A 57,671-nucleotide genomic window follows, 5' to 3' on the forward strand; every position below is an offset into this window, starting at 1 on the left:
AATCTTTCGCTTCACCGCCGTAAGTTTTTGCACAAATTGTTGCAATCGCAGCAGTTAAAGTTGTTTTACCATGGTCAACGTGACCGATTGTGCCCACGTTTACGTGTGGCTTATTACGTTCAAACTTGGCTTTAGCCATGATGATCTTCCTTTATAAACTACTCATGGAGGGTCACCCCATGAGCACTTGGTTTTTAACTAAGAAATTAGTTTGGGCTTATAGTAATCGAAAGATTACTCGTCGTCACCTTTTTTACCGCCAGCTTGGAATTTAGCGATGATGCCTTCAGCCACGTTACGTGGAGTTTCAGCATATTTAGCAAATTCCATAGAGTAAGTCGCACGACCTTGAGACATAGAACGCATTTGAGTCGCGTAACCAAACATCTCAGCAAGAGGAACTTCTGCACGAATTGCTTTTGTTCCACCAGGAAGATCGTCCATACCTTGAACCATACCACGACGACGGTTTAAGTCACCCATGATATCGCCCATGTAGTCTTCTGGAGTTTCTACTTCAACTTTCATGATAGGTTCAAGAAGGATAGGATCCGCTTTCATGAAACCATCACGGAAGGCATAAGAACCTGCCATTTTGAACGATAATTCGTCAGAGTCGACGTCATGGTAAGAACCGTCGAATAATGTCGCTTTAATACCAACAACAGGGTAACCAGCCAATACACCATTCTTCATACGTTCTTGAATACCTTTGTCAACCGCGCCAAAGAATTCTTTAGGTACTACACCACCAACAACTTCTTCAACGAATTGGTATTCTTTACCAGCTTCTTCAACATCAAGCGGTTCAAGACGTACATATACGTGACCAAACTTACCTTTACCACCAGTTTGACGTACGAACTTACCTTCTTGTTCAACAGACTTTTTGATCGTTTCACGGTAAGCAACCATTGGTTTACCAATGTTAGCTTCAACACCGAATTCACGCTTCATACGGTCAACAATGATGTCAAGGTGAAGTTCACCCATACCAGCAATAATTGTCTGACCAGATTCTTCGTCTGTACGAACACGGAACGATGGATCTTCTTTAGCCAAACGACCTAAAGCGATAGACATTTTTTCTTGGTCTGCTTTAGTTTTTGGTTCAACAGCCAATGAAATTACTGGCTCTGGGAATTCCATACGCTCAAGAGTAATGATGTTTTTCTCATCACATAATGTATCACCAGTTGTAACGTCTTTAAGACCTACACACGCTGCGATATCACCTGCACGGATTTCATCAAGATCTTGACGTTCGTTCGCATGCATTTGCACGATACGACCGATACGTTCACGCTTAGCTTTAACTGGGTTATAAACCGGATCACCTTGTTTAAGAACACCAGAGTAAACACGTACGAATGTTAAGTTACCTACGAATTTGTCGTTCATGATTTTGAACGCAAGCGCAGAGAACGGAGCTTCGTCAGATGCTTCACGAGACGCTTTAGTTTCGTCTTTGTCGTCAAGGATACCTTCGATCGCTTTAACTTCTGTAGGTGATGGCAAGAATTCAATTACAGCATCCAACATACGTTGAACACCTTTGTTCTTGAACGCAGAACCACAAAGCATTACTTGAATTTCAGAAGCTAATGTACGAGCACGTAAACCAGCGATGATGTCTTCTTTAGAAAGATCACCTTCTTCTAGGTACTTGTCCATTAATTCTTCAGAAGCTTCAGCCGCAGCTTCAACCATTTTTGTACGCCATTCGTTAGACGTATCAACTAGGTCAGCTGGGATATCAGCATATTCAAACTTCATACCTTGAGATGCTTCATCCCAGATAATCGCTTTCATTTCAATAAGGTCAACAACACCCTGGAATGTATCTTCAGCACCAATTGGCACAACGATAGGAACAGGATTACCACCTAAACGAGTTTTAACTTGCTCAACAGCACGGAAGAAGTTTGCACCAGTACGGTCCATCTTGTTCACGAATGCTAAACGAGGCACTTTATATTTGTTCGCTTGACGCCATACAGTTTCAGACTGAGGTTGTACACCACCTACAGCACAGTAAACCATGCACGCACCGTCAAGAACACGCATAGAACGTTCAACTTCGATTGTGAAGTCTACGTGTCCCGGGGTGTCAATTACGTTGATACGGTGTTGTTCGAATTGGTTACCCATACCAGACCAGAAACAAGTCGTAGCAGCAGAGGTAATTGTAATACCACGCTCTTGCTCTTGTTCCATCCAGTCCATTGTTGCTGCACCGTCGTGTACTTCACCAATTTTGTGAGATACACCTGTGTAGAACAAAATACGTTCAGTTGTAGTTGTTTTACCTGCGTCAATGTGCGCAGAAATACCGATGTTACGGTAACGAGTAATTGGGGTTTGGCGAGCCATGATGTCTACATTCCTAAATGTTATATTTAAAACAGGACGCATCAATTAAATTGATGCGCGCGAATATCCAAACAGGCAACTTAAATACCTGCAAAGCCCCCACTTTGATAGAGAGCAATGTTGAATCGAGCTGCTGTACGCATGAATATTCTCCTGAATAAGGCCTGTTTTATCCGCTTAGAAACGGTAGTGAGAGAAGGCTTTGTTAGCTTCAGCCATACGGTGCACATCTTCACGTTTTTTGATTGCTGCACCTTTACCTTCAGCTGCATCAAGCAACTCACCAGCAAGACGTAAAGCCATCGTTTTTTCAGAACGCTTAGCAGCAGCATCTACTAACCAACGCATAGCTAAGGCAGTACGACGGGATGGGCGCACTTCCATAGGTACTTGATAAGTAGCACCACCAACACGGCGTGCTTTTACTTCAACCATAGGACGAACTTTTTCAAGAGTAGTCTCGAAAAATTCAACTGGGTCTACTTTGTTTTTTTCTTGAACGCGTTCTAAAGCACCGTAAACGATACTTTCTGCAATAGATTTTTTACCATCTTGCATTACGTGGTTCATGAATTTAGCGATTGTTTGGCTGCTAAATTTTGGATCTGGAAGGATCTCACGAGCAGCGACTACGCGACGTCTTGGCATTTTAATACACCTAATAATATGACACTTCAGGATGATCCAGCAGTTTGTACAAGTGTCATGTACACGACGCTGGCCTTACTATACGTCGCTTGAATTACAAATCTATGAAGAATTCAAACAAGCGAAACGCTAAAGGGCTTATTCGACTAGTTTCCTAGAATTACTTCTTAGGACGCTTAGTACCGTATTTAGAACGTGATTGATTACGATCTTTAACACCAGCACAGTCTAATGAACCACGAACGGTATGGTAACGTACACCCGGTAAGTCTTTAACACGACCACCACGGATAAGAACAACACTGTGCTCTTGTAAGTTATGGCCTTCACCACCGATGTAGCTAGATACTTCAAAACCTGAAGTTAAGCGAACACGGCAAACCTTACGCATAGCTGAGTTAGGTTTTTTAGGTGTAGTTGTATAAACACGTGTACAAACACCACGACGTTGTGGACAAGCCTTCAACGCAGGAACTTTGGATTTTTCAACCAAAGTCGTACGACCCTTACGGATCAACTGATTCGTTGTTGCCATATGGCAATTCTCCCGTTATTAAAAAACCTTAAAAAGAAAATACCTCTTTTTAAGGGCACATAATTGTAAGCCAAGATGCAAAAATGGTCAACATGGCAATACTTACCAAATGTTGACCATATCAATGTTTGACAGCACGATTTACAAATTTAAATAGAGGCTATTTTTACTTTTTAAACCTTCACTTTGTAAGCGTATTGTTAAGAGTATTTTTTATCTTCCAATATCTCGTCATCACCCTCTGGTGTTAGAGCAGGCTTTTGCTCAGTATGCTCATGTTCTGTCACATGTTTATCAGCAAGTTTTTCTAAGCCCTTATGAACATTTTCCTGAACTTTCTCTTCACTTTTTTCGCTTTCTGTAGGTTTTAACACAATAGATACTTTCGAGATTACCTCGTGGTTTTCTACTTTATGATGATGAGCAGCATGAATGTTGCCATCTTCACCTACATTTAAAAGTCTTGGGCTTGCTTTTTGAATGAGTGTAACCGCAGCATAATAAGCCTGTAGTGGAGATAAATGCTCACTTGGATGTTCGTTTAAATAATGTCTTGCAGCTCCAAAAATTGCCTGAGCTTTATGTCCTACATCTTCTTGTAATTTCCAGCTATATACTGCACTTAAAACAGCCCCTGCAACTGGAGTAAACTTACCAAAAGCTGAAAGTTTAGGAATACGATTTAACCATTCCCATTTAAACTCCCCTTCTTCATCTGTTAGCCAGCTCTTTAAAGTATCTATATCTGTGGTTGAACCTAATACTTGCTGAAATTGATGAATATCTTGAGTTTCCAACATATTTCGCAATGTTTTTAAAGCCAACAAGAGAGTTTGTTTCTCTGCAATCAGGCTAATGTCAACTTCTTTAAAAATAAACTCAACAACATCTTGGTCTGCTACCTCCAGCAGATCAAAGCCATGTGACCTTCCTGTCTGGTAAATAGTTCTTAAGACCAAAACCAATGATACTGGAATATCTACAGCTGCACCAACAACGCCTGATACACCTGTAATTGCACCTTGTACAGTCGCAATGAGCTTGTTTTGTTCTATAAGCGCCTGACTTAGACGTTGAGAACGACCTGTATCTTTAGTTAATTCAAATAAATCTTTAGCACCCGCTTCTTCTAGGATTTTTTCAGTTAAGGTACTTTTTGAACTAAAGTCATTTAACCAATTAAATAAATGGCCTGAGATTTTTTCATCCCAATCAGGCGAAAGAAATGTAGCAACACCATTTACTTTTTTAAAATGTCGACCAAATACCTGACGTGTGACTTTTGGTAAATGTTCTCTTAGCATTTGTTGAGGACTTTCATATTGCTCAACTTCAAATGGGCTTTTTGTTCTCGATCTACCTTCAACAGTTTTTCCAGTTGGGATTGGTTCAATTACCTTACTGACGTCACCTGATTGGTTCTGTTGCAAGATACTCAATCCTGTAGAACTGAGCTTTTTAGCCACTCCGAAGACCTGAGAAAACAAATTGTCAGATTGATTATTATTAAATTTTGTCATCAAGTACCTCGATTTTTTAATTTATCTAATTAGAGATAAATACTAGGTGGAATGTGGATTTATCTCAACTTGAATGTGTGTATTTTAGTTAACCCTAAATGCAACATACTATGTATTTGGTTATTTTTTTTAAATGTAAAATTGTCATAAAGATTTGCCATAAGAAATAAAAATCCTTTCTGCTATCATGTTAACAACGAAAAACATGAGTCCCGTTTTCTTACAGCTATATTCTCCTATTCATTTTCATAGCTGTTGAACACGATAGACTCTTAAATATCACCATAAAGGGACCTGTAGATGAAACGTGTTGTAATCACTGGTATGGGTATTAACTCATGTATCGGTAACTCTTTAGAAGCAGTTACTCATTCACTTCAAAATGGAATCTCCGGGACACGTTTTAACCCAACTTATGCTGAACTCAATTTTAAAAGTCATGTCAGCGCTGCTGCAGAACAAGACTTTGATAATATCGACCGTAAATTAAAACGCTTCATGGGCGTATGTGCGATGTATGCATACAACGCTGCTGTAGCTGCAGTTGAACATGCAGGACTTACTCCTGAACAACTTGCTGGTAATCCACGTTATGGTATTGCAGGTGGTTCAGGTGGTGGCTCAACTGCTTCTGTTGTTGAAATGACAGAATTATTAGAGACTAAAGGTGCACGTAAAGTGGGTCCATTCTTCGTGCCACGTAATATGTCAAACACCATTACTGCTAACGTAGGTGTTGCATTTAAACTACAAGGTATTTCACATACTATTACAAGTGCTTGCGCAACTTCTGCAGATGCAATTGGTTATGCATACAACTTAATTCAACTTGGCAAGCAAGACCTTATGCTTGCTGGTGGCGGTGAAGAAGATCATTGGTCTCAAAGTTTATTGTTTGATGCAATGGGCGCACTTTGCTCGAAATATAACGACTCTCCAGAAACAGCATCTCGCCCATATTCAGCAGACCGTGACGGCTTCGTTATTGCTGGCGGTGGCGGTTTCGTAGTACTTGAATCACTTGAGCATGCGCAAGCACGTGGTGCGAACATTTTAGCTGAAGTAGTAGGTTATGCTGCGAACAGTGATGGCGCGGACATGGTTGCTCCAAGTGGTGAAGGTGCTACACGTTGTGTATTAATGGCACTTGAAGAAGCTAAGCAACACGGCGTAGAGAAAATTGACTATGTAAATACACATGGTACTTCTACTCCAGCCGGTGACATTACAGAACTTAAAGCAATGGAACGTGCATTTGGTGAAGGTAACGTACCTCCTCTTAGCTCAACCAAATCTATGACAGGTCATAGCTTGGGTGCAGCTGGTGTACAAGAAGCTATTTACTCAGTGCTAATGATGCAAAATGACTTTATTGCACCAAACATCAACGTGACTGAACTTGATGAAGGCGCAAAACCTTTTGATATCGTACTTGAAAAACGTGATGCAAAATTGAATACTGTAATGAGTAACAGTTTTGGCTTTGGCGGTGTTAACGCTTGCCTTATTTTCAAGAAGTGGGATGCATAATCCCACCTAGGATTATCGATGGATGCACCTTCTGATGCTTTTTTGTGGGTAAAAGCATTACATATTATTGCCGTGGTTTGCTGGTTCGCTGCTTTGTTCTACTTACCACGTCTATATGTTTATCATGCTATGAGTGAAGATGCTGCAAGTCATCAACGCTTTGAGGTAATGGAACGCAAGTTGTATCGTGGAATTATGTGGCCTTCAATGATTGCTACATTAATTACCGCCCATTTCCTTGTAGAGTGGGGTGACGCAACTCGACATTACCATCAAGCCACATGGTTTTACCTCAAAGTTGGATTAGTGGCTTTATTAGTGATTTATCATTTGGTATGTGGCTATTATCGTAAAAAGCTCATCGGAAATGCTCACTATAAATCACATAAGTTCTGGCGATTCTTTAATGAAATGCCAACCTTAATTTTATTTGCTGTTGTGATTTTAGTTGTTGTAAAGCCTCAGTTCTAACTGGGGCTTTTGCTTTTCTTCTCTAAGAAGTCTTATATTCACAATAATAAAAACATGAAATTCATTTAAATATTTATAAAAACAGAACTATAAAACTAATGAATAGTCATAGCTCTTTATTTAGCAACACATGATCTATACTATGCTAAACAAATAGATGAACTCATTTAATGGCAAAGCTATGCTAACTTTTAATGCCCTTAAACGCTTAATCCATACACCATTTATTCTTCTTACACTTTTTATTTTCCGTCACTTAAAAAACTATCCGATTAGACATCTGACTGCTCAAGAAAAATTATTGGCACAAATGGTTTTCGGCGACATGCTTGATTGTGAACGGCCTAAAATTATTGCTACGCGCTACCTCCCTTGGCAGAGTTGCGGTATTTTCATGGCCCCAAATGGGAATATTTATGTTAATCCTGCTGATTACAGTGAAAATTACGCTCTAGAGTCTAAGTTTATGCAGGGTATTTTTATCCACGAACTCACACACGTCATGCAATATCAAAAAGGCATTCATGTCCTACTTAAAGGTGCTTTATTACAATCAGCCTATTACCTCAGCTTTAAAAGTTACAATCCTTACAAATATACCTATCACCCTGACAAGGCATTTATTACGTATAATATTGAACAGCAAGGCGAAATTGCGCGCGACATTTGCTCTGGAAAAATCCCGAATATTATCTGTTCACCTCAACTTCATTTGTAACTAAATAATCAATATCGCTGTGAACGTAACATTTTTTGCGTAATGTAAATGAGAATTCTTATAAATCAGAAATACTTATATAAACTATAAAAGTGGGCTTATTCAATTCAAATTATTGAAAAAAATAGAACAGACTTATTCCAAATTAGCTTGTGATAAGGCAGTATACAAACAATAAAAATAATGAAGCCTGTTTCTATTCTATACAGAAAATCTCGTTATTTTTACGCAGAAAATATGGGATTGGTATATATTATTAATCTTGACATTTTTGTTTACTATTTTAATTGTTTACTATCGTATCATACACATCGTTGAAAAATTATATCCATAAAAATCAACACTGTGTGTATCTATATTCGTTATGATCTAGGATTAGGTTTGAATGAAAAGTTTTAAAGTTGCCCTTGCTCAGTTCTCTCCGCATATTGGCAATATTGACTCAAACACCCAAAAGATGATTGAGCAAGTAAATCAGGCGAAAAAACAAGACGCTGACCTGATTATTTTTCCCGAGCTTTCTGTTATTGGTTATCCAGCTGAAGATCTATTGTTACGTCCAAACTTAAATAAACGTATGCAAAAGGCTTTTGCACAACTTGCCGAAGTTAAAGATATTGTTATGGTTTTCGGATTTGTAAACCAGACAGAAGATGGTCAACGTTATAATTCTGCTGCTGTCATGAAAGACGGTCAGGTTTTGGGTGTTTTTAACAAACATAATTTACCAAACTATGGCGTCTTTGATGAAAAACGTTATTTCCAAAAAGGGCATCAGCATTTGGTGTTTGAATATCTTGGACATAAGTTTGGTGTATTAATCTGTGAAGATATCTGGTCAATTAATACGGTTAAACAGTTGAGCCAATTAAATGTTGATACAGTTCTTGTACTCAACTCATCACCATATGAAGTCGGCAAACCACAACACCGTATACAGACCTTAAGTGAACTTGCAAAACAACTTCATCTAAATATTGTTTACGTTAACCAAGTGGGCGGACAAGACGATTTAATTTTTGATGGCACAAGTTTTGTCAGCAATCAAAATGGTGAAATTGCTTTACAAGCTCCAAGCTTTAAAGAAGACATTTATATTGCTGAATTTGACCGTGATACAAAGTTATATAAAGTCACTGAATCTGCTCCTGCATTAGAAACATTTGCAGAGATCTATCAAGGTTTAGTCATGGCAACTCGTGACTATGTAGAGCGCTCAGGCTTCCCAGGTGTGATTCTGGGTCTTTCTGGTGGTATCGACTCTGCCCTTACACTTGCGATTGCTGTTGATGCAATCGGTGCAGAAAAAGTGCAAGCTGTAATGATGCCTTATACTTATACTTCTCAAATTAGTGTAGAAGATGCAGCTGAACAAGCTCGCCGTATGGGTGTGACTTTCGGTATTGCTGAAATTCACTCAATCGTAAATAGCTTCATGCAAACCCTGTATCCTTTCTTTGGTAATTCACCAGCTGATGCAACTGAAGAAAATTTACAAGCGCGTGCTCGTGGCACATTGCTTATGGGCTTATCAAACAAGTTTGGTAATTTAGTCCTTGCTACAGGGAATAAATCTGAACTTTCAGTTGGCTACTGTACTCTTTATGGTGATATGGTTGGTGGCTTTGCGGTTCTAAAAGATGTTTATAAAACAATCGTGTTTGAATTAGCAAAATACCGTAATAGCTTAAGCGAAACCCCTGTGATTCCTGAGCGTGTGATTACCCGCCCACCTTCTGCAGAACTTCGCCCAGATCAAAAAGACCAAGACTCTTTACCAGCATATGATGTATTGGATGCCATCCTTTACGCATACATTGAAGAAGATTTAGGTCAGGCCGATATTATTGCCAAAGGTTTTGATAAAGAAGTTGTTGAAAAAGTCATCCGTTTAGTTGATCGTAATGAATACAAACGTCGTCAAGGTGCGATTGGCCCGAGAATTACCTCTCGTGCATTTAGTCGCGAACGACGTTATCCGATTGTCAACGGTTGGACAGCGAATGACTGAGCAGAAAAACTCATCAAAAACTACAGCACTTGCTCAAGCACTTTTGCTTGAGCAGGTGGAATTTTTCAAAAAACAATTATCTATAGAAAACTCACCTATTTATTTCCAGCAGTTCATTCAGTTATTTATGCAACATGCTGACGAAATCAAGCTACATGAGGTTGTTGATTTAGAACAACTACAAGCCGTTGTGAAACGCTATGCTTTTGAAATGCAGCTAGGTGCCGGTTTACTTGAGTTTATTGGGGAAATCGCGCAGCGTATTTATTTATCTGCTATGAAGTCTCCAATTCAGTTACAAGACTTGGTCTCTGACCACCAATTTGAAATGTGGCTTTCTAAATTTTTAGAAATGGAGCATATTCCTCATTATCTCAATCAGTTTTTAAGAACTAGCCCTTCTGTACAACAGCTTTGCCAATATATTGCAACCTCAACTCTAGAACAAAAATTACCAAAACTTCTAACTGCATCTAGAATAGATGACTACCATTTTGAATGGCAACATAAGCTCAAAAAATTCTCTTTTTTACAACAACAACGCCTCGAGCATAAACTTGAAACTTGGATTGCTAATTTTATTCATGAGCAACTTACAGAATTAAGTCTTTTATCGAGTGAAGATTTAGAAAGTCTAGTACGTCATGTTTGGGAAGATATTAGACATAAAAAAATGTATGAATTTATGAAACAGCTCACTCCTCTCGATGTTGAAGAGTTTTTTGTTTTAATTTACGAATACTGGAAAGAATTACGCCAGTCACAATTTATGCAAGATCTGATTTTGTATGGTGTCGAAGTTTTTTATGACTTTTATAAAGATCAGAGTTTATTTGAAGTATTAAGTGAGATTGGGTTAACCGAAAGCGACTTACAAACCGAAGCTTTACGTTTTTATCCGAAGGTTATGGATGCCTTTAATGAACACGGTATTTTAGAACCATTACTTCAAGCGCTTTTAGCTCCTTTTTATCAAAGCTCAAAAACACTCGATATGATTGAAAAACATTTTAATGAGTAAAAAATAGATAAAAAGAAACCACGCAGGAGCGTGGTTTTTAAAATGGTGGCTATGACGAGACTTGAACTTGTGACCCCCGCATTATGAGTGCGGTGCTCTAACCAACTGAGCTACATAGCCGTAAACTGTGTGCGCATTATCTATAGTTCTGTATAGCAGGTCAATAGGTAAAAACCCTTAATGCCCATCAATTGAACAAATAAGATTCAGATCATCATTATTTGTTCTTTTTTTAGCATTTTTTGCTTTAAACAATTGATCGTCCACAGAAATATATTAAAGATCTAATACTAGTTTTTTACCTTTAGCTCTCGACACACAAATCATCATGTTCTTCTGTGAAGCCTTTTCTGCATCACTTAAGTATTGATCGAAATGCTCTGCTTCACCTTCTAAAATAGCAGTTTCACATGTACCGCATACGCCTTCGCGACATAAGCATTCCACATCAATATTTAATGTTTCAATAGCTTGTAAAATTGTCTGATTACTTTGTACTTCAATTTTTTGATTAGATTTGGCAAGTACCACTGTAAATGCTTCACCATCTTCAGGAACTGTTGAAGCAAATTGTTCCCAGTGAATGTACTCATCGCGGTAACGGTGCTTATTACAACAATCATCACAGCATCAATCATGGGTTTGGGACCACATACATAGACATGTGTGCCTTTAGGTTGTGATGAAATCAATTCATCCAGCTTTAATGAGCAACCTTCTGAGTCAACATAGCTAAACACATGTTCTGCATGTTTTTGCTTTAACTCATCTAACAAAGCTATAACTATAAAGCCCGTCTTTACAAACTGCGTTTAATCAAAAAATGAACATAAAAAAAGACCACGCAGGAGCGTGGTCTATAAAATGGTGGCTATGACGAGACTTGAACTTGTGACCCCCGCATTATGAGTGCGGTGCTCTAACCAACTGAGCTACATAGCCGAAAACTGTGCGCGCATTATCTTAGTTTCTTTAATGCACGTCAAGAATTTTTTTTAATAAATTAGGTGAAGTGAGCCTATAAGCCGGGTTCTGTCGAGGATGGTCATTCCTCTAGGCGTACAATCACTCATACGCTCAAGCGACCTACCCGAATCCAGTACGGGCCGTACCTCAGGATTCCTATTTGGTCTTGCTTCTGGTGGGGTTTACCATGCCGTGAACTGTTACCAGACACGCGGTGCGCTCTTACCACACCCTTTCACCCTTACCTCACGAATGAGGCGGTCTACTCTCTGCTGCACTTTCCGTCGGCTTTCACCGCCCAGGCGTTACCTGGCACCCTGCCCTATGAAGCCCGGACTTTCCTCCCCTGCTTCAGTCACGAAGACCTCCACAGCAGCGACCATCCAGCTCACTTCAGGGGCGCATATTAACAAATTTATTTACTAATTGCTTGTGCTTTTTTGAGCAATTAATTTTTTATATTTGTCGAATAGCTCATCTTCCGTTTCCACATGCTGCAGATCTTTAGGAATACAGTCCACTGGACAAAATAACTGACATTGCGGCTGGTCATGATGACCAACGCATTCAGTGCATAAATCTGGATGAATTTCATAAATCACTTCACCCATGAAAATAGCTTCATTTGGGCAAACTGGTTCACAAACATCACAGTTTATGCATTCATCGGTGATATATAACGACACTTTACCAACCTTGTTGATGTTTACGTTCAAAGGCCTCAACCACAGCTTGCGGAACAAACTTGGTTACATCCCCTTTTAAACGAGCAATTTCCCGAATTAATGTCGAAGAAATAAATGAATACTGCTCAGATGGTGTTAAAAATACTGCTTCAAAATGTGGGTCAAGTTGACGGTTCATATTGGCAAGTTGAAATTCATATTCAAAATCAGAAACTGCTCTTAAACCACGAAGTACTGCTGTTGCCTTTTGCTCTTTGAAAAAATTAACCAGTAGACCATCAAAGCCTACAAATTCAACATTTGATAAATGGCTGAGTGATGTTTGGGCCAGTTCAACTCTCTCTTCTAGACTGAACAAAGGGTTTTTATGATGTCCAATTGCAATTGCTACTACAACCTCATCAAACATTCTTGATGCTCTAGTAACTAAATCAACGTGTCCATTCGTGATGGGGTCAAATGTTCCAGGATAAATTACACGCGTTTTAGACATCCGCTAGTACTCTAATTGTATTGTGAACCTATTTTAGCAAAAGTTATACATCAGGCGAAATATTGACGTGCAGGAAAAACTTCACCTTAGCATCAGTTTACGGCACAATAGGGGCAATTGTGGAAGTTTGAATTATGGCGAAAGCAACAGTAGTGAAAAAACATAATGGTGGAACCATCGCACAAAACAAACGTGCCCGCCATGATTATTTTATCGAAGAAAAATTTGAAGCTGGTATGTCTTTACTCGGCTGGGAAGTAAAGTCTTTACGTGCTGGTCGCATGAGTTTGACAGAAAGTTATGTCATTTTTAAGAATGGTGAAGCGTTTTTATTTGGTGCACAAATTCAACCGCTCCTTTCAGCATCTACTCATGTAGTACCTGAAGCTACACGTACACGTAAATTATTATTATCACGCCGAGAACTAGAAAAGCTAACAGGTTCAGTTAACCAAAAAGGTTACTCATGTGTTCCTTTGGCATGTTACTGGAAAGGTCACTTGGTTAAACTTGAAATCGCGCTTGTGAAAGGTAAACAGCTTCACGACAAACGTGCGACTGAAAAAGATCGCGATTGGCAGCGTGATAAAGCTCGTATATTTCATAAGTAATTAAATAAAAAGCCTCTTTTTAGAGGCTTTTTTATATCGCGGAATTTATTAATTTAATCTATATAAGAGTCCAGCAATATATTCGCCAAACCATTTAGCTGTATCTAAATCACCTTGTGGAGGAGTAATTTCAACAGGTGCATTATCTGACTGCGTCATTAAACCTAAACAACTCGATAATCGATTTAAATCTTTTTCACTATGCCCAGTCGTCATTAAAGGTAAACCTGACCAAAGCATGCCATGTTGCATCGCAAAAATATTTAATTGTTGTAATACCGCTAATTTATCGCCGCTTAGACCACCTGAGTTTGCAAAGCCAGCTGCAAGTTTGCCTTGCCACAAACGCTCTTTCCAACGTTTAGAAGTACTGTCCATAAACTTTTTAAAGTCGGCCGTCATACTTCCCATATAGGTAGGTGAACCAAAAATAATACCGTGCGATGCATCAAGTGCATCCCAATCAATATGTTCAATATTCATTAAATGTACTTTTACACCCATCACCTCTGCCCCAGCAGCAATAGCGGAAGCTACCTTCGCGGTATGACCATATGGACTGTGGTAGACAATAGAGAGATGTTTTTCAGGCAAAGACATAAGATTAAAATTTTGAGCGATTTTTTCTATTTTATCATTTTATTAACGCTTGCTAAACCTTCATCTATAAATATGAAATATAAGGTTTTCACTACCGCGAACTATAGAAATATTTTCAAATTAAATAAAAAACTCTCCTATTTTTAATAAATATAAAATAAGAGAGTCATTTAAGGAAGTTATCAAAACTTACATAAAAACAAACGTAGCCATACGTCCTGTCTTCGCATCACGACGATAAGAAAAATACTCATCACCCTGTTGATAAGAACATTGATCTCCACCTAAGACTTGCTGTACACCTAGGCTTTGCAAAATAAAGCGAGCAATGGCATATAAGTCTGCATGAAATTTATTTGGAGCCACGCCCTCAACAAAAGCTGTTTCCAACTCTGGATATTTATCACAAAAAGCAGTTTTTACTTCGGCCCCAATTTCAAAACAAGGTTGACTGATTGCAGCTCCTAACCATGCCCAAGTTGGAGGATTCTGCATAGCGGCCATTGTATTTTCAATAATGCCACCAGCCAAACCACGCCAACCGGCATGCAAATTAGCAACTTCACTGCCTTCAGCATTTCCCAACACGACAGGTAAGCAATCAGCCGTCATCATCATTAAAGCATGGCCTTTTGTTTGGGTGACCAAACCATCGCCAATTAAAGCTTTAAAAGGAATTTGTTCATTTACAGTATGGCAAATCGTACTATGCGTTTGAGTCATCCATGTCATTTTTTTAACACCAAATTTCGCAAACTCATCTAACAATATCATTCGATGCTGTTGAACACGTTGTGCCTCATCTTTGACATGTAAAGCCAAATTAAAGCCAGATAATTCAAGTTGATCCGTTGGTAATGCCAAAGGATGTTGAACACGTGTCTGCCCTACAAATACGCCTTGAGGTAAACCTTGAACAAATTCCATATGCACGTCCTTAATATGCAGCGTTTTCTGAACGCAACACATTCACTAAATGTGTAAAATCTTCAGGCCACGGCGCTTCAAACAGCATTTCTTCACCAGTACGAGGGTGTTTCAAGCCCAATTTCGCTGCGTGCAATGCCTGACGTTTAAAACCACGTAAAGTTTCAATGAGCAACTCAGATGCACCAGCTGGCACACGTACACGGTTCATATAAACCTGATCGCCAATCAAGCCATAACCAATGTAACTAAAATGTACACGGATCTGATGTGTTCGTCCTGTTTCAAGACGAGCTTGTACACGAGTAAAATCTTTAAAGCGTTCTTTTACATTGTAGTGAGTTACCGCATCTCGCCCACCCGGTAAAATTGCCATTTTCACACGGTCAACTGGGTGGCGTTTAATTGGTTCATCAATCGTACCACCAGCAATAATATTTCCATAAACAACCAAATCATATACACGGTAAACCGTCTTATTTGCCAACTGTTTACTTAAAGAAAATTGAGCTTCTAGGCTTTTAGCGACAACCAGTAAACCGCTGGTATCTTTATCAATACGGTGTACTAAACCAGCGCGCGAAAGTTCTGCCAATTTTGGGAAATGGTAAAGCAAAGCATTCACTAAAGTTCCAGAACTATTGCCTGCTCCTGGATGTACTACCATGCCTACTGGCTTATTAATGACTAAAATATCATCATCTTCATAGACAATATTAAGTGGAATATTTTCAGGTTGACTCGTCGTCTGAGCTTCGAGCTCTACTTCGAGCGTAAGCAGCTCAGTTCCTTCACAACGGTGTTTAGGCTTGACAATGTTACCATTCACCAACAGATGGCCATCCTTCAACCATTGCTTGAGCTTTTCACGTGAAAACTCGCTCCACACCAAGGCTGCTACTTGGTCGATACGTTGTCCCAGATAGGTTTCATCTAGCTGAACTTGCAACGATAAACGTGTTGCAGTTGTATCAGAAGTATGGTTATCTGCATCCTCAGAATCTTCAAGTAAATTGAAGTCGGTTTCAGAGAAGTTTGTGTTTGAAGATTGTGCTGAAGTCATTTGATCATTGAGATAAAAGTGGTTTAATAGCGCAATTGTAGCTCATTGCCCAACATAACAGAGGAGTTTTTATGTCGCTACCACGTTATAAAATTACGATGCTTGCCTTATCTTTAGGTGTAGCGTCTGCATTTGTGGGCTGTAGCAGCAATCCAAGTAAAAAAGAAGTGGTCGATACTGGCCCTCAATCTAGTGAACAAGCTTACTTCGAAAAAGCCCAAAAGTCGCTTGACCGTGGTCAATATCTTGATGCGACCAAGTCTTTAGAGGCAATCGATACTTATTATCCGACTGGACAATACGCTCAACAAGCACAACTTGAACTTCTATATTCGAAATTTAAACAAAAAGATTATGAAGGCGCCATTGCCTTAGCAGAACGTTTTATTCGTTTAAATCCTCAACATCCAAATGTGGATTATGCTTATTATGTTCGTGCTGTTGCCAATATGGAGCAAAACTACGACAGTTTGATGCGTTATACCTCTTTGCAACAGTCCCATCGTGATGTGAGTTATTTAAAAGTTGCGTATCAAAACTTTGTTGATTTAATTCGTCGTTTCCCAAGTAGCCAATATTCTGTTGATGCTGCTCAGCGTATGAAATTCATTGGGCAAGAACTTGCCGAAAATGAAATGACTGCTGCCCGCTTCAACGTTAAACGTAAAGCTTGGATCGCCGCTGCAGAACGTTCGCAATGGGTGATTGAACACTATCCACAAACACCTCAAATTCCAGAAGCTTTAGCCACTTTGGCATACAGCTATGACAAGTTAGGTGATAAAGCTACTTCCCAACAATATATTGAAGTTTTAAAGCTTAATTATCCAAGCCTTGTGAAAAAAGACGGCACAGTTAACATGCGTGCTGCTCGTAAAGAAGGTAACTGGATCAACCGTGCAACTTTAGGTATTTTCGGTCGTGAATCGACTGCTGCAACGCCAGAGAGCACAACTGAAGCAGAAGCTCCAAAACGTGGTTTCCTCAACCGTGTTAGTTTTGGTTTAATTGGTAATTCAGATAAAGAAGAAACTGAAGCACCAGAACAAACACCTGTTGAAGCTCCTAAGCCTGAACGTAGTTGGACAAACCGTTTAAGCTTCGGTTTATTAGACAAACCTGAGTCACAAGCAGCAGAAAATACAACTGTTGCACCAGCTGTAACCTCTACTGAAGCTTCAACTGATGTTCAATCAGACGAGGCAACACAAGGTGCGGATGACGCTGCTCAATAAGTTTAAGCTTTAAAAAACATCAACAAACAGGCAAGTGATATCACTTGCCTGTTTGTTTTTATAAAATATTAAAATATTTATTGGGCATATCTCGATTCATCATGTCAGAATATTCTGACTCACTGTCTCATCAAGTTTTAATACGGTTATCTGAATTATGGCAATTCCACAGCATACGATTGATCAAATTTTAGATCGCACAGATATTGTCGATCTGATTGGTCAGCGTGTGAAATTGAAAAAAACCGGACGTACATATTCCGGCTGTTGCCCTTTTCATCAAGAAAAAACGCCATCATTCCATGTCTACCGTGACAAACAGTATTATCACTGCTTTGGTTGTCAGGCTAACGGAAATGCAATCCGTTTTCTTATGGATATTGATAACCGAAACTTTATTGAGGTAATGAAAGAATTATCGAGCAGTACTGGAATTGAATTACCCAAAGATAATACTGAGAATAAAAAACTATCTTATACCCGTCAGGTTACAAAGCCACCTGTTACTAAAACAAATACGGCTGAGCCTGTAATTTCACAGCAGCCATCAGATGAAAGCTACAACACGCTTGAACCCGTATTTTTTGATGACCCTTTTGCTCAGTTCGAACAGCCGTTTAGCTTTGATGAACCAGTTCAAGAAGGTAATTTATATGACTTACTGGAAAATGTTGCTCAGTTCTATGAACAACAATTACCTCATAGTCAAAAGGCAAAAAATTACTTTAAACAGCGTGGACTAACCAATCAGACTATTCAATTTTGGCGCTTAGGCTATGCTCCAGAAGACTGGCAACACCTAGAAAAAGCTTTTCCTTATGATATTGACGGCTTAAAACAACTTGGACTTATCCGCTCGAGCGATAATGGCCGTGATTTTGACCTATTACGTGACCGCGTTATTTTCCCAATTCGCGACCCGAAAGGCCGAGTGGTTGGCTTTGGTGGGCGTGCATTAAATGATGAAATCAAGCCCAAATATATTAACTCGCCAGATTCAGAAGTCTTTCATAAAAATCAGCTACTTTACGGACTTTATGAAGGTAGAAAACTTAAATCTAGCGATTGGTTAATGGTTGAAGGCTATATGGATGTCATTGCGCTTCAGCAATATGGCATTACAGGAGCTGTAGCAACCTTAGGGACTGCAAGTAATACTGAACACCTTAATATTTTATTTAAACAAAATAGTCGTATTACCATTGCTTTTGATGGTGATGCTGCTGGTCAAAAAGCAGCACGCAGAACTTTAGAAATTGCTTTACCCCTTCTCAATGATGGTCGTGAACTTAAATTTTTTGTTCTACCCAATGATCACGATCCAGACTCTCTCATCCGTCGAGAAGGACTCGAAAATTTTCAAAAACTATTACAACAAGCCCCTCTTTTGTCCGATTTCGTGTTTGCGCACTTAACAGGTCAACACGATATCAGTACGCCTGAAGGGAAAAGCTTAGTCATGGGAGAACTCAGAGAACTCACCGAGTTATTGCCAAAACAAGGTTCTTTCCGTTACTTACTTACTCAATCTTTCCGTGAAAAACTCGGACTAGGTAAACGTTTTACCCCACAAATCAGCCACGATGCCTCGCTCTCATTTAACATCCATACAAAAGATGAAGACTTTGCGATTGCAATTTTGATGCATCATCCCTTTCTTTATATTCATTTTGAAGGATTACGGGCTTATATTCACCAAGATGAATTATTAGCCAAAGTACTGGCAATATTAAACCGTATTTTTGATGATTTACCAGATGATCAAGAGTTGGCAACTTATTATGTGCTTGGTGCGTGTAGTAGTTACTGTCATGAAATCGCCGATATTATGCAAAGAACAAATATTCAGGCATTAACACAGGCACCTGAGGTAGCTGACAAGTTAGCTAAGGAATATTCGCTAAGTCTGCAAGAAAGATATTTACGTCAGAAGCTGAAATCACCGATTTCTTTAATTGAATCAAGAAATCTAAGACAACAGCTCAATGAGTTAACAAAACAAATTAGCTTGAGACTGCTTTCTTAATGTTTTGGCTTACGTTCATGCTCAAACACATCCTGTAAATGCTGTTGTAACCATTCAAAATAATCAGGATTTTCTGCTTTAGCAGCTTCACGTAATAATATCGATGTAGGATGCATAAGTTTTTGCGTCAAACGGTGTGCAAAATGCTGTAATACCTGTTCGGCATTCTCACCATGATGCAAAGCTTCTAACGCATGTGTAAGCTCTTGTTGACTAATCTCTTCACTGTGCTGGCGGTAAGCATGAATTGTACTACCCGCCTCTTTAACCTTTTGATGCGTAATAAGCTGAGTAGCTAATTGATTAACCATTACCTCTGCTTCAACAGCCGCCTGACGACGTTGTGCAAGGTTCTCATCAATCACACTTTGTAAATCATCGACACCATATAAATAGACCCCATCAAGTGCTTCAACTTTAGGATCTATATCACGTGGTACCGCCAAATCAACCATTAACATTTGTTGGTAGCGGCGTTTTTTTAATGCGGCCTTAACATCAGAATAAGCAATAACTTGATATAAACTACCAGTACAGCTCGACACGACATCAGCACGATATAAATTTTCTGCTAATGCTGAAAACTCAATAATTTCAACTTCAACCTGATGTGCAATCTCCTGAGCCAACTGGTCAGCACGCTCACGGCTACGATTACAAATAATAATCTTCGCGACACCCATTTCAGCCAAATGCTTAGCAACCAAGCTATTCATTTCACCCGCAGCAACAACCATTACGGTAAGCTTTTCAGGCTTACTAAAAACCTGTAAGGCCAATTGTGCAACAGCATACCCCATCGAAACAGCATGACTACCCACCGCTGTTTCGGAACGTACCCGTTTAGCTGCATAGAAAGCGTATTCAAAAACACTATTTAATTCAGGAGAGACCGTTTGAGCTTCTTTAGACAATGCCAAAGCACTTTTAACCTGCCCTAAAATTTGTGGCTCACCAAGCATGAGAGAGTCTAGACCACTCGCCACTCGCATTAAATGTGTAATGGCCTGCGTATTCTCGTAACGATAAACATGATGAATTAACTGCTTTACATCAATATTATTGGCATCGGCTAACCATTTTAGAAGGCTTTCGGCGTTTTCTGCCATGGCATAAACTTCTGTACGGTTACAGGTCGAGACAACCACCAAATCCTTTAAGTTTTGGTGATGACGTTGTTCGGCAAGCAAACGACTTAATCGCTCTGCATTGAAAGCAATTTGTTCGCGGAGTTCTACAGAAGCTGTTTGATGGTTGACACCCAATGCAAAGAAAGACATATCAGATCATCATTTCGCTAAATTTATGCTATTGTGCAACATCGGTGTCATAAAAAGCATTACTTTGGATCAATAAAAATTGCGTCAAATGAATAGCCGTATTAATTTTAACGGTGCTTCGATAAGACAGTATTCTACCACATTCTTGTTGTTAGGTAGCATGTCCTCGTATGTCTATGCACGTCCTGTGCAAGAGACCTATGCCGTGCATTCATTTGATCAGGCACTAGAGCAAACGATGGTCGCTGAATTTGCTCTAGCTTATGACGATATTCCAAACGCTTTGCATAATTACACAGTGCTCGCAATTAAAAGCAACTCTACATCAATTAAGCAGAGAGCTTTAGACGTTGCACTTGAATATAATGATTTACAAGCTGCGTTAAATATTGCTACACACTGGGTAGCTCAAGAACCTAAAGATGTACCAGCTTTATTTTATTTGTCACACATTGCTTTAAAAACGCACGAATATCAGCTTGCTGCTGAGACATTAGATAAAATCTTAAAGATAGATCCCACTGCTGATTTAGAACAAATTTTAGCTAGCATTGCTCCAGAAAATGCGCAAGATCGAGAAGTATTATTAACAGCTTTACGTTCTAGCGCAGAAAAAGACAATCCTTCTATTTTGGCACTCATCGCCAATTTAGAAGCTCAAAATGGCCAATTACAAACTGCGCTAACCAACATTAACAAAGCATTACGTCGACGTCCTAAAGTAACGAGCTTTATTTTAATGAAAGCAAACTTACTTATTGCTCTCAGCGATCAAGAAGGTGCGCTTAAATGGTATGCAAAGTCGAGTCGTAAAAATAAGAAAAATTTAGATATTCGATTAGCTGAAATCCGCTATCTCATACAAATTAACCAATCTCAGCTTGCATTAGAAAAACTTGAAAAGATTATAGAAACCAACCCCAAAGCTGAAGAAGCCTTATTTATTGCAGGCTTAACGAGTATTGATTTAAAGCAATATGACAAAGCGGAACAATATCTTGTTGACCTACGAAACTCGGCAAAATACCAAAATGAAGCGTATTACTACTTAGCCATTAATGCAGAGCGTAAACAGCATTATGAAACTGCAAAAGCTTACTATCGTTTAGTTGATGGCAGTTTATATGTGGTATCTAGACGAAACTTGATCGCAATATATGATAAACAAGAAAACTTACACGATGCTTTACGGTTCCTTACTCAAGAACGAGTAAATTATCCTCAACATGCAAGTTTCTTATATCAAGCCCAAGCTGAAATCTTAAAGAAAATGGGCAATAAAAAAGCTGCACTAAATCTATTAGATGAAGCAATTAAAAACCTACCCGACGACCCAGAACTGATTTATGCGGAAGTTTTATTACTTGATCCATATACGGACCGTGACAAGCTGGACAAAACCTTAAAACAATTATTACAACTTGAGCCCAACAGCCCAACTTATCTAAATGCATATGCTTATACACTAGCACTGCAAAACCGTCGTTTAAAAGAAGCACGTCAGTATGCAGAGCAAGCATTAGAATATGCGCCTGAACAGGCCTCAATTCTTGATACGCTAGGTTATATTGCATTTTTACAGAATGATTATGAAGCTGCGGCGGAAGCCTTAGGCAAAGCGTATGAACTTAGCCATAATATAAATATTGGCGTTCGTTATGCTAAAGCTTTGTATATGCAAGGGTCACTCACGCAATTTAGCGCAGTGTTACAACAACTGAAACAAAAACATGCCAATGATCCACAATTACAACAGCTTGATGCGTTAATTTTACCTACATCTGCAAAAAAGAGTTAAATATATGAGCAAATTTGCCCAACTGTGCACAGCGATCTGTGGATCAAGTGTATTATTTCTAACCGGTTGTCAGCATTTTACTCAACCAAAACCAGCGGTTACCCAACAAGTTCAAGACGAAAAACACTTTAATTTACAAGGTAAGATTGGGGTTCGTACACCACAGCAAACCGGTAGTGCGTTTTTTACCTGGCTTCAACAGCAAGATAATTTTGATATCGAATTAAGCGGTATTTTAGGCGTTGGAAAAACCCAAATTCAGGGTAAACCAGGCGAAGTAACTTTAAACAGTTCTAAAACAGGACTTATTAGCGCAGCCTCTCCAGAAGAACTTTTAGAACGTGCAACGGGTTGGCAAGCACCAATTACACACTTAACAAGCTGGATTTTAGCAAAACCAGCAACGCTAAATGCTCAAATTACGAAAGACGCTGCAAATCGAGTGAGTCAACTGATTGAAGATGGCTGGACAGTTAATTTCAGTTACGATGGTGAACAAACTTTGCCAAACAAACTGGTTTTAAAGCAAGCTCTTGCTGAAGATAAAGAAAACCGTATTACAATGGTCATCCAAAACCGCTAAGTCTAATTATATAAATCTATGATTCGAGTTCCTTCCCCTGCTAAGCTCAACCTGTTTTTACATATTACAGGCCGACGTGAAAATGGTTACCATGAGCTACAAACCATTTTCCAACTAATTGATTTATATGATTGGATGACATTTACACCGACTTTGGGCGAAGAAATCAAAATTGATGGGTTGAGTGAAGTTCGAGCTGAAGAAAACTTGATTTATCGAGCAGCTCAAATACTAAAACCACATGCAAAAAAACTTTGTGGCTTGGACATCAAAATTGAAAAAAATATTCCAATGGGTGCGGGTCTAGGCGGCGGTTCATCTAATGCCGCCACAACACTTATTGTGTTAAATCAATTATGGGAATGTGGCCTAGAGAAAGAACAACTTGCGGACTACGGTGTTAAGCTCGGTGCCGATGTTCCAATTTTTATTTATGGTAAAAATGCATGGGCTGAAGGCATCGGTGAACATTTATCATTCATAGACTTAGATCAAAAACAGTTCATTATTTTAAAACCTGATTGTTTTATCAGCACTCAATTGCTTTTTTCACAAAAAACATTGACAAGAGACTCTAAGACCACTAAATTTTGCGCCTATCAGTTAGAACCTTCTAATTTTGGAAATAACTTTGAGCCACTGGCTCGGCAGTTATACCCTGAAGTAGAAGAAGCAATGCAATATTTAGATCAATTTGGTCAAGCAAAGCTTACAGGTACAGGTGCTTGTGTTTTTATTGAAGTAACGAATGAAATGAATATTGATGAAATTCTTAAGCATTCACCATGTAAATCTTACTTGGTAAATAGTTTAAAAGAATCTCCTCTTAATCATTTTAAGGTTACACGTTAGGGGCGTCGCCAAGTGGTAAGGCACCGGGTTTTGATCTCGGCATCCGTTGGTTCGAATCCAGCCGCCCCTGCCAACCTCACCTGTAATGATGATTATATTAGGGGCGTCGCCAAGTGGTAAGGCACCGGGTTTTGATCTCGGCATCCGTTGGTTCGAATCCAGCCGCCCCTGCCATCATATATATCATCGAATTTAGGGGCGTCGCCAAGTGGTAAGGCACCGGGTTTTGATCTCGGCATCCGTTGGTTCGAATCCAGCCGCCCCTGCCATTCTCTTATTTTAAAGACAGACTTAATTGCTATGCTTTTTGTTGATTAATCTTGACATTGCATTGCAAAAATATTAAAGTTCTGCCGCATTAGGGGCGTCGCCAAGTGGTAAGGCACCGGGTTTTGATCTCGGCATCCGTTGGTTCGAATCCAGCCGCCCCTGCCATCTATTTCATTACATACCAACCGCCAAGGGTGCTTCATGCCCAATCTTGTCGTTTTTAGTGGAAATGCTCATCCACAGTTCGCTCAAAAAGTCGTAAGTCACTTACATATCCCTCTAGGTGCTGCATCAGTCGGTCACTTTTCTGATGGAGAAATTTCAGTAGAAATTACTGAAAATGTTCGTGGTAAAGACGTATTTATCGTTCAGCCTACTTGTGCCCCTACCAATGATAACCTTATGGAAATCTTGGTTATGGCAGATGCTTTGCGTCGTGCAAGTGCTGGTCGTATTACCGCTGTTATCCCTTATTTTGGGTATGCTCGCCAAGACCGTCGTCCACGTTCTGCACGTGTGCCGATTACAGCTAAAGTTGTCGCAGACATGCTTACCACTGTTGGTATTGACCGTGTCGTGATGATCGACTTACATGCTGACCAAATTCAAGGTTTCTTCGATATTCCAGTCGACAACATCTACGGTACTCCTGCTTTGCTTGCTGACTTACGTCAACAACAACATGACAACCTTATGGTGGTTTCTCCTGACGTTGGTGGTGTAGTACGTGCTCGTGCTGTTGCCAAACAGATGGGTGACATCGATTTAGCAATTATTGATAAACGTCGTCAAAAAGCCAATGAGTCGCAAGTTATGCACTTAATTGGTGACGTAAAAGATCGTGATTGCGTTATCGTAGACGATATGGTCGATACTGCTGGTACATTGTGTAAAGCAGCTGATGCGCTTAAGCAATTTGGTGCACGTCGTGTAGTTGCATACGCAACTCACCCTGTACTATCAGGTAAGGCTATTGAAAACTTACGTAATTCAGTTATTGATGAACTGGTTGTGACTGATACCATTCCTCTTTCTGAAGAAGCATTGACCTTAGGCAAGATCCGTCAGGTTTCTGTTGCTAGCATGGTTGCTGAAACGATTCGTCGTATTAATAACGAAGAGTCTATCAGTGCAATGTTCGATAGTTTATAATATTGCAGCTTTTTATAAACCCTAGCCTTGGCTGGGGTTTTCTATCACTAAACTGGTCGCAAGTTTAGTCTTTTAAACTTTAATGAGGATTTACTCATGGCAAACTTCGTATTAAACGCTCAAGCGCGTGCTGAAGACAAACAAGGGAAAGGTGCGAGCCGCCGCCTTCGTCGCGAAGCTTTAATTCCAGCTATCATTTATGGTGGCAACGCTGAGCCTGTAACTGTTACTTTAGAACTTCGTGAGCTTGTAAAAGCTTTAGAAAGCAATGCTTTCTTTGAAGAAGTTGTAGAAATCAAAGTGGGCGACAAAGTTGAAAACGTTAAAATCCAAGCGTTACAACGTCACCCATCTAAAAACACTCCTATGCACGCTGACTTCAAACGCGCATAAGTGTTTAAAGGCGTAGATTAGTGTCAAATATTTCGCTAATTGTTGGTTTGGGCAATCCTGGTTCAGAATATGCCCAAACCCGCCATAATGCAGGTTTTTGGTTCATTGAACAACTTGCTGACAAATATGGCATTACATTAAAAAATGATCCGAAATTTCACGGAATCAGTGGACGTGGTAATATAGAAGGACACGATGTCCGTCTACTTCTACCCACTACATTTATGAACCGTTCTGGACAAAGTGTAGTTCCATTTGCAAAATTTTATCAAATTGCTCCCGAAGCAATTTTGATTGCTCATGATGAACTTGATATGAACCCAGGTGTAATTCGTCTTAAAACAGGCGGTGGACACGGTGGTCATAACGGTTTACGTGACATTGTCCCTCATATTGGTCCAAATTTTCACCGTTTACGTATTGGTATCGGACATCCTGGCTCGAAAGAGAAAGTTTCAGGTCACGTACTTGGAAAAGCACCAAGTAGTGAACAAAGTCTGATGGATGCAGCAATTGATCATGCCCTTTCTAAAGTGAAGCTACTTGTTCAAGGACAAGTTCCACAGGCCATGAATCAAATTAATGCATATAAACCCACTTAAATTGTTGAACAATCATGCTTGCTATCTTGCTTTTTTAGGAGCAAAATGCGCATCAGCCACTTTGCCAACCGCAAAAGCTAAAGATTTCACCATAAGATCTACATCTTAGGTCTACTCAGGAGACGCTAGCCATGCTATCTCGTTTATTAAAATGCAAAATTCACCGTGCAGTTGTAACCCATGCTGAACTTCACTATGAAGGTTCTTGTGCAATTGATGGCGTATTGATGGACTTAGCTGGTATTCGTGAATATGAAGAAATTCATGTTTGGAATGTAACCAATGGCAAACGCTTCACAACTTATGCGATTCGTGGTGAAGATAACTCTGGAATTATTTCTGTAAACGGCGGTGCTGCACATCAAGCAGACGTTGGCGATTTAGTAATTATTGCTACATTTGGTGATTTTACTGAAGCTGAAGCAAATATTCATAAACCACGTTTGGTATATGCTAATCCAAATAATACAGTCAACCACACAGCGAATTGCATTCCTGTTCAAGTTGCCTAATTTATTTTAAAAATAAAAAGCCCGCATTGACGGGCTTTTATTATTTTATAAATCCTTAATAGTTCCTTCCCACCAGTTCTTTTGTTTTTCACAATTTAATGGTTGAAGCTGCTCTCCTCGTAATTCGAACAATATCGCATCTCCTTTAGGATTTACCTTAAATTCAGCATATTTGGCTTTTTCATAACATTGAGCCAAGCCTTCTGCAAACAAGAAACTGCGAGAGGCAGGATGTAAAGCCTGCAAACGATTTTCAGGATTTTTTAAAATTAACCTCTGCCCAGCAAATGAATTATTGATATCTAAAATGGTACGAACTACGCGATTTTGTGAATCCAAAATAACTTTTGCGGGAACGGAAGAGCGATTAAAAATCACCTGTTCCAGAGCCTCACCCTCACTTCCTGCAAGAGCTTTAAGAGATTGTAAATGTAATTCATAAGCCAGTGCCATATAGTCACCTTGTAAAATTGAACGAGGGTCAACTGGCTTAAGCTCAATAAAAATACTTTTACTATGGTGCAAATGCCATTCGTTTTTCGCCACTAAACCTGCAAAAAATAATATGGTGGCTAATGCAAGAATAAGAGAAAAATACTTTTTCATTCTTTCTCTCCTTTAACAAGATCATTTTTATTTTCACGTTGAAGTAACCAAGACAGAGCCAACAAAACAATACCCGAAATAAAAATAGATGCACTCTTAGCTAGAAAAGTTATTTGTAGGTTGTAATAGAGCTGCCAGAACACAAAAACGAATACAGTTAAGCTCACTCCATACACAATATAATCTTTCTTTTTTAATGCCCACGTTAAAATAATAAGCAGGATGAAAATTTCAAAATATCCCAACACAATAAGTAACACACCAAATATTAAAAAGGCGAAAAAAGTGAGTGCCTTAAGTTGTCGATATAAATGAAGAACACTAAAGCAAAGTAACCAGACAACAGGTAGCAAATATAAAACCCATAACTGCTGATCTATCGAATTTTCTGGTACCAACCCCATAAAAGTATTGAAAAAAGAAGCTACAAGAATTACGACCAGCACGCATAAAAAAATACTACGCTCGTATAGGGCTATTGATTTTCTCTTAGGTAAGAGCACTAAACTAAAAACCAAGTAACTGAGCAAAGTTAAATTTAAATAAGTCTGAGTAGAATGTTGTGACCACAATGAATGGTCCAGTTGTAGCAAATAGATAAAAGCTATGCCATACGTAGCAAGCATTTGAATTAAAATGAAGAACCAATGTGGTTTAAGAAAATAACTAATACATAGAATAATAATCTGTGCAATTAAAACCCATAGAATTTGATCTGTTTCTGAACCAAGATGAAACAAGAAAGCGGTCTGCCCACTGATAAACAAACAATAGGCAAATTGCCGAAAGAAATAGCTTTGTGATTTCTTTAAAAGAATAAACGCCAATCCAACAAAAACAACTCCAATAACTAAAGAAATAGCTTCCCAAAACACCAGCGTAAAAGCTGCAAGTGACAAGCCAGCAAGCCAAGCACCAATTGCCAATGGAATGACATAAAAGCGGCTTTGACGAAAAATTTTTATTAAAAGATAGCTGATCAGCGCAAACCAAATAAAAATAATGCCTGCAATCAATAAAAATATGAACTCATTAGAGTCTTTAAATAGGTTATTAATCCCATCTACAAGCCATATCGTTGCAGTCACACCAAGAACAGCTGCCATCAAACTAGCACATAGCTGATCATCTTTTTTGAAGAAATAATAAAAAACGACTATTCCGGAAAAGAAGGCAGAAATTAGATAAGGAATATTCTCATTCGATAAATATTGAATCATTCCAATAATCGAAATAACGGCGAACCAAGCGATAAAGACAAATCGTAAAGCACGATATTTCTTTATACATACCCAAAACTCAATAAGGCTTAATAAATTTAGAGCGATTAAATATAAATAAGGAAACTTTTCAGACCAGAAAGTCTGTTTAAAAAATAAAAAAAGTGTAAGTTGACTGGTAATACAAATTAAAGCAAAGATTCCAATATTCGGTCGATATAACCACGGCAGTAAAAGCAATGTCCAAATTAAAAAAAGCAAATAACTGTCTGCACCAGTTTGATAAACCTGTCCAATAACAGCCAAGCTTAAACCTATCATCAAACCACAAACGCTATGTAAGGTCTGCCTAACCCCATCGCTTAAAGTATCTTTTGTGCTGAACCATGCTGTTACAAGTAATATAACGGGCGGGATAGCGAGTTGAATACTGTCTGGGAGCATCAACCAGTTGGCAGCAATTAAATACAGAATACTTACCGCCATAAATACATAACTGAAAATATGGAGATGCTGAATAAACGAGCTATTGGTCAGAGGATAATAGTCTTTTATCTGCATGAAACACCTATTTTATTTATAATTTTCTATAAAAAACATAGCATTCCATTTTCATATCAACAAGTAAGCTCTTGTTAAAAAGCCTATTTCGATTTATGAAAATGCTTATTCATAAAGAAACTTAGCATTCTATAAAAGCATCTAGCCAATTTTATCAAGCGCGCTATAATAAAACCCATCGCTTCAGGGCGGGGTGTAATTCCCCACCGGTGGTAGAGTTAATTTTTATAAATAGATTAACAAGCCCACGAGCTTAAATTGTGTAATTTGAGCAGATTTGGTGAAACTCCAAAGCCGACGGTATAGTCCGGATGAAAGAAGACGACGAACTGGGATAAATCCGTTTTATTTCAGTGCCAGCCTGTTTTTACATCAGTCCTGAAATGTTCAACCGTATTTTTACGAGAGCGTTTCATTATGTCTAGCTTAATTCAACCAGAACTTTTTTTCTCAGCCCTCTCTCCTGCTGAGCAACGCATTCAACAAGCATTAGAAGATATCCGTCAAGGCAAGCCTGTCTTGGTTATGGACGACTTTGATCGCGAAAATGAAGCAGATTTAATTGTTGCAGCCGAAACTTTAACGGTAGAAACAATGGCACGTATGATTCGTGATGGTTCAGGGATTGTATGTTTATGCCTTACAGAAGAGCTAGCAGATCATCTAGAACTCCCTCCAATGGTTTCTCAAAACTCAAGCCAGTTTCATACCGCTTTTACAGTGACCATTGAGGCAGCTCAAGGCGTTACCACTGGTGTTTCTGCTAAAGACCGTGTAACAACCATTCAAACTGCTATTAAAGATGGTGCTGTTGCAAGTGACTTAAATCGTCCGGGTCACGTTTTCCCATTACGTGCACGTAATGGTGGAGTCCTTACTCGTCGAGGTCATACCGAGGGAACAATTGATCTAGCAAGATTAGCTGGTTTAAAACCTGCTGGAGTATTATGTGAATTAACCAATCCGGATGGGACAATGGCATCAGGAATTCAAGTTTTAGCATATGCTCAAACTCATCATTTAACCGTGATTACAATTGAAGAGCTTGTACAATATCGTCAACAACACGGTATTTAAAAATAAATAAAAAGGTTTGACTTGTTCACTTGCAGGTCAAACCTCTAAATTATAATTCTTGAAATTTAAGAAACTTTCTTTTGTGCGGCCTGTTCTTCAACATAATCTAAAAGTTCAGAAAATTTTGTAATCTTTGCTTTAGGTTGTGCTTGAGTAAGTTCTTCTGGTGTCCCATAACCATAAGTCACCGCTACCGCTTCAATACCATTATGACGGGCGCCTAAAACATCATATTGACGATCACCTACCATTAAGCATTCTTCTGGGTTTAATTGCTCACGTTCAAGAATATAATGGATAAGCTCAGCTTTATTGGTCCGCTCACCCGTTAATTCACTACCGTAAATTTGTACAAAATATTGGCTTAATTCAAAATGATCTAAAATTCGTTTTGCATAAATCGTTGGTTTAGCAGTAGCAACGAACAAACGATACCCTTCTGCTTTTAAGGCCTTAAGTGTTTCCGCAACAGATGGATATACTTCATTTTCAAATAAACCAATCACCGAGAAACGCTCACGGTAAGCAAGTAAAGCTTGCTCAGCTAGTACATCATCTTGAGTAGCTAATAATTTTGCTAATGACGCTTTTAAAGGTGGGCCAATCGTCCAATCAATATTTAAATCGGCAGCTAATGGATAACCTAACTTATCCATTGCATAACGAATTGATGTATGGATACCAACTTTAGGGTCTGTTAAGGTTCCATCTAAATCAATCAAAATATGTTTTATAGCCATTCAATCACTAACCCAGTAAAGTATTTAATTCAATTGGTCGAGAGTTTAATTAAACTCTCTTATACTAACGTAAATTTAAATTGAAAAGGAAATAACCGTGCGTCCAACCGTACTTTGTTTCTCGGGTTTAGACCCTTCAGGTGGTGCAGGTTTACAAGCCGATATCGAAGCAATTGGACAAAGTGGTGCCCATGCAGCAATTGCATGTACTGCCCTCACCATTCAAAACTCACAACAAGTATTTGGCTTCGAAGCGACCTCAAAAGAACTTTTATTAGCACAAGCAAATGCAGTTGTAGGTGACTTACCAATTAAATGCGTTAAATCTGGCATGCTTGGCACTACAGATAATATTGCTGCTCTAGCTGAATTTCTTCGTGCACATCCTGACTACCAATATGTACTTGATCCTGTTTTAGTCGCAAATAGTGGTGGTTCTTTAGGTGATCAGGCAACTCTGGTTAAAGCTTTCGTTGAGCTTATTCCTCTAGCAACTATTATTACTCCAAATACCGTTGAATTACGCGCTTTAACAGGTATTACTGATTTAGATCAAGCCACTCAAAAACTTTTTGAAATGGGTGCTAAAGCTGTTCTAGTGAAAGGTGGACACGAAGATACACCAGATCATATTAAAAATAGTTTATATATCGATGGTGAACTAGCAGCGAGTAGTAGCTGTCCTCGCCTTGAAGGTGAATATCACGGCTCAGGTTGTTCTTTAGCTAGCTTTATCGCTGGCCGTTTAGCTTTAGGTGATTCTTTAAAAATTGCAGTACAGCATGCTGAAACATGGTTATTCGGTGTTTTAAAAAATGCAGACACCCCTGTACCAAACGGACAAAAGATTCCAAAGCGTTTTTAAAAGCACAAAAAAGGCGCTTAAAGCGCCTTTTTTATTAATCTTAATTATTGAGGAATACGTAAAACTTGTCCTGGGAAAATCTCATCAGGATCTTTTAACATTGGTTTATTTGCTTCAAAGATTTTTGGATATTGATTTGCATCGCCGTAAACTTCTTTCGCAATTTTTGAAAGGTTGTCACCTGATTTCACGGTATAAAATTTACTTTCCGGTTCAGGAGTTGCCACTGTCATCTGGTCATCTACTTGAGCCACATGATCAATGTTTCCAACAATAAGAATAATTTTCTCTTTATCTGCTTGGCTTTTTACCTGCCCTTTAATAATTGCAGTATCAGTAGTACCGTTATAGGTTACAGATAAGCCTTCTACCCCTAAGCCCAAACTTTTAATTAAACCTAATAATTTATTTGCAACTTCTTGTGCAGAAGGTTCTGCTGGTGTTGCTGGAGCTGGTTGTGGTTCTGCTGGTGCGGTATTTTTCTTGCCAATACCTTTTACAAAATCAAAAAGACCCATCTTTTAGTCCTCATATTATTGTTTATAGTAAAGTCATTAAACTGACCTTTATTGTTATACTTCAAAAAAGTTATACCTCTGCTATCAATTGAGGTTGATCTTGTAAAAATATGTATCTCTTAAATTTTTTCTAAAATAAAAAAAGCCACCTTACGGTGGCCTTCTTTTTATTCAGCAATATACGAATTAACCAAGTTTTTTAGTTACATAGTCAATTGCAGATTGAACTGTAGTGATTTCGTTAGAATCTTCATCAGGGATAGTGATGTCGAAGTCGTTTTCGAAAGACATAACAAGTTCAACTAAATCTAAAGAGTCAGCACCTAAGTCATCCATAAAAGATGCTTCGTTTTTAATCTCTTCAGCTTTAAGACCAAGTTGTTCTGCAACCGCTTGTTTAACGCGTTGTTCGATATCGCTCACAGGAATTCTCCTCATTGCTTGTGGCGTTTAATTTGCCACTAGTTTAATTGAATATAAAAATTTTTAAAAGTTTATACATCGGCGTTAGGCCATGTATAAACCACCATTTACATGTAATACCGTACCGGTAATGTAACCTGCTTTATCACTTGCAAGGAAACTAACCGCATTTGCGATATCTTGTGGCTCACCTAAGCGATTTAAAGCCACTTGATCACTCATTTTTTTGCGAATGTCTTCACTAAGTGCATCTGTCATTTCTGTTGCAATAAAGCCTGGTGCCACACTGTTTACAGTAATTTGGCGGCTACCCATCTCTTTTGCAAGGCTACGGCTGAATGCTTCAATACCTGCTTTAGCAGCAGAATAGTTCGCTTGACCTGGGTTTGCAAAGTGAGCTACAACAGAACTGATATTAATAATTCGACCAAAACGTGCCTTCGTCATCCCCTTAAGCACACGTTTAGATAAACGATAAACTGCTTTAAGGTGAATGTTGAGAATGTCATCCCAATCATCTTCAGACATACGAAGCAACAAATTGTCTTTCGTAATACCTGCATTGTTAACTAGAACAAGTACAGGACCATAGTTCTGTTCAATATGAGAAACGACTGCTTCAATCTCGTCGAGATTACGCACGTCGAGCGCCAAACCTGCACCTTGTTCACCAAAGCTATCACTTAACTTTTGTGCACCAGATTCAGAAGTCGCAGTACCTACAACAAAATAACCGTCTTGAATAAGTTGCTGGGCAATGGCAGCGCCAATACCCCGACTCGCGCCCGTTACTAATGCAACTTTGCGTTCTTGTGTCATGCAATTTTTCCTTCTGCCACTAAAACAGCATTTAGGGCATCTTCCATTTTGCTCTTACTATCAATAGAAAAAGCTTTTTCAATATTTGGTAAACGCTTTGCGAGGTTACTCAATACTGTACCTGGACCACACTCAACAATGTATTGAATACCTTGGTCTTGTAGAGACTGCATGGTACGTGTCCATTGTACTGATTGGTACAATTGTGCAGTTAATGCCTGACGCAATTGAGCAACATCGGTAGCTATTCCCGCGTTGACATTTTGTATTACAGGAATGGTAGGTAGCTCAATGGCAGTTTGTTCCAAAGCTTCTGCAAATTTCTCAGCGGCAGGTTTCATCAACGAACAATGAGAAGGAACTGACACTGGTAAAGCAATTGCTTTAGCTGACTGCTCTTTTGCCAAAGCCATGACTTCTTGTACAGAAGCTGTACTTCCTGCAATCACAACTTGACCTTGTGAATTATAGTTTGCAGCTTCTACAGAACCTTCACCTGACGCACTCACGGTTTGACAAAGTTCAACTACTTTTTCATCAGCCAAACCAAGGATTGCAGCCATAGCCCCTTGACCCTGAGGTACAGCACTTTGCATGAGCTTGCCACGCAAGTTAACTAATTTAACTGCATCCGCCAAGCTCATAGAGCCTGCAGCTACCAATGCACTGTATTCACCTAGTGAATGTCCTGCAAGGTATTTAGGTGCCAGACCACCTAAATCAAGCCATACACGCCATAAAGCGATACTGGCAGTTAATAACACAGGTTGGGTATTTTCTGTTTGGTCGAGACCTTCGCCACTTTGCGCAATATGCCAAAGATCAAATCCAAGAGCATCTGAAGCTTCTGCAAAAGTTTGCCCGACCCCACTAAACTGTTCTGCTAGTTCAGCAAGCATACCGACTTTTTGTGAACCTTGACCAGGAAACACAAATGCAGTTTTTGTGGCTAAAGCTACTTGTTCAAGACGTTTAGCAGACATAAGAAATCCTTTTTTGGGTTTTCACTCATTTCTGGAGCGGAAATTTAACATGTTATTTATATATTTATAATTGCGAAAAACAACAAAAAAAGGGAGCTTTCGCTCCCATTTTTTCTATACTTAAGCATCACGCTTAATGCATATCATGCAATTATTCAGCATCAGCTGCTTTAGCGAATAATTGACGACCACGGTAGAAACCGTCTTTAGTCACGTGGTGACGACGATGAGTTTCACCAGTTGCTTGGTCTACTGTTAATGCATTCTCGGTTAAAGCGTCATGTGAACGGCGCATGTCACGGCGAGAGCGACTTTTACGGTTTTGCTGAACGGCCATGATGGCTCCTTACAAAGATCGAAAAAATGGATCAGAACAAATTCAGTTGTCTTATCTCACAATTATAACACAAATTATGAGTTAAGTTTACCCTTCAAACCTGCCAAAACATCAAACGGATTATCCCGTTTTTCTTCGACAACATTCTGAATGGTAGGTTGATGTTTATGTTCACAAGCATCATGCTTGGGAGATAAAGGCATCAACAATAACAGTTCATCTTCTAGTAATGCGAGTAAGTTAATCGAGGCAGGCGTATCATAATCGCCTTTCGTCGAAGACTCACTTTCACCTAAAACGATGAAATCAGCATCCTCATCCAAGCGCTCTATCAGTGACTCATCATCCACTAATGCAATATGGAAGTCTAAGACAAGAAGCATTTCAACAGGTTCCAAACAACGTTGGCACTCCATTGGAACTTTCGTGTCCATGTGACCGTCCATCCACACAATGCGATGATATGCATCCATTGATAGCTTACAGTCTATGTTGATCAATTGGTTATCAATTGATCCAACAGCTTCACGAGCGATACGAGCAAAGCGAGACAAGGGCAGTTGACCTGACCATGTAAAGCCTTGTTCAGCCCATTTAAACGGCTCAATCTGTGCCGGAAAGGTATTTGCTGACATAATTAAGGCGGCAATTCTACAAATTCATCGGTACTCTGTCAAAGATTAAGATACAATTTTGCACTTCTTTAGACAGAACTCGGGGTAAATTAAGCAATGCACCTGTTGCAGCCGCAACCTGAAGTTAACACTTCATTACTCGTTTGCACCCATTCAACTCATCAGAAAACCTTTGTACCTGACCTAGTGCAACTCTCACCATGGTCAAGCTCAAAATCGGAGTCTGAGCAAGTTGATTGGCTTATTTTACACTTTAATCACTGGTTTTCCCACCATAATGTGACATTAGTTCGTGGTGATTTTGAACCTGAATATTTTCCAGCGACAAATAAAGAACCAGCCAAGATCCAATTTGCTCACGGTTTCTTTAATAGTGCTTTGCATGAAATTAGTCACTGGTCTATTGCAGGTGAAAAAAGACGTCTATTACCAGATTTAGGTTATTGGTATGCACCTGATGGTCGCACCCAAGAACAGCAAAGTTTATTTGAACAAGTAGAAATTAAGCCACAAGCAATTGAATGGTTATTTGCGCAATCTTTTGGCCGAAAATTTAGAGTTTCACTCGATAACCTTACAGGTGATAGCGGTGATGGCAAACTATTTAAAGATAACGTTTATGCTCAAGTGCAACGTTACTTTTCGGGTGAAGCTAAGTTGCCACGTGATGCAGCAGCATTTATTGGTTTTATTTGCCAATGTACACGTTCGGGTACACCTTTACAATTAAATGAATTTAAACGTGAACTCCTTGATTAATTGACAAAAAAGCTACGTTAATTGCTTGCCTAGGCCATTTAAAAAGCCTAATAATTATTTTTAACACTGGCGTGATGGAGTCTCTAAAATATGATGCATTTACATGTACATCCTGAAAATCCACAGCAACGCCTCATTGCCCAAGCGGTTGAACGTATCCGAGCAGGAGATGTTGTGGTCTACCCTACCGATGCTGCCTATGCGATTGGGTGTCAAATCGGTAATAAAAATGCCATGGAACGTATTGCACAGATTCGTGGCTTAGGGCCTAAACATCAATATGCCATTATGTGCTGTGACTTATCTGATATTGCAACTTATGCAAAAGTTGATAATGCGACATATCGTTTATTGAAAGCGAATACACCAGCTATTACTACATTCATTTTACCTGCAACAAGTGAAGTTCCTCGTAGATTGATGCACCCTAAAAAGAAAACGATTGGTTTACGTATTCCAAGCAACCCGATTTGTCAGGCTTTATTACAAGAACTTGGTGAGCCGCTACTCACCAGTACATTAATTTTACCGGGTCAAGAAGACCCTCTAGATGACCCTTACGATATTGAAAATCAGTTAGATAAACGAATTGATGTATTTATTGACGGAGGTTTTGGTACCTTGACCAGTACAAGTATCGTTGATTTATCGGGCGAACATCCTGAAATTATCCGCCGTGGTGTTGGCGATGTAAGTGCTTTTGAATAAGCACTTACTTTTTTACCAATAGTTTAAAAAAAAGTATTATCACTCAAAAAAATACTCTTTATTTATTTTGGATTTTTTTTACACTTTAGTCGTTAAGTAATTTATTAAAAGACACAATTCATTTAGAATGATTTTCACTATCTGCTGTTCTTCTACTTACAGCTGTCTAGGACTTGAATAACAAGTCTCATGCTTTTGAAAATTCGCGTGGCTTATAATCGTAATGAATCAATCACTTCATCAATCCATGGAAGACGCTCCACACATCCGTGTTTTAGATGAGTGGCATGACAAAATTCCAGAAGATCTCTATATACCTCCAGCTGCATTTGAGATTTTGCTCGAGCGGTTTGAAGGTCCATTAGATTTTTTAATTTATCTGATTCAGAAAAACGGTTTCGATTTAATTCAACTCGATATTGCTCCTATAGCGACTCAATATTTGGCCTATATGGATAGCATGAAATCTTTAAATATCGAGTTGACAGCAGATTATATGGTGATGGCTGCTTTATTGGCTGACTTGAAGTCTCGCCTACTTCTACCAAAACCTACAATTATAAGTATTGAAAAAGATCCTAAGCAGGAGCTTATTGATCGTCTTGAAAGCTATCTACGCATTAAGCAAGCAGCTGAGCGTTTAGGTCAAATGCCAATTCTTGAGCGCGATACATTTAGTGCCAATGTAAGCTTAGGGCATATCTCTCCTGTTTATGAAGGTTACGATATCTCAGCGCTACATGATGCGTTGTTCTGTGTATTTAATCGCCCTGAACCTATTACCCATGTTGTCGCTCAAGAACCTGTTTTGCTCGAAGAACGTATTGCATATATTGAAGAGAAATTAGAGTCTGGTGATGTGTTAAGTTTTAAAGAATTACTCAATCCCCAGCAAGGTCGTATGGGAATGGTTGTTACTTTTATGGCAGTTTTAGAATTGACTCGCCAACAGAAAATTAAAATTATTGCCACTGGTATTGAAGCCCCGTTAGCAATTCAAGGATCTTCAATATGAGTAGTTTTGAACAAAATAATAGTGATTTGTCATTAGCTGACATACATCATGAAGTCTTATTACAACTTGAAGCAATTATCTTTGCCAGTGAAGCGCCTGTTTCAATTGCCCGCTTAAAAGAAGCATTTAACAATCAATATAATAAACAACAGCTTCGTCAGCTCTTGCAACAGCTCGCGCTATTACAACATGGTCGATCTATTGAGCTGATTGAAACAGCACAAGGGTTTCGCTTTCAGGTAAGATCTAAATATCGTAGTATTATTGCGCAAATTTGGCCAGAGCGACCAACAAAACTGTCGCCTTCATTACTAGAAACCCTGGCTGTCATTGCTTATCATCAACCGGTTACCCGAGCTGATATTGAACAAATTCGTGGTGTATCTAATAATAGTCAGATTCTTAGAACACTATTTGACTGGAACTGGATTAAAGAAGCCGGTTTTAGAGATTTACCCGGAAGACCTGCGTTGCTAATTACAACGCCTCAGTTTCTGAATGCTTTTGGTCTAGCCTCTCTAGGCCAATTGCCTCCCCTACAGAACGCCAAGGAAGCCTTTATGGCTCTCGATGCAAATGCACCGAAATCATAAAGAGGTGGACTGTTGATCATTATGTCTAAGGTTGTGCTGTCATGAGTGAAAAATTGCAAAAAGTATTAGCGCGAATCGGATTAGGTTCCCGCCGATATATGGAAGAGGTTATTGCCGCAGGACGCGTGAGTGTAAACGGTCGTGTTGCCCAAGTGGGTGAGCGCATTGAACCAGGCGATGAATTACGCATTGATGGCCGTAAAGTTCAGTTTCAGATTGAAGACGAAATTCGTCGTCGCGTACTGATTTATTATAAACCTGAGGGTGAAATCTGTTCACGTAATGATCCTGAAAAACGCCCAACCGTATTTGATCATTTACCACAAATTGCCAATGACCGCTGGGTAATGGTAGGTCGTCTGGATATTAACAGTACTGGTTTATTACTATTCACAAATGATGGTGAACTTGCTAACCGCTTAATGCACCCATCTAATGAAATCGAACGTGAATATGCTGTTCGAGTAATGGGTGAAGTAACGCCAAAACTACGCCAAAACATGGTCAACGGAGTAGAGCTCGAAGATGGCCCTGCCAAATTCGAATCATTCTCTGAAATTGGTGGTGAAGGTATTAACCGCTGGTACCAAGTTGTAGTAAAAGAAGGTCGTAACCGCGAAGTACGTCGTATTTTTGAATCGCAAGATCTTAAAGTAAGCCGTTTATTACGTACACGCTACGGCACAGTTATTTTACCGCGCGAATTACGTACTGGTCGTTGGATGGAACTCGACAAAACTGACATCGACAACTTAGCCAAATCGGTTGAGTTAAAACCACGTCAAGGTACAGGTTTATTTGGTATGGCAAAACGCCGTACTGATCGTATGACTGAAAAACCAATGGCAGCACGTCGTGGCGGATACTTACGTCAACAACGTCGTGATGATGAAAAAGAAGCTCCTGTTAACACAGGGAACCAACGTAAATCGACTGGTTTTAACCGCGGTTCGAAGAAATTCTAAGCTATTAAAAAGATGTAAAAACCGCTCAAATTTGAGCGGTTTTTTTATAGCCGTTTAACTTAATTCATTTTTGCCAGTTCAATCCATTCAGCTTCGGGAAAATGAATAGCTAAGTAATCTTTCAAATAATTTGAAGTATCTTGAGAAATTAATGGATCTTTTGATTCATCTTTTAGGTTATAAACCAAGGCATGCAACTTCAACCCACGAGACTTAAGCGCTTCAAGACTAAGCAAAGTATGGTTAATACTTCCTAAACGACCAGATGTTACTAAAATAACGGGAAACTGATGCTGAGCAACATAATCAATGGTCAGCAGACTGGTGGTTAATGGCACCATTAAGCCTCCAGCACCTTCCAACAATACGATTTCAAAACGCTCCGCCAATGTTTGGATCGCATCTTCAATTTTTTGAAAATCAATTTCTCGGTTATCAAGACGTGTTGCAAGATGAGGTGAAGCAGGATAACTGAAGATTTCAGGCATGGTTAGCTTGTCATGATCTTCTTGAAACCAGCCCTGTCCCATAATTTCACGATGCTTTTCAATATCCTCAGAAACATCAGCGTTACCTGTTTGAATGAGTTTTTGGGTAATCACTTTTTTACCCTGCTCAGTCCATAATTTTGCTAAGAAACCTGTCGCGTAGGTTTTACCAATTTCGGTATCAATCCCACTCACAAAATAGATCTGACCACTCATTTACTTCACTCTCCGGGCAATACAATAAATCGGATGATATGTTAGGGAATATCCCTCGACACACTTAAACCGATCATAATCTTGATAAAACTGTTGTAAAGTTTGCTTAGTCCAACGATGCTGAGCCGTTGCGGTTACACCTGTTGCTTTTAAATGTTGCAACACAGCTTTAGGTGAATCGAAATAGAGTTGAGTTTCTGATTCTGACAAATGCAAAATCTCAAAATCAGCCTGAGTTAAGGCACTACTCCAATTTTCAACTGACCAGTAACTTAAACCCTGTCCTGTTAATTCTTTAATCTCTAATAAGTTTTTATAGCCAAATGTTGAAAAGCATAACCAACCTCGCTCAGTTAAAGCCTCATTACAACGTTCGAGCAAATGCGGTAAATCTTGCATCCACTGTAAAGCTGAACCTGAAACAATCATATCCAGCTGCTGAGGGAAATCTAAAGTTTCAATATCCCCAATCAACCATTTTAAATTTTCTTGATGACTAAAGTGCTGCTGCACATCTGCATATAGATCATTCAAAATTAACTCTTCAAACTGAAAAGATGTAGCAAGAAGACGAGTTAAATTGCCAGAACCACAACCAATTTCAAAGACACACGACATCGTAGTCGGGCAGAACTGCTGAACTAAACCTGTTAAATTTTGGCAAATCTGTTTTTGAACAATTGCATGCTCTGAATAGCTTTGCCCTGCTTTGGCAAAACGCTGGGCAACTAAGTTTTTATTCAAACTCACAGAAAACTCACCAATTCTTCAAGCTCATGTTGCTGCACCATTGACGTTAAAGAAATACGCAAACGCGAACTGTTTTTAGGTACTGTTGGTGGACGCACAGGCATGGCATAAAAACCACTTGCCTGAACCTGCATCGCTTTATTGATAGCAGCCTGACTTTCTCCAACAATGACTGGAATAATATGGCTGGTGGATGGGCTATCGTAGCCCTTCTGTACAACAGCTTGTTGAAGATATTGGCTAATATTTTTTAAGTGTTCACGTTGAGATTGAGCGAGTAATACTTTCTGAAAAATAAAGTTTGCCCATGCCATAACAATCGGAGGCTGTGCAGTACTAAAAATAAGTGGGCGCATTTTATTAATGAGATAATCTTTAATAATTGGATCGCAAATAATGTAACCACCGACCGCCGCTAATGCTTTACCTAATGTACCAACCAGAAAATCAATTTCCTGAATCACATTATATTGTTCAGCACATCCTAAGCCTTGCTGACCACGAACGCCAATTGAATGCGCTTCATCAACATATAACATAGTTTTAGCAAACCGTTTTTTTAGCTGAACTAAAGCGGCTAAATCCGTCTCATCACCGTCCATACTAAAAATACTTTCTGTGACCACAATGATTCGTTCAATCTTGTCATCATCATGATATTTCTGGAGGAGTTGTTCCAAGTGTTGTAAATCGTTATGTCGATAACGCACATACTGAGCGCCAGATAAACGTATACCGTCAATCATACTGGCATGAACTAACTTATCCGCCAATATTAAAGTTTTACTATCAGCAAGAGCTGGCAAAATACCAATATTCATATGGTAGCCACTATTAAATAATAGTGCCGCGCGACCACCAAATGCTTGGCTTAGGCTATTTTCTAATTGTTCATATTCATCAAAATTGCCCGTTAATAGACGTGAAGATGATGAACTAAAATAGCTACGCTCGATTGGAAAGCTATCTAAAAACTCTTGACGAAGATTGATATCAGCAGCCAACCCAAGATAGTCATTTGAAGCTAAGTTGAGCATCGTTTTATTTTGAATCGTAATAAAACGTCCGTGCTGCACATTTTGGGTAAATTGTCTAAAGTTACCTTGTTGCTTTAACTCATCTAATTCGGCAGAAAAATGATCAAGCAATGACATCTTAATTCGCTCCCTGCATCGTTTGAACAACTTCAACCAATTGTTCGAGCAAATCGCTTAACTCTTGATGCGTGATGACATACGGTGGCATCACATAAACCAATTTTCCAAAAGGACGGATCCAGATTCCGCGGTCTACAAATTGTTGCTGTAAAGTTTTCATATCAACATTAAAGGTGAGTTCTACTACACCAATTGCACCCAGCACTCGCACATCGGCAACATAATCAAGCTGACTTAAAGGCGTTAAATATTGGCTAAGCTGTTGTTCAATTCGCTCAATATTAGCCTGCCAATCTTGCTCAATTAATAATTGGGTACTTTTTAAAGCGACCGCGCAAGCAAGTGGATTGGCCATAAAAGTTGGGCCGTGCATAAATACCCCAGCCTCACCGCGACTAATGGTTTCTGCTACATACTTTGTCGTTAAAGTAGCAGATAACGTCATGTAGCCGCCCGTTAGCCCTTTACCTAGGCACATAATATCTGGCTCAACTTGTGCATGTTCCCAAGCAAAAAGCTTACCTGTACGACCAAAACCAGTGGCAATTTCATCAAAAATTAATAACAGATTATATTGTTCACAAAGTGCTTTCGCCTGACGTAAATATTCAGGATGATAAAAACGCATCCCCCCTGCACCTTGTACAATCGGCTCAATAATCAGTGCAGCAAGGTTTTCATGATTTTGCTGAATAGCTTCTTCTAGCTCGGCAATATCTTCTTGGTTCCACTCTTCATGAAATTTGGTTTGCGGTGCTGCTACAAAAAGACGGTTCGGTAAACTTGTACCAAAAATTTGATGCATGCCTGTCACTGGATCACAGACCGACATCGCATTCCATGTATCACCGTGATAACCAGAACGTGTAGTAATAAAATTTGTTTTTTGTGGTTGGCCTTGTGCTGTCCAGAATTGCACAGCCATTTTCAAAGCAACTTCAACGGCAACCGAACCTGAATCTGCATAGAAAATTTTATCGAGACTTGGCGGCGTAATTTTTAAAAGAATTTTTCCAAGTTCAATTGCAGGATCATGAGTTAAACCACCAAACATGATATGCGACATGTTCTGTAATTGATCTGTCACTGCCTGATTGAGTTCAGGGTGGTTATAGCCGTGAATTGCACACCACCATGACGACATCCCATCAATTAAAGTCTTCCCATCATCTAGTTCAATCGTTGCCCCATAGGCACGTTTAACTTTAAACGTTGGTAAAGGTTGGGTCATTGAGGTATATGGATGCCAAATATGTTCCAAATCAAAATTATCGGTCATCCTCTATACCCTTTTACAGCAATTAAATCTTTCATTTAGCACATGTTAAACCTGTTAAGAATGAAAGAAAATTGCGAGATCAACCAAAGCTTATTAACTTTGCTGATGAATTGTTAAAAATTGGCAGATTTCTTCAATTGTTCGATCTACTTCTAGGTATGGAAAAGCATGAGTAGCGCCTTCTAATACTTTATAACTCATGTTTTCTGTCGCGATATCCTTGAAATTTTCACTAATTTTGCAAGGAATGACATTATCTTGCTCGGCAAACACATGAAGCTGCGGACCTAGATAGTTTTTTAAGTTATTTACCAAATTTAGTTGCTCAAGCATTTGCAAACCTTCTGATAGCAATTCACTTGAAGGCGGATTTGCTATGTTTTGCATGCTTATCCAATCTTGTTTAGCCTGAGATGAACCGAGTGTAATTAAATAATAAAAACGCTTTAAAGTGGCTTGCGGGTTTTGTAAAAAAGAAGTCTTAAATTGACTAAACACATCAGCAGGCATAGCAGTCTGCCAATTATCGTTGGTAACAAAACAAGGATTTGAAGCGAGCGTAATTAAAGTTTTAGTTTGCCCTGTTTGTTCATAAAAATTATTAACCAGTTGAGTTGCTAACTGTCCACCTAAAGACCAACCTATTAATACATCAACCTCAGTAACTAAATCAAGCTGGGCACAATAGTTAGCATCTAAAATATTAAAAATATTAATAAGTTGTGTTTGATAGCCAGCTTTTTCCAATTGCAATTTAAGGGACTGCAAAGGCTCCACTCCTACTCCCCAACCTGTAATTAATAAAATTTTATTTTGTAACTTCATATGCCTGTCCAAAGCCAACTTTATAAGGATTATATAATAATATCGAGTTAAAATATCTTTTAAAATCAATATAAAGAGTAAATTTTAGAGCATGAAATTAAGCATTTATAATGAGTTAATATTCTGAAATATATTGATAAGTAAGACCCGCATTATTCATAGTAAATATACAAAAATTTAATTATCTAAACATTGAAGCCAATCAAAAAACAACATACTCCACACTTCGCCTATAAATCCATTATGCAATGTAATTAATGTTAATACTTATGTTTTTTTATTAAAAAAAATGACTCACCAATTCATTTTAATGCTAGAAGATTAATTATTGATCAAAAAGTATTAGGAAGGCTAATATGAACAGTCAAAACACAATATCTGATGGGAGAGAAAAAAATACATCTTTTGTTACACCCAACGATATTATAAATAACTTATCTTTAGATAAAAATTACTGCTTATTTTTGGATATTGATGGTACATTAGCACCCTTTCAAATTAATCCTGAGCATAGTTTTATTCCACAAACTACCTTAGACGTTATAAAAAAAATTACTAAATTAAATATACCTGTTATTGCTGTAACAGGTCGTGATGTAGATACAGCAAGCAAACTACTACATCCTATTGAAGTTCCAATTGCTGGTTTACATGGTTTAGATATTTATTTTGATTCAGGAAACTATATTCGACCAGATTTAAGCAGTATTAATTTCAAAAATTTAAAACAAGATATTACCAAAAATTGTGATAAATATCCTGAATTATTAATTGAGGATAAAGGATATTCTATTGCCTTACATTATCGTAAAAATCCTAATTTAGAAAATAATGCCATTAATATTATGCAAAGAATTAATTTAAATTATCCTCAATTAAAAATAAATAGAGGGAAATTTGTTGTTGAATTAATTCCAAACCAAGCTGATAAAGGTAGAGCAATTGAAACTATATTAAATCATCTTGATTTACCTGCTGTGCTACCTATTTTTATAGGTGATGATTTAACAGATGAATCTGGTTTCACTTACATTAATCAGCAATCTGGCCTTAGTATTAAAGTAGGTCCGGGTGAAACACAAGCAAAATATAGATTAAAAGATATTGATAATGTCGCGGATTTTCTTCTTTTATTTCAAAACAGAATAAAAAGCTTATATGTCAAAAATAGCCAAAATCAGAATGGAGAAAAACTATGTCTAAATTAATCGTATTATCGAACAGAATAAGTATGCCATCGGGTAAAGCTTCAGCAGGTGGTCTTGCTGTAGCTGTACAAGATGCACTAAATGATAGTAACGGCATCTGGTTAGGCTGGAATGGGCAGCAAATTACCGATAGCGAAGCGCCAGAATTTGCGCAGGCTTATTCTCAAGGAATTGATTACATTACCTGCCCTCTCACTCATCAGCAATATGCCCAATATTATTGTGGTTTCGCTAACAAAGTTTTGTGGCCAGCAATGCATCATAGAGATGATCTGATTGAATATGATGCAGAAGAATATAATACCTATCAAAAGGTTAATCGCTTATTTGCTCAAAAGCTAAAAGAGCTTGCTCAGCCTGAAGATCTTATTTGGGTGCACGATTACCACTTTTTTAGTGTTGCTCGTTATTGCCGTGAATTAGGCATGCAAAACAAAATTGGTTTCTTCTTACATATTCCTTTTGCCAGTCTGAATATCTGGCACAAAATTCCGGTAGCCCGTCAGTTAATTCAAGACTTGAGCCAATATGATGTTATTGGCTTACAAACTCAGATTGACCAAAATGCATGCATGCAAACTTGTCTGAGTTTACTCGAAGCTCAAAAAATTCAAAGCAACAGTATTAGCTACAAAAAACGTCAAATATTAATTAAATCATACCCAATTGGTGTTCAACCTGAACTTATACAAAAACAAGCCCAACAAGATTTGGCGTCCTCTTCGGTGTTTAATTTTGAAGAAATACCACGTCAAAAAACAATTATTGGAGTTGATCGTATTGATTATTCAAAAGGTTTACTTGAAAGATTTAATGCATTTGCAACCTTTTTGGAAACCAGCCCTGAATATCATGGCCTAGTTCGACATCTTCAAGTGGCAATTCCTTCTCGTACCGATATTCCAGCTTATCAACGCTTATACCAACGTTTTAAAACCAAGCTGGAGTTAATTAACGAAGAGTTTGCGCATGAGGACTGGAGACCTGTAGATTGCTGCTATGACACGGTACAACACCATAATCTTATGCACATTTACCGTCATTCAGATATTTGCTGGATCAGTTCACTACGTGATGGTATGAATCTAGTGGCTAAAGAGTATATTGCGGCACAAGACCCAGAAAATCCGGGCGTACTCATTTTATCTAAATATGCTGGTGCTGCTGAGCAAATGTCTCAAGCCTTGATTGTTGACCCGCAAGATAGAGCGGCAATGATGGATGCTTTAAAAATGGCTTTAGAAATGTCTAAAGCTGAGCGTATTAATCGTTATCAACAATTGATAGAGGGATTAACATCATCTGATCTTACCTATTGGCGAAATAATTTCTTGGATGATTTAGAAAAGACACCAACTTTACTAATGAAGCCTCAGCGATTATTACAAGATAATTATCAATCTATTTATCAGGTTTTATAAATCTAAATAAAAGAACATCGAGAAATTTAATTTCTCGATGTTCGCTATTTGGTGATTATTATTTATAAATTAATTTGTCTTTACTAATGTAAAGCGGTTAAGTAAAGCAATAATAAATAGTAATACAGCGACGCCTGTTAAAACCGTACTTAAACCAGTCCATTCCCCAATTAAACCGATTAAAGCTGGTCCACTTAATGAACCTGTATAGGCAATTGTTGATACTAAAGAAAGTGCTGCTGCTTTAGGCATATTGTTTTGTCGACCAACACGAGAAAACATCACTGGTACAATATTAGAACAACCTAATCCTAATAGTGCATAACCTAATACAACCACTTGCCACACTGGTGCCGTTACAATAACAGCCATACCAATAGCAGCTCCAATTGCACTATAAGTCACAATATTTTTTTCACCCCATTGCTTAAGCAAGATATGACCTGCAAAACGACCAGTCGTCATGCTAAGCGCAAAGAAAGTGTAAGCTAAACCAGCAAAAGCAGGATTAAGCTGATATTTACTTGTTAAATAAATACCACCCCAGTCCATTGCTGCACCTTCTGATAAAAAGGCGATAAAACACATCATGCCAATAAGCAGAATAATGCCATCAGGACGATAAAGTTTTTTGGGCGCTTGAGTGGTATCTTCATGTGGCTTTTCATCCTGTTCAAAAGACGTTAAACAAGAAGGAATAGCAACGCCACCAATAACAAGTAAAATCATAACAACTGATAAAGTGCTCATTAGAGGAGAAAGGCCCACGGCTAATAGTGCTGTCACAAGCATAGCGCCTGTTAAGCCACCAAGACTGCACATTCCATGGAAGCTCGACATGAGAGCTCGCACACTATGTTTTTCAACAACTACTGCTTGTAAGTTGATAGCTACTCCAAGACATCCTGCTGCCGATCCAAAGATAAACAATGCTACAGCCATGGTCACAATGCTGCTCCATATTGTAAGGCTAGGCAATAAGACCATTAACAACATCAATGCCAAAGCAATTAACGGACGACATCCCCAGCGCTTTACTAAAGCACCAGTCGCAGGCATAGCAATCATTGACCCGATACCCATACACAGCAAAAGTAAACCAAAATCGGCATGATTTAGATTTAAACGGTGCTGTGCAAAAGGAATAAGAGGTGCCCAAGCTGCAGTCGCAAAACCTAAGCTAAAAAAGCTTAGTCGTGTTGCAAGACGCTGTGTGCTTAGGAGAGTAGCTGTATCTAAAACAGCAGGTTTGGTAAATAACATATTTCGCGAACTCACCATAAAATCATTGGCGATCCATACCAACCGATTTTCCATAGAAAAACCCTTGCCTCATTAAATTTCTAGGCAAGGGTTTTATTGGCGAAATTATAAACAATTTCATAAAAAAAACAGGGGGTGTGATACAATTTTTCTGACTTTTTTGTAACTGCCAAAGCCTTATATAGTAAGGCTTTGAATATGTTCAATTTGACAAAATTTACATCCAAGTTAAGACTTCATTTTATTAAAATGAGCCAATAAAAAACCCAGTCTTAGCTGGGTCTTTTTATTAAATTTGAGATTGAATATAGTTTTGTAAGCCAATCAACTCAATTAAACGTAATTGCTTTTCTAACCAGTATGTATGGTCTTCTTCTGTATCTGATAATTGTTGACGCAACATATCACGGCTAATGTAATCGCCCTTCTCTTCACAAAGCTTGATACCTGTCGCTAACTTTTCGCGAACATGATATTCAAGCGCCAAATCAGCTTTTAAACAAGATACAACGTCTGTACCAACATTGATATCTTCACGATGCATGTTTGGTTTAGCACCTAAGAACAATACACGGCGAATGATCGCATCAGCATGAGAAGCTTCTTCTTGCATCTCATGATCAATACGCTCATAAATTTTATTTAAACCCCAATCTTCATACATACGAGAATGGATTAAATATTGATCACGGGCAGCCAATTCTCCGCCAATGAGCATATTTAAATAGTCTATGACTTCTGGATTGCCACGCATAATAAATCTCCTATCGTATGAAGACTATTATGGGCAATCTTAAAAGTGATTGCAAAACAAAAAATAGTTAAGTTTATGATTTTTATCAAATTAAAATGAGAAACATACGCATTTACAGTTTAAGTTATTTAAATTTCCTCTGCAAAAAGAAACGCTTGTCCAATTTATAAGTTCAGACAAGCGTTAAAATATGGCTCAAACCATCAATTTATAAATTTGTAACTAAAATCAATGGTTCTTATTTCGGTAGATCTATTCGCTTAAAGTCTGCCCGTAGCTTGCCATGAGTGATAAGAAATCAGTCTCATTCATAACAGCAATACCTAGTTTTGCTGCTTTTTCTAATTTCGAACCAGCCTTCTCGCCCGCAACAACACATTTGGTTTTACTCGATACACTACCACTTACACGCGCACCTAATGCTTGTAGCATTTGAGTAGCCTGATCACGCGTCATTTGCTCTAATGTGCCCGTTAACACCCAGCTTTCGCCATTTAATGGCTGTCGTGTTGGTGCAGTCGGTGCATCCCAATGAATTCCTGCGACAATTAAGCGATCAAGCACTTCAATGTTGTGCGGTGCCAAGAAAAAGTCAGCAATCCACTCGGCAGTAATATCACCAACATCTGGTGTTTTCTTTAAAGCTTCAACATCAGCAGCTTTAAGCGCTTCCAAAGTTTGGAAAGTATTGGCTAACATTCTAGCTGTTGTTTCACCTACCCCACGAATTCCTAAAGCATAAATAAAACGCGCAAGCGTTGTCTTCTTACTGGCTTCAATGGCATCAATCAGATTTTGTACCGATTTCTCGCCCATTTTTTCAATCCCGAGTAAAGTTTCTCGGTGTTCGTGCAAATGGTAAATATCAGCAACATCTTTGAGCAAATCGAGATGTAATAAAGACTCTACCCAACGATCGCCTAGACCTTCAATATCCAGAGCTTTACGTGATACGAAGTGACGAATCGCTTCAATACGCTGTGCAGCACAGTACAGTCCACCAGAACAACGTGCTAAAGCTTCCCCTTCAGGCATTACCACTGGTGAGGCACAAACAGGACAGTTATCAGGTAAATGTACAACTTCGGCATCAACAGGACGGAATTCTGGCCAAACTTTTTCTACTTTAGGAATAACATCGCCTGTACGATAAACACTCACCGTGTCACCAACACGTACATCTAGGCGATGGATCTCACCAATGTTGTGTAAAGTTACATTGGAAACCGTAACTCCCCCTACAAATACAGGGTTTAAACGCGCTACTGGAGTCAAAGTACCTGTACGCCCTACTTGCCAATCAATCTGATCAACCGTAGTTAATGCAGCTTGTGCAGGGAATTTATAAGCAGTTGCCCAGCGTGGTTCACGACTTAAAAAACCAAGTTGTTGTTGTTGCTTTAAGTCATCAACCTTTACAACCATCCCGTCAATTTCAACTTGTAAATCTGAACGTTCTTGCTGAATTTGCTCATAACGTTGCTGTACTTCTTGAATTGAATTACACAGATATTGACGTTCAGCAATTTCAAATCCAAGTTTTGTGAGCCATTGCAGACTGTCATGCATGGTAGTTAAGCCATGATTAGGTTCACATTGAGCGATGCCGTAAGCATAAAATGCTAAAGGTCGAGCCGCAGCAATATTAGGATCGAGCTGTCTTAAACTACCAGCTGCGGCATTACGCGGGTTGGCAAATGTTTTATCGCCTTTGGCTTCCTGTTCAGCATTGAGTTTTTCAAAACCAGACTTTGGCATAAGTACTTCACCACGAACTTCCAGCAAACGTGGAATTTCAAAGTGATCTGAATGTAACACTTTAGGCAAATTACGAATCGTTTTAACGTTCTGGGTAATGTCCTCCCCGGTTTCTCCGTCACCACGTGTAACGCCACGTATTAACACACCATTTTCATACCAAAGAGAAATCGCAAGACCATCAAGTTTTAGTTCGACTTCGTATTGTACTTTTTGATTAGGCAAACGCTCTTCAACACGGCGTGCAAATGCGAATAAGTCTTCCTGATTAAAAACATTCCCCAAAGAAAGCATCGGAACTACATGAGTCACACTTTGAAATTTAGAGAGTGCTTGTCCACCTACTTTTGTAGTCGGTGAATCTGATTGAACAAGGTCAGGATATTGCTCTTCTAAAGCTTTTAACTGGTGAAATAAATGATCATATTCACTATCCGAGATTGTCGGCTGATCCATGACATAGTAGGCATGGTTATGCTTTGCAATCAGTTGAATAAGCTGACGCATCTGTTCGATCACGGAAGTTGTTGCCATTATGTTATTCACCATAAAAAAGGGTGGAAATTTCTCCACCCTGAGCTGCGACTAGATATGTTGCAATTATCGCAACGAATGTAAAAAATTAAAACTAGGCGGTCGCCTGTGCCGGACGATAATCAATCACATGATGACGCCAGTGCTCTTTTAACTGTGGCGTAAATTCAAGATTATTCTCATCGTAAACTTTGCCATCAATTTCACGAGCGATTAAACCTGCAATACTCGCCATCATGTCAAAACCAGTCACGGCTTTACTGTTTGGAAGCGCAAGGAAAAATGCTAACCCTTGAACTTGTTCAGTAGATAGCGTTTCAAGATCAAACCCAGCTGGTCCATTGTCTGTCATACGTAATACAGAGAACATGAGTACACTTGGCTCATCGGTATTTTCATAACGATGGAAGCAAGACATTTCACCATAGCGTAAACCATATTTTAACAGCACTTTAAGCGCTTTATCGCCAGACAATGCACGACGAGGGTTTGGATACACATTTAGCGCAATAATCTGTTCAGCCATCGCTAATGCACTTTCATCATCATAACGTTGCTGTTCATGTAAATGCACATCCAGAATATTACTCTCGCCTTCAAACTCAGCAATTTCGGCAGTTTCAATATTCGGGTTTAAACTCAACTCAGGCTCAGTTTTTTCGCTTTCAGCTTCCAGATTTTCTTTTGCTAAAGCTTCAGCTTCCGGTTTAACAGAAACTGTATCAACCAACTCAACTGAACCATCTTTATGAATGGTAGAGCTTGGTACTGTTTGTTCAGATTTAATTTCTTCTACAGAAGCGTTTTCAACAACTGCTTGAGTTTGTTCAGTTTGAATTGCTTTAGCGGGTTCTACGGTCTCAATTTCTGACTGTTTTGTTTCAGGTACTTGAGACGGCGCAGCTTCGCTTAAAGTCGGTTCTACTCGCTCTGCACTAGTCACCGCTACAGATTCAGCTTCAGTTTTCTCAAGCTGATCTCTCACGTGCCTAGGTATAACCGGTTGATTACTATCAGGGTTAATATGCAAATCACTGTCTAATGAGGGTTCAGCATGGTTTGGCTTTTTTAAAATCATTTTTAAGCCAATTAGCATAATTATAATGGCAACAACGATGCCAATAATCGTATTGATTTCCATTCTATGACTCCGAAACTAACCCGTATTCTTTTGCCTGTTCTAAATCGACAGTGACTAATTTTGATGTACCCGGTTCAGGCATGGTCACACCCAACAAATCAGTTGCCATGGTCATCGCCAGCTTATTATGTGTAATGTAAATGAATTGTACATGTTCAGAAAGTTCTTTTACCAAATTACAATATCTCTGAACATTCGCATCATCAAGTGGTGCGTCCACTTCATCTAGTACACAAAACGGTGCCGGATTTAATCTAAAAATCGCAAATACTAATGCTAACGCTGTTAAAGCCTTTTCTCCACCGGAAAGTAATGCTAGAGAACTATTTTTCTTACCCGGTGGCCTTGCCATCAGTTTAACACCAGATTGCCAATCATCTTCAAGACTTAAACTCGCCTCACCACCATTAAAAACCTTTGGAAACAGGTTTTGCAACTCCTGATTGATTTGATCAAAAGTTGTCATAAACAGCTTACGGGTTTCTTGGTCAATGCTTTTCATCGCATCTTTTAGTTGAGTTACCGTATTTTCCAAATCTTGAATCTGGTGACTCAGCTCATCAAAACGCTGAGAAACTTCTTCAAACTCTTGTGAAGCGGCAAGGTTAACCGCTCCAATTTTTTCAAACTGTTTCTGTACTTTTTCCAGTTTCTGCTGGTGCTCGGTTAAATCTATTTGTAAGCCTTTTTGGAGTTCGGCATTTAGCTCTTTAAGCTGCTCTTGATAATGCTCACGATCTGACTTGGCTGCTTGCCATGCCAATCGTTTCTGTTCAAGTTGTTCTCTAAGCTGCTCATCTTTTTGTTGATATTGATGACGCTGATCGGTCAAAGTCTGCTGTTTTTCCTGCACACTATTGAGTTCAAGCTGCCATTCATTCCAGTTCTTTTGCAACTTTTCAGTTTGAGCAAATTGTTGCTGAAACTCTGACTCAAGATTTGGTAGCTCTAATTGAATAGGGTCAACAAACTTTTTCGCTTGCTCCATTTGAGCTGCAATTTGTTGATATTGGCTTTGCAAGAATGAGATATCTTTTTCAAGCAACTCAATCTGTTGAGTTGTCTGCGTGCTATTACGGCGTAAAATTTCACGTTCTTGTTGCTGATGTTGCAGGGCTTGTTGCTGCTCGTCTAGCTGTTCTGTTAATTCTTCTACCCGAAATTGCAAAGTTTTATAGTCAGGTAAAATGGTTTCGAGCTTAATTGCTAATGCATGCAAATCAATTTCAAGATCATCTTTTTGCATTGCATCTTCTTCAAGCTGCATGTCTAACTGACCAAGTTGATCTTTTAATTGCTGTTTTTGCAATAAAAATGCTTGTGCTGCGGTTTGTTGCTTGGCAATTTGCACATCAAGCTGTTGTAAGTCTTTTTGCTTTTGTTTCACAACCTGCTGCTTGTGCTGCACACCTAACTGTAATTGCGCTAATTCATCTTTTTGCTGAACTACAATTTGATCTAGTGTTTGTAATTGAGGTTGTTGCTTTTCAAGAGCTTGTTCAATTTCATCTAGACGAATACGGTGGCTCAGCATACCTTGTGCACTTTGACTTTCGTCATCATACATAAGGGCAATCACCCAATCCTGCCCGACATGATAACCATCTAAAGTCAGAATAGACTGACCATGTTGTAATTGTTTTTGCTCATTTAAAGCTTGAGTCAAATCTTGTGCAATCGCTACATTTGAAAAGATTGATAGCTGTGGCGATGCAATCCACTCATTCAAACAAACCAAGTTTCCTTTAAATTTATTTGTTTGCTCTGAAGGTTTTAGCTGGCGAGCAACTCCTTCTTGAAAGACTTGTTCGGTCTCAAGAATATGAGCTTGTAACCATTTTGCTAAAAACTTCTCAACAATCTGCGTATGTGGTTTACCTTGCTCTGTTAACTCTAGAGCTTGCATTAAACGTAGCGTATCTTGGTTTTGCTTTGGACTTTGTTTAGCAATAAGCTGGCTTAAGTTTTTCTGCTCTGATAATAAAACTTGGATTTCTGTTTTCAGAGTTTGCTGCTGATTTTTACTTGACTGGTGTTGCTGTTGAGATTGCTCTAAATGCAGTAATTGTTGCTCAATTTCAGTTTCAAGCGACGCGATTTCGCCCAGTAATTTCTGTTGCAGTTGCTCAAGCTCGCCCTGCTCATCTTCATGAACATGCGATTGAATTTGGTTTGCTTGATGTTGCAGCGTTTCTTTTTGCTGCTCAATGCGCTGAACATTTTTACCCAACTGTTCAATTTGAGCTGACATCTGCATTTTTTGCTGCTGTTGTTTTTCAACCTGAGCTTTTACTTGCTCAAACTGTTGTTGTGCTTGTTTCTGCTGAGATTGTAAATCAGCAAAGTTTTGTTCAGCCTCCGTCGCTGTATGCTCAACTCCAGTTAAAGCTTCTGTTTGTTCTTCTAGCTGATTATTCAGTGTTTCGAGTTGCAATTCAGAAAGCTGTAAACGTTCTTTAGTTTGGAATCTTTGCTGCTCTAACTGAACGAGAGTCGTACTATTTTGCTGGTATAGACTCTGTTTTTGTTCAAGAGTCATTTTAAGTTCAGATAGTTTCTTTTCAGCTTGTTGCCATTCTTGTTGTAGCGGTGAAGATTGCTGAATAAGTCGCTGAAACAAAGCACTGGTTGCTTCTAAATCATGTTCAATCGTGCTTAATTCTGAGCGAACCAATTTAAAGGTTTCACCCAATTCATTCATTTGAACGGTATATTCTTCTTGTAGGCGTACACTTTTCTCTGCCTGAAAAGACAAAATTTCAATTTTGAGCGTACGAATCTGGCTTTCTAAAGTTTTATATTGAACCGCTGCTTCCGACTGACGCTTAAGCGTTTTAAGCTGCGATTTTAACTCTAGTGCAATATCGTCTAAGCGTGAAAGGTTTTGCTCTGTATGTTCAAGATGCTGCAAAGTTTCACGGCGACGAGCCTGATAACGAGAAACGCCCGCGGCTTCCTCAATGAACACACGCATTTCTTCAGGCTTGGCATCAACCAAGCGGTTAATCATGCCTTGCTCAATGACCGCATATGAGCGTGGTCCTAAGCCTGTTCCCAAGAAAATATCTGTAATATCACGGCGGCGACAACGTGTACCATTTAAGAAATATTCTGACTTACCCTCACGGGTCACCTGACGGCGAACAGCTAACTCATTATAAGCATTATACGATCCGCCCAACTTTCCATAAGTATTATCAAAACGTAGCTCAACACTGGCCACACCAACGGGCTTACGTTTGGAAGTCCCCGTAAAAATAACATCTTGCATGCTACCACCACGGAGCTGACGAGCGTTTGACTCACCCATCACCCAGCGGATCGCATCAATTACATTGGATTTGCCACAACCATTTGGACCAACCACTGCTGTGCGGTTCGCCTTAAAATTTAAGGTTGTACTATCTGCAAAAGATTTAAAGCCGGAAAGTTTTAAACTGCTTAAACGCATAATGCCCTAACTAGCGGCGTGAGCGTCTTGCCCAAGCCAATTCAATCTGTTTCATTCGTGTCAGCGATTCCAACACAAGGTTACGTAAGTGTCGACAAAAATCTTCCATAAATAAAGCGGCTTGTTGTGATTTTCGGATTAAAATTGCATCAGTCACGAGTTTAAATAATGCAAATGCTTCTTGTAGTTCCCGCTTAGAGGTATTTAAGGTCAAAAAATAACTACGACGTAATGAAGGTAATAACTCTTTATAAAATTTCATTAGATAAGGATTCCCCACCATATCTTGCTGTTCAGCTAAATATTGGAAGACTCCATCATAAAATTTTTCGATATCACCTGCTTTGACATGCTCAAGAAGTTGCTCTAATAGCAACTGTAATTGATCTGCTTCATGCGCACGCCATGTTTCGCTCATGCGTTGTACAATATGCCCCAATAACATCATATTTGTATCAAACAACGCTTTAACTTGTTGTGCAGACATTTCAGAAACAATTGCCCCACGGCGTGGAAAAATCTCAATTAAATGAGTACGCTCTAATAATAACAATGCTTCACGAACTGATCCTCGGCTAACGTCAAGTTCTTTGGCAATACGTAGTTCTTGAATACGTTCGCCTTCTACTAGCTCGCCACTAATGATCTGTTCGCTAATATATTTGACAATTTGCTCAGAAAGACTTTCTGTGTCTTCGAGATTCATAAATCACCCGCTACTTTTTATATGCATTAATCCATGCTTTTCTTTCGCATCCTTGTTTTTAACTGATCCCATCGATTAAAAACTATGTCATTGTCTGACAATTTTATTGCATTTTAAGCCAACTCATTTAAAAACAACACCAAAATCAGATGAATAAAAGCCCCAAATGTTCTTATTTTACTGAATAAAAAAAGCTCGAATTTCTAAAAACTCAAGCTCTTAAATCGTAGTTCTAGTGAGATTAATATTTTACTCTCTAGTGCATAATCCCTTTATAAATAAAGTAACTACCTACCACCACTAACAGGCAAGCAAAACATTTTTTTAACACCTGCGGCGACAACGCATGAGCAACCTTTGCTCCAAACTTCGCTGTGACAAAACTCATGACACTAATGCCAATAAACGCATAGATATGTACATAACCAATCGTGTTAGGCACTGAGATTTGTTCTTTTGCACCAAACCACATAAAGCCAATCGCTCCAGCAACCGCAATTGGTAAACCGCAAGCGGCAGAAGTCGCGACTGCTTTTTGCATGACCACGCCATGACGGTTTAAGTATGGAACGGTTAAACTTCCTCCCCCAATTCCAAAAATTGCAGAGGCAATACCAATGCCTCCACCCGCCATGAATTGCATAGGGGTTGAAGGGAGCTGACGCGTTGGATCAACAACTACATGTGCTCCTTTAAACATCCTATAGGCCATCACAACCGCAAAAATACCAATAAGAAGTTGCAAATGCTGGCCAGACATCAGGTCAGCAATACCCGCCCCTAAAAATGAACCCAACACCAGTCCAGGAGCTAAATTACGAAAGACAGGCCAAAGTACTGCACCCTTTTTATGATGAGCTGAAACAGAACTAAAAGACGTCACAATAATGGTTGCAAGCGATGTTCCGACTGCAATATGCATGATTACCGCTGGATCATAGTGTAACTGGGTAAAAACCACATAGAGGATTGGTACAATAATTAGTCCACCACCAACTCCAAACAATCCGGCAGTAAAAC

General features: G+C 39.0%; 56 protein-coding genes, 6 tRNA genes, 1 other RNA gene, 1 pseudogene and 1 riboswitch (1 of these 65 running past the window's edge). Of the genes and pseudogenes, 28 read left to right on the top strand and 36 right to left on the bottom strand.

Going from position 1 to position 57,671, the window contains the following annotated elements; all coding sequences use genetic code 11:
• The 5 genes from JGE69_RS15280 to JGE69_RS15300 form a co-directional block, all read right to left on the bottom strand.
• Positions 1-139, bottom strand: a 139-nt coding sequence (locus JGE69_RS15280; RefSeq protein ID WP_227545342.1) for a GTP-binding protein, incomplete at its 3' end; no start/stop codon positions are given.
• A 95-nt stretch (positions 140-234) separates the two neighbouring features.
• The gene (gene fusA, locus JGE69_RS15285; protein ID WP_002120436.1) at positions 235-2,373 is read right to left on the bottom strand and encodes an elongation factor G; all 2,139 of its coding nucleotides are present in this window, start codon (positions 2,371-2,373) and stop codon (positions 235-237) included.
• A 177-nt stretch (positions 2,374-2,550) separates the two neighbouring features.
• Positions 2,551-3,021: a 30S ribosomal protein S7 gene (rpsG, locus tag JGE69_RS15290; RefSeq protein WP_001138055.1), complete on the bottom strand. Its 471-nt coding sequence runs from the start codon at positions 3,019-3,021 to the stop codon at positions 2,551-2,553.
• Positions 3,022-3,181: 160 nt separating this feature from the next.
• The gene (rpsL, locus tag JGE69_RS15295; protein ID WP_002050319.1) at positions 3,182-3,556 is read right to left on the bottom strand and encodes a 30S ribosomal protein S12; all 375 of its coding nucleotides are present in this window, start codon (positions 3,554-3,556) and stop codon (positions 3,182-3,184) included.
• 200 nt (positions 3,557-3,756) lie between these two features.
• Complete coding sequence (locus JGE69_RS15300; RefSeq protein WP_199114072.1) at positions 3,757-5,076, bottom strand: EcsC family protein; 1,320 nt, start codon at positions 5,074-5,076, stop codon at positions 3,757-3,759.
• Positions 5,077-5,376: 300 nt separating this feature from the next.
• Here JGE69_RS15300 and JGE69_RS15305 point away from each other — a divergent pair, with 300 nt between their 5' ends.
• The 5 genes from JGE69_RS15305 to JGE69_RS15325 all read left to right on the top strand — a co-directional run bounded on the left by JGE69_RS15305 (position 5,377) and on the right by JGE69_RS15325 (position 10,827).
• The gene (locus JGE69_RS15305) at positions 5,377-6,606 is read left to right on the top strand and encodes a beta-ketoacyl synthase N-terminal-like domain-containing protein (protein ID WP_002120440.1); all 1,230 of its coding nucleotides are present in this window, start codon (positions 5,377-5,379) and stop codon (positions 6,604-6,606) included.
• Between the two features lie 18 nt (positions 6,607-6,624).
• Positions 6,625-7,077, top strand: coding sequence for a protoporphyrinogen oxidase HemJ (gene hemJ, locus JGE69_RS15310; RefSeq protein WP_002120291.1), 453 nt, complete (start codon positions 6,625-6,627; stop codon positions 7,075-7,077).
• A 157-nt stretch (positions 7,078-7,234) separates the two neighbouring features.
• Positions 7,235-7,795: a hypothetical protein gene (locus JGE69_RS15315; RefSeq protein WP_199114074.1), complete on the top strand. Its 561-nt coding sequence runs from the start codon at positions 7,235-7,237 to the stop codon at positions 7,793-7,795.
• Positions 7,796-8,180: 385 nt separating this feature from the next.
• Complete coding sequence (locus JGE69_RS15320) at positions 8,181-9,806, top strand: NAD+ synthase (protein ID WP_005803179.1); 1,626 nt, start codon at positions 8,181-8,183, stop codon at positions 9,804-9,806.
• The gene (locus JGE69_RS15325; protein ID WP_199114076.1) at positions 9,799-10,827 is read left to right on the top strand and encodes a hypothetical protein; all 1,029 of its coding nucleotides are present in this window, start codon (positions 9,799-9,801) and stop codon (positions 10,825-10,827) included. Before JGE69_RS15320 ends, JGE69_RS15325 begins: the two co-directional genes overlap by 8 nt.
• Positions 10,828-10,870: 43 nt before the next feature.
• Here the strand turns inward: JGE69_RS15325 and JGE69_RS15330 are convergent.
• The 6 genes and pseudogenes from JGE69_RS15330 to coaD form a co-directional block, all read right to left on the bottom strand.
• Positions 10,871-10,947: transfer RNA gene (locus JGE69_RS15330), tRNA-Met, on the bottom strand.
• 156 nt (positions 10,948-11,103) lie between these two features.
• Positions 11,104-11,606 (bottom strand): annotated as a pseudogene (gene cntB / locus JGE69_RS18090) (carnitine monooxygenase, reductase subunit CntB); the annotation flags it as partial.
• Positions 11,607-11,692: 86 nt separating this feature from the next.
• Positions 11,693-11,769 (bottom strand) — tRNA-Met (locus JGE69_RS15340).
• Between the two features lie 63 nt (positions 11,770-11,832).
• An RNA gene (gene rnpB, locus JGE69_RS15345) (RNase P RNA component class A) lies at positions 11,833-12,188 on the bottom strand.
• A 27-nt stretch (positions 12,189-12,215) separates the two neighbouring features.
• Entirely contained in the window at positions 12,216-12,479 is a 264-nt protein-coding gene (locus JGE69_RS15350; RefSeq protein WP_199114077.1) for a YfhL family 4Fe-4S dicluster ferredoxin, read from the bottom strand.
• 1 nt (position 12,480) lies between these two features.
• Positions 12,481-12,972: a pantetheine-phosphate adenylyltransferase gene (gene coaD, locus JGE69_RS15355; protein WP_005070938.1), complete on the bottom strand. Its 492-nt coding sequence runs from the start codon at positions 12,970-12,972 to the stop codon at positions 12,481-12,483.
• Positions 12,973-13,106: 134 nt separating this feature from the next.
• Here coaD and smpB point away from each other — a divergent pair, with 134 nt between their 5' ends.
• Positions 13,107-13,583 (top strand): SsrA-binding protein SmpB, encoded by a 477-nt coding sequence (gene smpB, locus JGE69_RS15360; RefSeq protein ID WP_002120348.1) that lies wholly within the window; start codon positions 13,107-13,109, stop codon positions 13,581-13,583.
• A gap of 48 nt (positions 13,584-13,631) precedes the next feature.
• On the opposite strand, the gene JGE69_RS15365 is transcribed toward smpB, so the two are convergent.
• The 3 genes from JGE69_RS15365 to rluD form a co-directional block, all read right to left on the bottom strand.
• On the bottom strand, positions 13,632-14,183 hold the full coding sequence (locus JGE69_RS15365; RefSeq protein WP_005075275.1) for a flavodoxin family protein: 552 nt from the start codon (positions 14,181-14,183) through the stop codon (positions 13,632-13,634).
• A gap of 189 nt (positions 14,184-14,372) precedes the next feature.
• Complete coding sequence (pgeF, locus tag JGE69_RS15370; protein WP_199114078.1) at positions 14,373-15,110, bottom strand: peptidoglycan editing factor PgeF; 738 nt, start codon at positions 15,108-15,110, stop codon at positions 14,373-14,375.
• A gap of 10 nt (positions 15,111-15,120) precedes the next feature.
• Positions 15,121-16,173 (bottom strand): 23S rRNA pseudouridine(1911/1915/1917) synthase RluD, encoded by a 1,053-nt coding sequence (gene rluD, locus JGE69_RS15375; protein ID WP_005075271.1) that lies wholly within the window; start codon positions 16,171-16,173, stop codon positions 15,121-15,123.
• A 71-nt stretch (positions 16,174-16,244) separates the two neighbouring features.
• On the opposite strand from rluD, the gene JGE69_RS15380 reads away from it, so the two are divergent.
• Positions 16,245-17,408, top strand: coding sequence for an outer membrane protein assembly factor BamD (locus JGE69_RS15380; protein ID WP_060466114.1), 1,164 nt, complete (start codon positions 16,245-16,247; stop codon positions 17,406-17,408).
• 157 nt (positions 17,409-17,565) lie between these two features.
• Positions 17,566-19,434 carry a DNA primase gene (locus tag JGE69_RS15385; protein ID WP_199114079.1) on the top strand — a complete coding sequence of 623 codons (1,869 nt, stop codon included), beginning with the start codon at positions 17,566-17,568 and terminating at the stop codon, positions 19,432-19,434.
• On the opposite strand, the gene hemA is transcribed toward JGE69_RS15385, so the two are convergent.
• The gene (gene hemA, locus JGE69_RS15390) at positions 19,431-20,714 is read right to left on the bottom strand and encodes a glutamyl-tRNA reductase (protein ID WP_017387242.1); all 1,284 of its coding nucleotides are present in this window, start codon (positions 20,712-20,714) and stop codon (positions 19,431-19,433) included. The genes JGE69_RS15385 and hemA overlap by 4 nt on opposite strands.
• Before the next feature lie 88 nt (positions 20,715-20,802).
• On the opposite strand from hemA, the gene JGE69_RS15395 reads away from it, so the two are divergent.
• From JGE69_RS15395 to panD, 11 genes are all read left to right on the top strand, one after another.
• Positions 20,803-22,512: a tetratricopeptide repeat protein gene (locus JGE69_RS15395; RefSeq protein ID WP_005070953.1), complete on the top strand. Its 1,710-nt coding sequence runs from the start codon at positions 20,803-20,805 to the stop codon at positions 22,510-22,512.
• Between the two features lie 4 nt (positions 22,513-22,516).
• Positions 22,517-23,095 carry a lipoprotein insertase outer membrane protein LolB gene (gene lolB / locus JGE69_RS15400; RefSeq protein ID WP_005070955.1) on the top strand — a complete coding sequence of 193 codons (579 nt, stop codon included), beginning with the start codon at positions 22,517-22,519 and terminating at the stop codon, positions 23,093-23,095.
• Between the two features lie 18 nt (positions 23,096-23,113).
• Positions 23,114-23,947, top strand: coding sequence for a 4-(cytidine 5'-diphospho)-2-C-methyl-D-erythritol kinase (gene ispE, locus JGE69_RS15405; RefSeq protein ID WP_060466115.1), 834 nt, complete (start codon positions 23,114-23,116; stop codon positions 23,945-23,947).
• Positions 23,946-24,020: transfer RNA gene (locus JGE69_RS15410), tRNA-Gln, on the top strand. The genes ispE and JGE69_RS15410 overlap by 2 nt, the downstream gene beginning before the upstream one ends.
• Positions 24,021-24,046: 26 nt before the next feature.
• Positions 24,047-24,121: transfer RNA gene (locus tag JGE69_RS15415), tRNA-Gln, on the top strand.
• A gap of 20 nt (positions 24,122-24,141) precedes the next feature.
• A tRNA-Gln gene (locus tag JGE69_RS15420) sits at positions 24,142-24,216 on the top strand.
• A 91-nt stretch (positions 24,217-24,307) separates the two neighbouring features.
• Positions 24,308-24,382, top strand: a tRNA-Gln gene (locus JGE69_RS15425).
• A 36-nt stretch (positions 24,383-24,418) separates the two neighbouring features.
• Positions 24,419-25,369 (top strand): ribose-phosphate pyrophosphokinase, encoded by a 951-nt coding sequence (locus JGE69_RS15430; protein ID WP_002120445.1) that lies wholly within the window; start codon positions 24,419-24,421, stop codon positions 25,367-25,369.
• A 96-nt stretch (positions 25,370-25,465) separates the two neighbouring features.
• Positions 25,466-25,762: a 50S ribosomal protein L25 gene (rplY, locus tag JGE69_RS15435; protein ID WP_002120443.1), complete on the top strand. Its 297-nt coding sequence runs from the start codon at positions 25,466-25,468 to the stop codon at positions 25,760-25,762.
• A gap of 20 nt (positions 25,763-25,782) precedes the next feature.
• Positions 25,783-26,364 (top strand): aminoacyl-tRNA hydrolase, encoded by a 582-nt coding sequence (pth, locus tag JGE69_RS15440; RefSeq protein ID WP_002120328.1) that lies wholly within the window; start codon positions 25,783-25,785, stop codon positions 26,362-26,364.
• A 131-nt stretch (positions 26,365-26,495) separates the two neighbouring features.
• Positions 26,496-26,876: an aspartate 1-decarboxylase gene (panD, locus tag JGE69_RS15445; protein ID WP_002120296.1), complete on the top strand. Its 381-nt coding sequence runs from the start codon at positions 26,496-26,498 to the stop codon at positions 26,874-26,876.
• A gap of 45 nt (positions 26,877-26,921) precedes the next feature.
• On the opposite strand, the gene JGE69_RS15450 is transcribed toward panD, so the two are convergent.
• Positions 26,922-27,482 carry a GDYXXLXY domain-containing protein gene (locus JGE69_RS15450; protein WP_199114080.1) on the bottom strand — a complete coding sequence of 187 codons (561 nt, stop codon included), beginning with the start codon at positions 27,480-27,482 and terminating at the stop codon, positions 26,922-26,924.
• Complete coding sequence (locus JGE69_RS15455; protein ID WP_199114081.1) at positions 27,479-29,263, bottom strand: DUF2157 domain-containing protein; 1,785 nt, start codon at positions 29,261-29,263, stop codon at positions 27,479-27,481. The genes JGE69_RS15450 and JGE69_RS15455 overlap by 4 nt, the downstream gene beginning before the upstream one ends.
• Positions 29,264-29,439: 176 nt before the next feature.
• Positions 29,440-29,590, top strand: a riboswitch (FMN riboswitch).
• A 90-nt stretch (positions 29,591-29,680) separates the two neighbouring features.
• Here JGE69_RS15455 and ribB point away from each other — a divergent pair.
• A complete protein-coding gene (gene ribB, locus JGE69_RS15460; protein WP_005070969.1) occupies positions 29,681-30,340 on the top strand; it encodes a 3,4-dihydroxy-2-butanone-4-phosphate synthase in 660 nt (219 codons plus the stop codon).
• Positions 30,341-30,405: 65 nt separating this feature from the next.
• Here the strand turns inward: ribB and JGE69_RS15465 are convergent, their stop codons facing one another.
• Positions 30,406-31,080 (bottom strand): HAD-IA family hydrolase, encoded by a 675-nt coding sequence (locus JGE69_RS15465; RefSeq protein ID WP_000985177.1) that lies wholly within the window; start codon positions 31,078-31,080, stop codon positions 30,406-30,408.
• A 97-nt stretch (positions 31,081-31,177) separates the two neighbouring features.
• Between JGE69_RS15465 and JGE69_RS15470 the strand changes: the two genes are divergently transcribed.
• Positions 31,178-31,945: a hydroxymethylpyrimidine/phosphomethylpyrimidine kinase gene (locus JGE69_RS15470; RefSeq protein ID WP_016144494.1), complete on the top strand. Its 768-nt coding sequence runs from the start codon at positions 31,178-31,180 to the stop codon at positions 31,943-31,945.
• A 44-nt stretch (positions 31,946-31,989) separates the two neighbouring features.
• Here JGE69_RS15470 and lysM read toward each other — a convergent pair whose 3' ends face one another.
• From lysM to JGE69_RS15500, 6 genes are all read right to left on the bottom strand, one after another.
• On the bottom strand, positions 31,990-32,463 hold the full coding sequence (gene lysM / locus JGE69_RS15475) for a peptidoglycan-binding protein LysM (protein WP_002120434.1): 474 nt from the start codon (positions 32,461-32,463) through the stop codon (positions 31,990-31,992).
• Positions 32,464-32,649: 186 nt separating this feature from the next.
• A complete protein-coding gene (gene acpP / locus JGE69_RS15480; protein WP_001279871.1) occupies positions 32,650-32,886 on the bottom strand; it encodes an acyl carrier protein in 237 nt (78 codons plus the stop codon).
• 84 nt (positions 32,887-32,970) lie between these two features.
• Positions 32,971-33,705, bottom strand: coding sequence for a 3-oxoacyl-ACP reductase FabG (fabG, locus tag JGE69_RS15485; RefSeq protein WP_002120395.1), 735 nt, complete (start codon positions 33,703-33,705; stop codon positions 32,971-32,973).
• Entirely contained in the window at positions 33,702-34,688 is a 987-nt protein-coding gene (gene fabD, locus JGE69_RS15490) for an ACP S-malonyltransferase (protein ID WP_002120357.1), read from the bottom strand. The genes fabG and fabD overlap by 4 nt, the downstream gene beginning before the upstream one ends.
• A gap of 151 nt (positions 34,689-34,839) precedes the next feature.
• Positions 34,840-35,025, bottom strand: coding sequence for a 50S ribosomal protein L32 (rpmF, locus tag JGE69_RS15495; protein WP_000290730.1), 186 nt, complete (start codon positions 35,023-35,025; stop codon positions 34,840-34,842).
• Positions 35,026-35,099: 74 nt separating this feature from the next.
• Positions 35,100-35,660, bottom strand: coding sequence for a YceD family protein (locus tag JGE69_RS15500; RefSeq protein ID WP_005803225.1), 561 nt, complete (start codon positions 35,658-35,660; stop codon positions 35,100-35,102).
• A 96-nt stretch (positions 35,661-35,756) separates the two neighbouring features.
• On the opposite strand from JGE69_RS15500, the gene JGE69_RS15505 reads away from it, so the two are divergent.
• The 5 genes from JGE69_RS15505 (at position 35,757) to rluB (ending at position 39,700) form a co-directional block, all read left to right on the top strand.
• Positions 35,757-36,419: an elongation factor P hydroxylase gene (locus JGE69_RS15505; RefSeq protein WP_005803226.1), complete on the top strand. Its 663-nt coding sequence runs from the start codon at positions 35,757-35,759 to the stop codon at positions 36,417-36,419.
• Between the two features lie 90 nt (positions 36,420-36,509).
• Positions 36,510-37,127, top strand: a complete 618-nt coding sequence (locus tag JGE69_RS15510; RefSeq protein ID WP_002120255.1) for an L-threonylcarbamoyladenylate synthase — start codon at positions 36,510-36,512, stop codon at positions 37,125-37,127.
• Between the two features lie 223 nt (positions 37,128-37,350).
• Entirely contained in the window at positions 37,351-38,142 is a 792-nt protein-coding gene (locus tag JGE69_RS15515) for a segregation and condensation protein A (RefSeq protein ID WP_005803227.1), read from the top strand.
• On the top strand, positions 38,139-38,735 hold the full coding sequence (scpB, locus tag JGE69_RS15520) for an SMC-Scp complex subunit ScpB (protein ID WP_002120355.1): 597 nt from the start codon (positions 38,139-38,141) through the stop codon (positions 38,733-38,735). The genes JGE69_RS15515 and scpB overlap by 4 nt, the downstream gene beginning before the upstream one ends.
• 41 nt (positions 38,736-38,776) lie before the next feature.
• On the top strand, positions 38,777-39,700 hold the full coding sequence (rluB, locus tag JGE69_RS15525) for a 23S rRNA pseudouridine(2605) synthase RluB (protein WP_002120431.1): 924 nt from the start codon (positions 38,777-38,779) through the stop codon (positions 39,698-39,700).
• A 59-nt stretch (positions 39,701-39,759) separates the two neighbouring features.
• Here the strand turns inward: rluB and bioD are convergent, their stop codons facing one another.
• The 5 genes from bioD to JGE69_RS15550 all read right to left on the bottom strand — a co-directional run bounded on the left by bioD (position 39,760) and on the right by JGE69_RS15550 (position 44,415).
• Positions 39,760-40,404: a dethiobiotin synthase gene (gene bioD, locus JGE69_RS15530; RefSeq protein ID WP_005803230.1), complete on the bottom strand. Its 645-nt coding sequence runs from the start codon at positions 40,402-40,404 to the stop codon at positions 39,760-39,762.
• Positions 40,405-41,154, bottom strand: coding sequence for a malonyl-ACP O-methyltransferase BioC (gene bioC / locus JGE69_RS15535; protein ID WP_199114082.1), 750 nt, complete (start codon positions 41,152-41,154; stop codon positions 40,405-40,407).
• Entirely contained in the window at positions 41,151-42,308 is a 1,158-nt protein-coding gene (locus JGE69_RS15540) for an 8-amino-7-oxononanoate synthase (protein WP_005803232.1), read from the bottom strand. Before JGE69_RS15540 ends, bioC begins: the two co-directional genes overlap by 4 nt.
• A 1-nt stretch (position 42,309) precedes the next feature.
• The gene (gene bioA / locus JGE69_RS15545) at positions 42,310-43,590 is read right to left on the bottom strand and encodes an adenosylmethionine--8-amino-7-oxononanoate transaminase (protein WP_032006740.1); all 1,281 of its coding nucleotides are present in this window, start codon (positions 43,588-43,590) and stop codon (positions 42,310-42,312) included.
• Positions 43,591-43,683: 93 nt separating this feature from the next.
• Positions 43,684-44,415, bottom strand: a complete 732-nt coding sequence (locus tag JGE69_RS15550; RefSeq protein WP_199114084.1) for an alpha/beta fold hydrolase — start codon at positions 44,413-44,415, stop codon at positions 43,684-43,686.
• A gap of 356 nt (positions 44,416-44,771) precedes the next feature.
• Here JGE69_RS15550 and otsB point away from each other — a divergent pair, with 356 nt between their 5' ends.
• Complete coding sequence (gene otsB, locus JGE69_RS15555) at positions 44,772-45,623, top strand: trehalose-phosphatase (protein WP_199114086.1); 852 nt, start codon at positions 44,772-44,774, stop codon at positions 45,621-45,623.
• Entirely contained in the window at positions 45,611-47,044 is a 1,434-nt protein-coding gene (locus tag JGE69_RS15560) for an alpha,alpha-trehalose-phosphate synthase (UDP-forming) (RefSeq protein ID WP_199114088.1), read from the top strand. The genes otsB and JGE69_RS15560 overlap by 13 nt, the downstream gene beginning before the upstream one ends.
• Before the next feature lie 69 nt (positions 47,045-47,113).
• Here JGE69_RS15560 and JGE69_RS15565 read toward each other — a convergent pair whose 3' ends face one another.
• The 7 genes from JGE69_RS15565 to JGE69_RS15595 all read right to left on the bottom strand — a co-directional run.
• A complete protein-coding gene (locus tag JGE69_RS15565; protein WP_199114137.1) occupies positions 47,114-48,307 on the bottom strand; it encodes an MFS transporter in 1,194 nt (397 codons plus the stop codon).
• A gap of 289 nt (positions 48,308-48,596) precedes the next feature.
• Positions 48,597-49,061: a heteropolymeric bacterioferritin subunit Ftn gene (ftn, locus tag JGE69_RS15570; RefSeq protein ID WP_001214863.1), complete on the bottom strand. Its 465-nt coding sequence runs from the start codon at positions 49,059-49,061 to the stop codon at positions 48,597-48,599.
• A 252-nt stretch (positions 49,062-49,313) separates the two neighbouring features.
• Entirely contained in the window at positions 49,314-51,353 is a 2,040-nt protein-coding gene (gene ligA, locus JGE69_RS15575; protein ID WP_199114090.1) for an NAD-dependent DNA ligase LigA, read from the bottom strand.
• A gap of 94 nt (positions 51,354-51,447) precedes the next feature.
• Positions 51,448-52,494 carry a cell division protein ZipA C-terminal FtsZ-binding domain-containing protein gene (locus JGE69_RS15580; protein WP_017399785.1) on the bottom strand — a complete coding sequence of 349 codons (1,047 nt, stop codon included), beginning with the start codon at positions 52,492-52,494 and terminating at the stop codon, positions 51,448-51,450.
• Position 52,495: 1 nt separating this feature from the next.
• Positions 52,496-55,945 (bottom strand): chromosome segregation protein SMC, encoded by a 3,450-nt coding sequence (gene smc, locus JGE69_RS15585; protein WP_068565936.1) that lies wholly within the window; start codon positions 55,943-55,945, stop codon positions 52,496-52,498.
• Between the two features lie 10 nt (positions 55,946-55,955).
• Positions 55,956-56,651 (bottom strand): GntR family transcriptional regulator, encoded by a 696-nt coding sequence (locus tag JGE69_RS15590; protein WP_002120391.1) that lies wholly within the window; start codon positions 56,649-56,651, stop codon positions 55,956-55,958.
• Between the two features lie 256 nt (positions 56,652-56,907).
• On the bottom strand, positions 56,908-57,671 hold the 3' portion of the coding sequence (locus JGE69_RS15595; RefSeq protein WP_199114092.1) for a sulfite exporter TauE/SafE family protein. The gene runs 40 nt beyond the window's last position; the window shows 764 of its 804 coding nt (coding positions 41-804); its start codon lies beyond the right edge, outside the window — the gene reads right to left on this strand; the stop codon is at positions 56,908-56,910.

Source organism: Acinetobacter sp. C13, assembly GCF_016809775.1.
Taxonomy (GTDB): Bacteria; Pseudomonadota; Gammaproteobacteria; order Pseudomonadales; family Moraxellaceae; genus Acinetobacter; species Acinetobacter pittii.

Coding starts and splice junctions, on each gene's coding strand:
- fusA (WP_002120436.1), bottom strand. CDS start 2,373: ATGGCTCGCCAAACCCCAATTACTCGTTACCGTAACATCGGTATTTCT.
- rpsG (WP_001138055.1), bottom strand. CDS start 3,021: ATGCCAAGACGTCGCGTAGTCGCTGCTCGTGAGATCCTTCCAGATCCA.
- rpsL (WP_002050319.1), bottom strand. CDS start 3,556: ATGGCAACAACGAATCAGTTGATCCGTAAGGGTCGTACGACTTTGGTT.
- JGE69_RS15300 (WP_199114072.1), bottom strand. CDS start 5,076: ATGACAAAATTTAATAATAATCAATCTGACAATTTGTTTTCTCAGGTC.
- JGE69_RS15305 (WP_002120440.1), top strand. CDS start 5,377: ATGAAACGTGTTGTAATCACTGGTATGGGTATTAACTCATGTATCGGT.
- hemJ (WP_002120291.1), top strand. CDS start 6,625: ATGGATGCACCTTCTGATGCTTTTTTGTGGGTAAAAGCATTACATATT.
- JGE69_RS15315 (WP_199114074.1), top strand. CDS start 7,235: ATGAACTCATTTAATGGCAAAGCTATGCTAACTTTTAATGCCCTTAAA.
- JGE69_RS15320 (WP_005803179.1), top strand. CDS start 8,181: ATGAAAAGTTTTAAAGTTGCCCTTGCTCAGTTCTCTCCGCATATTGGC.
- JGE69_RS15325 (WP_199114076.1), top strand. CDS start 9,799: ATGACTGAGCAGAAAAACTCATCAAAAACTACAGCACTTGCTCAAGCA.
- coaD (WP_005070938.1), bottom strand. CDS start 12,972: ATGTCTAAAACGCGTGTAATTTATCCTGGAACATTTGACCCCATCACG.
- smpB (WP_002120348.1), top strand. CDS start 13,107: ATGGCGAAAGCAACAGTAGTGAAAAAACATAATGGTGGAACCATCGCA.
- JGE69_RS15365 (WP_005075275.1), bottom strand. CDS start 14,183: ATGTCTTTGCCTGAAAAACATCTCTCTATTGTCTACCACAGTCCATAT.
- pgeF (WP_199114078.1), bottom strand. CDS start 15,110: ATGGAATTTGTTCAAGGTTTACCTCAAGGCGTATTTGTAGGGCAGACA.
- rluD (WP_005075271.1), bottom strand. CDS start 16,173: ATGACTTCAGCACAATCTTCAAACACAAACTTCTCTGAAACCGACTTC.
- JGE69_RS15380 (WP_060466114.1), top strand. CDS start 16,245: ATGTCGCTACCACGTTATAAAATTACGATGCTTGCCTTATCTTTAGGT.
- JGE69_RS15385 (WP_199114079.1), top strand. CDS start 17,566: ATGGCAATTCCACAGCATACGATTGATCAAATTTTAGATCGCACAGAT.
- hemA (WP_017387242.1), bottom strand. CDS start 20,714: ATGTCTTTCTTTGCATTGGGTGTCAACCATCAAACAGCTTCTGTAGAA.
- JGE69_RS15395 (WP_005070953.1), top strand. CDS start 20,803: ATGAATAGCCGTATTAATTTTAACGGTGCTTCGATAAGACAGTATTCT.
- lolB (WP_005070955.1), top strand. CDS start 22,517: ATGAGCAAATTTGCCCAACTGTGCACAGCGATCTGTGGATCAAGTGTA.
- ispE (WP_060466115.1), top strand. CDS start 23,114: ATGATTCGAGTTCCTTCCCCTGCTAAGCTCAACCTGTTTTTACATATT.
- JGE69_RS15430 (WP_002120445.1), top strand. CDS start 24,419: ATGCCCAATCTTGTCGTTTTTAGTGGAAATGCTCATCCACAGTTCGCT.
- rplY (WP_002120443.1), top strand. CDS start 25,466: ATGGCAAACTTCGTATTAAACGCTCAAGCGCGTGCTGAAGACAAACAA.
- panD (WP_002120296.1), top strand. CDS start 26,496: ATGCTATCTCGTTTATTAAAATGCAAAATTCACCGTGCAGTTGTAACC.
- JGE69_RS15450 (WP_199114080.1), bottom strand. CDS start 27,482: ATGAAAAAGTATTTTTCTCTTATTCTTGCATTAGCCACCATATTATTT.
- JGE69_RS15455 (WP_199114081.1), bottom strand. CDS start 29,263: ATGCAGATAAAAGACTATTATCCTCTGACCAATAGCTCGTTTATTCAG.
- ribB (WP_005070969.1), top strand. CDS start 29,681: ATGTCTAGCTTAATTCAACCAGAACTTTTTTTCTCAGCCCTCTCTCCT.
- JGE69_RS15465 (WP_000985177.1), bottom strand. CDS start 31,080: ATGGCTATAAAACATATTTTGATTGATTTAGATGGAACCTTAACAGAC.
- lysM (WP_002120434.1), bottom strand. CDS start 32,463: ATGGGTCTTTTTGATTTTGTAAAAGGTATTGGCAAGAAAAATACCGCA.
- fabG (WP_002120395.1), bottom strand. CDS start 33,705: ATGACACAAGAACGCAAAGTTGCATTAGTAACGGGCGCGAGTCGGGGT.
- fabD (WP_002120357.1), bottom strand. CDS start 34,688: ATGTCTGCTAAACGTCTTGAACAAGTAGCTTTAGCCACAAAAACTGCA.
- rpmF (WP_000290730.1), bottom strand. CDS start 35,025: ATGGCCGTTCAGCAAAACCGTAAAAGTCGCTCTCGCCGTGACATGCGC.
- JGE69_RS15500 (WP_005803225.1), bottom strand. CDS start 35,660: ATGTCAGCAAATACCTTTCCGGCACAGATTGAGCCGTTTAAATGGGCT.
- JGE69_RS15505 (WP_005803226.1), top strand. CDS start 35,757: ATGCACCTGTTGCAGCCGCAACCTGAAGTTAACACTTCATTACTCGTT.
- JGE69_RS15510 (WP_002120255.1), top strand. CDS start 36,510: ATGATGCATTTACATGTACATCCTGAAAATCCACAGCAACGCCTCATT.
- JGE69_RS15515 (WP_005803227.1), top strand. CDS start 37,351: ATGAATCAATCACTTCATCAATCCATGGAAGACGCTCCACACATCCGT.
- scpB (WP_002120355.1), top strand. CDS start 38,139: ATGAGTAGTTTTGAACAAAATAATAGTGATTTGTCATTAGCTGACATA.
- rluB (WP_002120431.1), top strand. CDS start 38,777: ATGAGTGAAAAATTGCAAAAAGTATTAGCGCGAATCGGATTAGGTTCC.
- bioD (WP_005803230.1), bottom strand. CDS start 40,404: ATGAGTGGTCAGATCTATTTTGTGAGTGGGATTGATACCGAAATTGGT.
- JGE69_RS15540 (WP_005803232.1), bottom strand. CDS start 42,308: ATGTCATTGCTTGATCATTTTTCTGCCGAATTAGATGAGTTAAAGCAA.
- bioA (WP_032006740.1), bottom strand. CDS start 43,590: ATGACCGATAATTTTGATTTGGAACATATTTGGCATCCATATACCTCA.
- JGE69_RS15550 (WP_199114084.1), bottom strand. CDS start 44,415: ATGAAGTTACAAAATAAAATTTTATTAATTACAGGTTGGGGAGTAGGA.
- otsB (WP_199114086.1), top strand. CDS start 44,772: ATGAACAGTCAAAACACAATATCTGATGGGAGAGAAAAAAATACATCT.
- JGE69_RS15560 (WP_199114088.1), top strand. CDS start 45,611: ATGTCTAAATTAATCGTATTATCGAACAGAATAAGTATGCCATCGGGT.
- JGE69_RS15565 (WP_199114137.1), bottom strand. CDS start 48,307: ATGTTATTTACCAAACCTGCTGTTTTAGATACAGCTACTCTCCTAAGC.
- ftn (WP_001214863.1), bottom strand. CDS start 49,061: ATGCGTGGCAATCCAGAAGTCATAGACTATTTAAATATGCTCATTGGC.
- ligA (WP_199114090.1), bottom strand. CDS start 51,353: ATGGCAACAACTTCCGTGATCGAACAGATGCGTCAGCTTATTCAACTG.
- JGE69_RS15580 (WP_017399785.1), bottom strand. CDS start 52,494: ATGGAAATCAATACGATTATTGGCATCGTTGTTGCCATTATAATTATG.
- smc (WP_068565936.1), bottom strand. CDS start 55,945: ATGCGTTTAAGCAGTTTAAAACTTTCCGGCTTTAAATCTTTTGCAGAT.
- JGE69_RS15590 (WP_002120391.1), bottom strand. CDS start 56,651: ATGAATCTCGAAGACACAGAAAGTCTTTCTGAGCAAATTGTCAAATAT.